We start from the raw sequence: 57,671 nt of genomic DNA on the forward strand, positions 1-57,671 counted from the left end.
CCAGCCGATCATCGCGACGCTGGTGCTGATGGTGGCCGGTCGCGGCATCGCGCAATTGATCACCGAGGGTACGATCCTCACCTTCAACAATGACGGGCTGATCTTTCTCGGCAGCGGTTCCTTCGCGGCACTCCCGATGCCTGTGGTGATCTGGCTTGTCGCTGCACTTGTCGTGATCCTTCTCGTCCGGCGCACGGCGCTTGGGATGTTGGTCGAAGCGATTGGTATCAACCGCCGGGCGAGCACGCTGTCAGGTATCCAAACCCCGGTCCTGCTCATGGCGGTTTATGCATTGAGCGGGCTTTGCGCCTCTATCGCCGGCATCATCGTTTCGGCCGATATCAAGGGCGCCGATGCCAATAACGCCGGCCTGTGGCTGGAGCTGGACGCGATTCTCGCCGTCGTCGTCGGTGGCAATTCGTTGCTTGGCGGCCGCTTCAGCATCGTCGGTTCACTGATCGGCGCGATGATCATTCAATCGGTCAATACAGGCATACTGCTCTCCGGCTTTCCGCCGGAGTTCAATCTGGTGATCAAGGCGGTCATCGTCATCGTCATTCTGGTCATCCAGTCCCCGGCGATGCAATCCACCATGTCATTTTTCTGGCGCCGAGGCGAAGGGCGGATGGTGCAAAAGGAGCAGGCAAAGTGAATTCCAAATATCTTCCGCTGCTTGCGACGATCGTCATCTTCATTCTCGCCTATGCCGGCTGCGTGACGCAATATCCGAACATGCTGTCGACGCGAGTGATCGGTAATCTATTGACCGACAATGCTTTTCTGGGGATTGCGGCCGTCGGCATGACATTCGTGATCATTTCCGGCGGGATCGATCTGTCCATCGGCTCGGTCATTGCCTTTACCGGCGTTTTCCTCGCGGTTATCTTTCGCGATACGACGATCCATCCCCTGGTCGCGTTCGCCCTGGTCCTCGTGATCACGACGATTTTCGGCGCCGGCATGGGTGCCATCATCCATTATCTCAGCATGCCGCCCTTCATCGTGACGCTGGCCGGCATGTTCCTGGCGCGCGGCATAGCCTTCGTGCTGTCCATCGACAGTATCCCGATCGAGCATGATTTCTATTCGCAGCTGAACGATCTCTATTGGCTGATGCCTGGCGGCGGCCGGCTGACATTGATCGGTGGCCTCATGCTGCTCGTCTTCGCCGGCGGCGTCATCCTGGCTCACCGCACTCGTTTCGGTGCCAATGTCTATGCCTTGGGCGGCGGTGTGCCGACGGCGCAACTCATGGGCGTTCCCGTCGGCCGTACGACGATCCGGATCTACGCTTTGTCGGGTTTTCTCGCCGGTCTATCCGGAATCGTTTTTTCGATCTATACATCCGCTGGATATTCGCTTGCCACCGTTGGCGTTGAGCTCGACGCCATCGCTGCTGTGGTCATAGGTGGAACACTGCTGACGGGAGGAGCGGGGTTCGTCGGGGGAACACTCATCGGAATTCTCATACAGGGCCTGATTCAGACCTACATCACCTTCGATGGAACGCTTTCCAGCTGGTGGACGAAGATATTGATCGGCTTATTGCTGTTTGCATTTATTCTGATGCAGAAGGGCCTTCTGCTGCTTTCCCGTTTCAATCGACGGTACGCCTGAGGGAAGGACAGAATGCTTGCGCAGCCGATTGCTTGATACCAGAAAACCCGAGAGAAAGACGCGAACGAGCCATGCTCAGGTCGTCGACGATCTTGGTAAGGCGATCGTGTCAGGCGCTTTTCCGATCGGTAGCATTCTTCCTGGCGACAGCGAGCTTCTGCAGCGATTCAAGGTATCCCGCACCGTTCTGCGCGAAAGCATGAAGACGCTTGCGGCAAAGGGGCTGATCGTGCCGCGGGCACGTGTCGGCACTCGGGTCACCGAGAGAATTCATTGGAACATGTTCGATAATGAAGTGCTTAACTGGCACTTCGAGAGCGGGGTCAACAAGGAGTTCCTTCTCCACCTCTATGACATACGCATGGCTTTCGAGCCTTTCGCCGCCAGCCTGGTAGCGGAGCGGGCCAGCCGCGAGGACATCGATCTCCTGCGCCGGCTCGCAGCCTCCATGGCCGCCTCGCATCATACGTCGGACAGCCTTGCCGTTGCCGACCTGCATTTCCATCTGGCAATCACCGAAGCGTCGCAGAACCCGTTCATGCGCTCGCTCGGCGGACTCATCGAGGCGGCATTGGTCGGCATGTTCCGCATGAGCGCGCCTCCTTCCAGCAATGGCTTTGCCAATATTGCCGACACGCATATGGCGATTGTCGATGCCATCGCGGCGCGGGACGGCCCGGCCGCGCACAAGGCTATGGAGTTTGTGATCATCGATGGGCGTCAGCACGTCCTCGAAGGTTTCGCCGCTCTTGCCCAGGCCTGAGCTCTGCCTTTAATTTCGCCGTAGTTCGCCGCTCGACTAGTTGCTATGAGGGTGACTGTGCTCGTCAGCGGGCAACGCCTGATCGTATATCTCGGAGCCCGAAATGGAACGTACCTGCCTCGCCATCATTCTCGCCGCCGGCGACAGTACCCGTATGAAATCGTCGATATCGAAGGTTCTGCATCCGATTGCCGGTCGCCCGATGATCGCGCATGTGATGGAGGCGATCGCCAAGACGGATATTTCGGCGGCAGCGCTGGTTGTCGGGCGCAATGCCGATGAGGTGACTGCGGCAGCGTCGATCGGCGGCATCACCGTCGAATCCTATCTGCAGAAGGAGCGCCTCGGCACCGGTCACGCCGTGCTGGCGGCGCGCGAAGCGATCGCCAGGGGATACGACGATATCCTCGTTGCCTATGGCGATGTGCCGTTGCTGACCGACACGCCGCTTCGCGCTGCGCGCCAGGGGCTGGCCGAAGGCAATGACGTCGTCGTCATCGGCTTTCACACCGACAATCCGAATGTCTATGGCCGGTTGCTGGTCAAGGATGGCGAATTGATCGCGATCCGCGAGGCAAAGGATGCAACGGACGCCGAACTGGCGGTGACCTGGTGCAATAGCGGTCTGATGGCGATCAACGGCCGCAAGGCGCTCGATCTGCTCGACCGCATCGGCAATGATAATGCCAAGGGCGAATACTACCTCACCGATCTCGTCGAGATCGCCCGTTCGCTGGGCGGGCGCGCCGTGGCCGTCGATGCACCCGAAGTCGAGATGACTGGCTGCAACAACCGCGCCGAACTCGCCTTCATCGAGCGTCTCTGGCAGGAGCGGCGCCGGCACGAGCTGATGCTGTCCGGTGTCACCATGATTGCGCCGGAGACCGTGTTTTTGGCCTATGATACCGTTATCGGCCAGGATGCATTGATCGAGCCGAATGTCGTGTTCGGCCCGGGCGCGGTCATTGAAGGCGGCGCGATCGTCCACGCCTTCTCGCATATAGAGGGCGCACATGTCAGCGCAGGTGCCACCGTCGGGCCATTTGCAAGGCTGCGCCCTGGTGCGGACCTCGCTCGTGGCGCAAAGGTCGGCAATTTCTGCGAGGTCAAGAACGGCAAGATCGGCGAGGGCGCCAAGGTCAATCATCTGACCTATATCGGCGACGCGACGGTGGGTGCCGCCAGCAACATCGGTGCCGGCACGATCACCTGCAATTATGATGGCGTGAACAAGCACGAAACCCATATCGGCGCCAATGCCTTCGTCGGGTCCAATTCATCGCTCGTGGCACCCATCCGCATCGGTGATGGCGCCTACATTGCGTCCGGCAGCGTTATCACCGACGATGTTCCCGCCGATGCGCTGGCCTTCGGGCGTGCGCGCCAGGAGGTGAAGCCGGAACGCGCCAAGCTCATTCGCGAGCGGGCCCTTGCTATCAAGGCAGCCAAGAAGGCCGGCCACTAAACTCTTGGGCGATCCGCGTAACGGTCAGAAATCGAAAGTGACCGTTGCGGCAATTGAGAAAATTGCAGGAATGATTAGGACTTGCCCTCATATCTGAGGCCAGACGGAGAGTTGTATGTGCGGCATTGTTGGGATCGTCGGAACGAAGCCTGTAGCGGACCGCTTGGTGGACGCGCTGCGGCGCCTCGAATACCGCGGCTATGATTCGGCCGGCGTCGCGACGATCCATGATGGCGTGATGGATCGCCGCCGCGCGGAAGGAAAGCTCTTCAATCTGGAGAAGCGGCTGGAGACTGATCCTCTGCCCGGCACGACGGGGATTGCCCATACGCGCTGGGCCACGCACGGCGTTCCGAACGAAACCAATGCCCACCCGCATTTCGTGGAAGGCGTCGCCGTCGTCCATAACGGCATCATCGAAAACTTCTCCGAATTGCGCGAGGAGTTGAAGGCCGAAGGCAAGGTATTTGCTTCGCAGACAGACACGGAAGTGGTTGCGCACCTGCTCGCAAACCATATCCGCGAAGGTCTGGATCCCCGCGCCGCAATGCTGAAGATGCTGAACCGCGTGACTGGTGCCTACGCACTGGCCGTGATGTTCGAGAACGATCCTGACACGTTGATCGCGGCGCGTTCCGGCCCGCCGCTTGCCGTGGGTTACGGCAAGGGCGAAATGTTCCTCGGTTCGGATGCGATTGCCCTTGCGCCCTTCACCAACGAGATCAGCTACCTCGTCGACGGCGACTGCGCGATCGTCACCCATGCCGGCGCGACCATTCTCGATTTCAACGGCAATGAAGTGACGAGGCCGCGGCAGATTTCGCAGGCAACCGCCTATGTGGTCGACAAGGGCAACCATCGCCACTTCATGGAGAAGGAAATCTACGAGCAGCCGGAGGTCATTTCGCACGCGCTCAGCCAATATGTCGATTTCGCCAGCCACCGGGTACGCCCAAGCGCATCGGCGATCGATTTCGGCAATGCCTCGGGCCTGGCGATTTCCGCTTGCGGTACAGCTTATCTTGCCGGTTTGATCGGCAAATACTGGTTCGAGCGATATGCGCGCCTGCCGGTCGAAATCGACGTGGCCTCAGAATTCCGCTACCGCGAAATGCCTTTGTTGCCCTCGCAGGCGGCACTGTTCATCTCGCAATCCGGTGAAACGGCCGATACGCTTGCCTCACTGCGCTATTGCCGGGATCACGGCCTCAAAATCGGTGCGGTCGTCAACGTCAAGGAATCGACCATCGCGCGCGAGTCCGATGCTGTATTTCCGATCATGGCCGGCCCCGAGATCGGCGTTGCCTCGACGAAGGCCTTCACCTGCCAGCTTGCCGTTCTTGCTTCGCTGGCTGTCGGAGCGGGTATCGCTCGAGGTACCGTCAACGCTGCGGAGGAACAGGAAATGGTGCGCCATCTCGTCGAGATGCCGCGCATCATGGCCAATGTCCTGAATATCATCCAGCCGCAGATGGAAGGCCTGGCGCGCGAGATTTCGAAGTTCAAGGATGTGCTCTATCTCGGTCGCGGCACGAGCTTCCCGCTCGCCATGGAAGGCGCGCTGAAGCTGAAGGAAATCTCCTACATCCACGCCGAGGGATATGCGGCCGGCGAGCTGAAGCACGGTCCTATTGCCCTGATCGACGAGAACATGCCCGTCATCGTCATCGCGCCGCACGACCGCTTTTTCGACAAGACCGTTTCCAATATGCAGGAAGTGGCGGCACGTGGCGGTCGAATCATTTTCATCACGGATGAAGCGGGGGCAGCCGCCTCGACATTGCCGACGATGGCGACAATTGCGCTGCCGGTCGTCGATGAGATCATCGCGCCGATCATCTTCTCACTACCGATTCAGCTGCTTGCCTATCATACCGCGGTCTTCATGGGGACGGATGTCGATCAGCCGCGCAACCTCGCCAAATCGGTTACCGTGGAATAGGATTCTTTCCGTCGCACATTTGCCGTCACGTCGTCGTGAGCCTATCGTTTGTTCGGCTCGCAGACGCAGCTGGCGGGTTGTATGCCGCGCTGATTTCTGGCACGATTCGCTCACGGAGATGGTGGGGAGAATTTGCCGGATAGCGGTAGCGACGGAACGGAGTTTTCGAGCGGCGAATGACTGAAAAACTCATCAAAATGTCCGTAACCACGCGGATCAGAAACAATTTCCTGGCCGGCCTGATTATATGCGCTCCGATCGCCATCACACTGTGGCTGACCTGGTCCGTCGTCCATTGGGCCGATAGCTGGGTTCGCCCCTATATTCCCGCGCGTTACGATCCCGAAAGCTACCTGAACTTCGCCGTTCCCGGTACCGGCCTGGTGATCGCGATGATCTTCATCACGATCGTCGGTTTTCTCGCCAAGAACCTGATCGGCCAGAGTATCGTCCGCTTCGGCGAGTCGATCGTCAATCGCGTGCCTTTGGTGCGGACCATCTACAAGAGCGTCAAGCAGATCTTCGAGACCGTGCTGAAGGAGCAGGGTACGTCGTTCAAGAAGGTGGGGCTGATCGAATATCCGAGCCCCGGTCTCTGGTCCATGGTGTTCATATCGACGGATGCCAAGGGTGAGATTGCTTCGAAATTCAATGCTATGGGTCAGGACATGGTGGCGGTCTTCCTGCCGCCGACACCCGTGCCAACGGCCGGCTTTCTGGTTTTCGTTCCACGCGAAAAGATCACGGTGCTCGACATGAGCCCGGAGGATGGCGCCAAGCTGCTGATATCCGGCGGCCTGGTTTCCCCCGAATACAAGGAAGAGCTGGTTGCGGCGAAGGGGCTGCCCAGGCCCGTTCCGATAAAATCCCTGACTTAGAGACACTCCCGCTCCTGTCGTGGGTTGCCTGGCCTCGCGTATCGCGCGAGCTGTCATGTCCCTATCATATTGACGCCTTAGACCGTCGTACGGGACAGGCAATCGGATGCATCTCATCATCGAACGTGCGGAGTTTCGACCCGGGCTGTTGTTTCTCGACACGGCTCGAGAGAGGGCCGGAGATGGATCTCATTGTCTCCATAGATATTTTCATCGGAGGATATTGTCTTGAAATCTATGCGTTCGAAGAGCTTGCCGCTGTTGTCGGCTGTGCTTGCCACATTTGTTTTTTCTGCGCCGGTCGCGGCGCTTGCGGATAGTTCCATCGCGGTCCAGGGCGTGACGCTTGTCAACAAGGGACGTGTTGCGGTCGGCCGCATCCCCGCCAACCTGCGTGACAAGTTCGGCGAGACCTTCGGCTCCGGTTCAGGCATGTCGATCGATACCAAGAGCTGGGTTCGCAATGCCGACGGCACCTATAAGGGTTCGCTCTGGCTGCTGCCGGACCGCGGCTACAATGCTGTCGGCACGACCGACTATCGTCCGCGCCTGAACACGATCGACGTCACTTTGAGCCCCGTCGCGCCCGGCGCGACGCCGCCGGCCGGCAAGGAGCAGGCAGGCGTCGACGCCAAGCTTTCCGACACCCTGCTTCTGAAGGATGACAAGGGCGCCGACACCACCGGCCTCGATCCGGCCAATGGCACCCGTAAGGCGGAGGGCGCGATGCCGCTGCTGCCCCAGGCGCCGAACGGCAAGATCTCGCTCGACACGGAAGCGATCGCACGGCTGCCCGACGGCACGATGTTCATCAGCGACGAATATGGTCCCTATATCTACCGCTTTGCCGCCGATGGCCGCATGATGTCCGCCACCCCTCCGCCAGCCGCCTTGCTGCCGATGCGCAATGGTGCCGTCAACTTCGCTTCCAACAACCCGGGTCCCGGTGAAACCGCTCCGGATCCGAAGGACCCGACGAGCGGCCGCCAGAACAACCAGGGTCTGGAAGGCATGTCGCTGACGCCGGACGGCAAGTTCCTGATCGCCGTGCTGCAGTCTGCAACGCGCCAGGATGGCGGCGATTCCAGCTCCACGCGCCAGAACACCCGCGCGCTGGTCTATGACGCTGCCGATCCGGCAAATCTGAAGCTGGTTCATGAATATGTCGTGCCGCTGCCGGTCTTCACGAATGACAAGGGCAAAACGGCTGTTGCCGCCCAGAGCGAAATCTATGCGCTCTCGCCGACAAGCTTCCTGATGCTGGCGCGCGACAGCAACAACGGTTACGGCGTAAAGGGCGACAAGTCGCTCTACCGCAGCATCGTCGCCGTCGACGTGTCGGCTGCGACCGACATCGCCGGCAGCAAGTTCGATGCCGATACGGCGGTCGCGCCCAAGGGTGTTCTTGACGCCTCGGTAAAGCCGGCCACGGTTAGCCAGTTCATCGATATCAACGACAGCGCCGATCTCGCTCGCTTCGGCCTTCATAATGGCGCGCCGAACGACCGCAACAACCTCTCGGAAAAATGGGAGGCCATGTCGCTCGTCAGCGTTCAGGATCCGAAGCTGCCGGACGATTACTTCCTGTTCGTCGCCAATGACAACGACTTCCTGACCCAGGATGGCTATCAGGTGGGCGCGGCCTACAAGGGTGACGGCGGGGGCGATGTGGACACCATGTTCCAGGTATTCCAGGTGACCATTCCCGGCCTCGCCGCAAAGTGATCTGACGAAATGCCGATGGGCGCGGCTAACGCGTCCATCCGCTTACCCCGCTCGCAGGAACCGGATCGCTTCGTCGCGACGGAAGAGATAGAGCAGGGTGCGTACCGCACTGCCACGCTCGCTGGTCAGCTCCGGATCGCGCTCGATGAGATAGGCTGCATCCTTGCGGGCGATTTCCAGAAGATCGGCATGGGCTTCCAGGCTGGCGATGCGGAAGCCTGGTGTGCCGGACTGACGCGTGCCGAGAAGCTCGCCTTCGCCGCGCAGCTTCAAGTCCTCCTCGGCAATGCGGAAGCCGTCTTCCGTCTCGCGCATGATCGACAGCCGCGCATGCCCGGTTTCGCCGAGCGGGCCCTTGTAGAGAAGAATACAGGTGGAGGCTTCGTCACCGCGACCGACGCGTCCGCGCAACTGGTGAAGCTGCGCCAGGCCGAAGCGTTCGGCATGTTCGATGACCATGATCGTTGCATCCGGTACGTCGACGCCCACTTCGACGACGGTCGTGGCCACCAGCAGGCGGATCTCGCCGTTCTTGAACGCCATCATCACAGCGTCTTTTTCCGGGCCGCTCATCCGGCCATGGATCAGGCCGATGCCCGGTCCGAGCGCCTTGGTCAACGTCTCATGGCGCTCTTCGACGGACATTAAATCGGATTCTTCGGATTCCTCCACAAGTGGGCATATCCAATAGGCTTTTTTTCCTTCCGCTAGCGCGCTCCTTAGGCGCGCGACGATGTCGCCGGTTCGTTCATTCGGAATGGTGATCGTCTGGATCGGCTTTCGGCCCGCCGGCTTCTCGGTGAGCTTGGAAACATCCATATCCCCGAAAGCGGCAAGCACCAGCGTTCGCGGGATCGGCGTCGCGGTCATGACGAGCATATGGGGAGAGATACCCTTCGCGGTCAGGCGCAGGCGTTGATGAACGCCGAAGCGGTGCTGTTCATCGACGACGGCCAACATGAGGTTGGCATAGGCGACGCTGTCCTGGAACAGAGCATGGGTGCCGATGATGATCTGCGCCTCGCCGGAGGCGATGCGCTCCAGGATCGCATCTCGCTCGCGCCCCTTCGTACGGCCTGTAAGAACTTCGACGGAAAGGTTTGCATTCGCAGCAAATTTTGAAATCGTTGCATGATGCTGGCGAGCCAGAATTTCGGTCGGTGCCATCAGCACGGCCTGGCCGCCGCTTTCTATGACGGCGGCAATCGCCATCAGTGCCACGAGTGTCTTTCCCGCGCCGACGTCGCCCTGCAGCAGCCGAAGCATGCGCTCGGTGCCCGCCATATCCTTGAGAATATCGGCCACTGCGTCGCGCTGGCTGTTCGTCATCGAGAAGGGCAGGGATTCCAGTATCTTGCGGCTGATTTCTCCAGTTGCATGCACCGGCTGCCCCGCAACCTTGCGTAGCCTTTGGCGCACGAGAGAGAGCGACAATTGCCCTGCCAGGAATTCATCATAGGCAAGCCGGCGGCGCGCGGGAGATTGCGGATCGATATCCGCCGCATCCCTCGGCGCATGCAGCATGTGGAAGGCGTCGGAGATCGAGGGGAAACCCTGCTTCTGAGTAAGGGCTATGTCATCCCACTCGGGCAGCTGCGGGATGCGCGGCAGCGCCGCCTCGATGGTCTTGCGCAGGAACTTCGGCGTGAGGCCGGCGGTTAGCGGATAGACCGGTTCGACGAGCGGCAGGTTTTCCGCCTCGCTCTCGCGCATGATATAGTCGGGATGCACCATGGACGGTCGGCCGTTGAACCAATCGACCTTACCACTGACGGTGACGGTTTCATCGATCGGCAGCTGCTTTTCGAGCCATTGCGCCTTGCTGCGAAAGAAGACCAGCGCCAATTCTCCCGTCTCGTCGTGCATATAGACGCGATAGGGAACGTTGCTACGCGGATTGGGCGGCGGCTGATGTCGGTCGACACGGCCGGTGATGGTGACAATTGCGCCCTGCGGCGCTCGGGCTATACCGGGCTGCTCGCGTCGATCGATGATCGAATGCGGCGCGTGAAAAATGAGGTCGATGACCCGGCAATCGTCGATCGTCTCGCGGTCGAGCAGCTTAACCAGCAGCTCGGATACCTTCGGCCCGACGCCGGGCAGCGAAGAGATGGAGGCAAACAGCGGATCGAGGATAGCAGGACGCATGGCCGGCAAAATGCGACGGGCAGGGCGCATTTGGCAAGGGGCGGTAGGGAACTCGGTGCCATTGTATCAAACACTCCCCGGAAAATTGCATTGCAGGTGCTTTTTTCTGAAAAACCGGTTCCCACCTTTGAGCACTGGTTTTATAGAGACGCATCAACATAAAGGTGTTTTTGATGACTGGGCTGACCCTCAGCAGTGCCGATCTCGATCCTCGCCGTCGGCGCATCCTTTTCCGTTGCTGGCATCGCGGCATCCGCGAGATGGATCTGGTCTTCGGCCAGTTTGCCGATAATGAGCTGCCGGGCCTCGCTGAAGCTGAACTGGATGAGCTCGAGCGCATCATGGCCGAAGAGGACAATGATCTCCTCAAGTGGATTCTCGGCAGCCAGCCGACGCCGCAGCATCTGCAGACGCCGCTTTTTCAGCGTCTGGCCTCGTACAAGCCCGATTTCGAAGAGATCGCCGAAAGGTTCGGATTAACGAAATGATCCCCGGTTTCGACGCGAAGAAGCTGCTCGCCGCCAGCGAGCCGATGACGGTCGGTCATGTGCCGGCCGGCCTAGAGCCGTTTCTGATTGCCGAAATGGCAAAGACCGGTCAGCCGATCGCCTATGTCATGTCCGACGGCCAGCATATGGCCGATGTCGAACAGATGCTCGGCTTCATCGCGCCCGAAATCCCGGTTCTCACCCTGCCTGCCTGGGATTGTCTTCCCTACGACCGCGTTTCCCCGAGTTCCGATACCTCGGCGCGGCGCCTGGCGGCTTTGTCCGGCCTGATCGCGCATCATCGCAAGCCGCATGCGGCGATCGTGCTGGTGACCGTCAATGCCATGCTGCAGAAGGTGGCGCCACAGGACATTATCGAGAGCCTGGCGTTCTCGGCCCGTCCCGGCAATCAGGTCCGGATGGACGACATCGCGGCCCGCCTGGAGCGCAACGGTTTCGATCGCGTGGCGACCGTGCGCGAGGTCGGCGAATATGCCGTGCGCGGCGGCATTCTCGATGTCTTCGTTCCCGGCACGGAAGAGCCGGTACGCCTGGATTTCTTCGGCGATACGCTGGAAAGCATCCGCAGCTTCGATCCGGCAAGCCAGCGCACGACAGGGCAGGTGCGTTCGCTCGATCTCAATCCGATGAGCGAAGTGACGCTGACGCCGGATACGATCAGCCGCTTCCGCAAGAATTATCTTTCCGCCTTCGGCGCCGCCACGCGCGACGATGCGCTCTATCTCGCCGTGTCGGAAGGCCGTCGCTATGCCGGCATGGAACATTGGCTGCCGCTCTTCTACGAGAAGCTCGAGACGGTTTTCGACTATCTCAAGGGCTTCCGTTTGGTGACGGATCACACCGTGCGCGAGGCAGCCGAGGAGCGTTCCAAGCTGGTCTTCGACTATTACGATGCCCGCCTGCATTCCGGCCAACAAGCCAAGGGGCAGATGGCGCAGGGCACGCCTTATAAACCGGTTACGCCCGGCCAGCTCTATCTCGACGGCAAGGCTTTCGGCAGCGCTTTGGATGCCTTTGGCGCCATCCGCATCTCACCCTTCAACGAGCATGAGGGCGAGGCGCGCCGCGTCATCGAGCTTGATGCCCGCCAGGGGCCGCGCTGGGCGCGGCCAGCGACTGACACAGCCGATAGCGAGCGCGTCAACGTCTTCGATGCGGTCGTCAAGCATATTGCCGACAAGCGGGCGGCGGGCGGCAAGGTGCTGATTTCGGCCTGGACCGAAGGTTCGCTCGATCGCCTCCTGCAGGTGCTTTCCGAACACGGGTTGGCGCGCGTCAAGACGATTGAGGCCTTCAAGGATCTCAGCGGCCTGGCGAAGGGCGAGGCGGCTGCCGCCGTACTCAGCCTCGAAGCCGGCTTCGAGGCTGGGGATCTCGTCGTCATCGGCGAGCAGGATATTCTCGGCGACCGCATGGTGCGCCGCTCCAAGCGCCGCAAGCGCGCCGCCGATTTCATCTCGGAAGTGGCGGGGCTCGACGAAGGCTCGATCGTCGTTCACGCCGAGCATGGCATCGGCCGTTTCGTTGGCCTCAGGACCATCGAGGCTGCCGGTGCACCGCATGCCTGCCTTGAGCTGCAATATGCCGACGACGCCAAACTCTTCCTGCCGGTCGAGAACATCGATCTGCTCTCGCGCTTTGGCGGCGAGGGCACCGAGGCGCAGCTCGACAAGCTCGGCGGCGGCGCCTGGCAGATGCGCAAGGCGAAGCTCAAGAAGCGCCTTCTGGATATCGCTGGTGACTTGATCCGTGTTGCGGCCGAGCGCCTGACGCGCCATGCGCCGGTGCTGACCTCGCCCGAAGGGCTCTACGACGAGTTTGCTGCACGCTTCCCCTATGACGAGACCGACGACCAGATGAACGCCATCGAGGCGGTGCGTGAGGATCTCGGCGCCGGCCGGCCGATGGACCGCCTTGTCTGTGGTGACGTCGGTTTCGGCAAGACAGAGGTGGCGCTTCGTGCTGCCTTCGTCGCCGCCATGAATGGCGTGCAGGTCGCTGTCGTGGTGCCGACGACCTTGCTTGCCCGGCAGCATTTCAAGACCTTTTCAGAGCGTTTCCGCGGCTTGCCGATCCGGGTACAGCAGGCATCCCGCCTGGTTGGCGCCAAGGATCTGGCGCTGACGAAGAAGGAAGTGGCCGAAGGCAAGACGGATATCGTCGTCGGCACGCATGCGCTGCTCGGCGCCGGTATCAAATTCGCCAATCTCGGCCTGCTCGTCATCGACGAGGAGCAGCATTTCGGCGTCAAGCACAAGGAGCGGCTGAAGGAGCTGAAGAGCGACGTGCATGTGCTGACGCTATCGGCGACGCCGATCCCGCGCACCTTGCAGCTTGCGATGACCGGTGTACGCGAACTGTCGCTCATCACCACGCCGCCGGTCGACCGCATGGCGGTGCGCACCTTCATTTCGCCCTTCGATTCCCTCGTGATCCGCGAAACGCTGATGCGCGAGCATTATCGCGGCGGCCAGAGCTTCTATGTCTGTCCGCGTCTTGCCGATCTCGCTGATATCCATGCGTTCCTGCAATCGGATGTGCCGGAGTTGAAGGTGGCGGTCGCCCATGGCCAGATGCCGGCCGGTGAGCTGGAAGACATCATGAACGCCTTCTACGAAGGCCGTTATGACGTGCTGCTCTCCACCACCATCGTCGAATCCGGCCTCGATGTGCCGACGGCCAATACGCTGATCGTCCACCGCGCCGACATGTTCGGCTTGGCCCAGCTCTATCAGCTCCGCGGCCGCGTCGGTCGCTCCAAGGTCCGCGCCTTTGCGCTCTTCACGCTGCCCGTCAACAAGGTACTGACCACGACGGCGGAGCGCCGGCTCAAGGTGCTGCAGTCGCTGGATACGCTCGGCGCCGGCTTCCAGCTGGCAAGCCACGATCTCGATATCCGCGGCGCCGGCAACCTGCTCGGCGAGGAACAGTCCGGCCACATCAAGGAAGTCGGCTTCGAACTTTACCAGCAGATGCTCGAGGAGGCCGTTGCCGAGGTCAAGGGCGTCGACGAGATCCAGGATACCGGCTGGTCGCCGCAGATCTCCGTCGGCACGCCTGTCATGATCCCCGATGATTATGTGCCCGACTTGCATCTGCGCATGGCGCTCTATCGCCGTCTCGGCGAGATCACCGAGCTGAAAGAGATCGACAGTTTCGGAGCCGAGATGATCGATCGCTTCGGCCCCTTGCCGATCGAGGTGCAGCATCTTCTGAAGATCGTCTACATCAAGTCGCTCTGCCGCATCGCCAATGTCGAGAAGCTCGACGCCGGCCCGAAGGGTGTCGTCGTGCAGTTCCGCAACAAGGAATTCCCGAACCCGCCCAACCTCGTCGGCTATATCGCCAAGCAGGGCACCATGGCAAAGATCCGTCCCGACCACAGTGTCTTCCTGACCCGCGACCTGCCGACGCCGGAAAAGCGACTGCAGGGGGCGGCCGTGGTCATGACGCAACTGGCGGAATTGGCGAAGTAGGAGGCGTCTCTCTCAGCCAGCAGTTTTGCGGCTGATGAAGGGCCGGCCCGCCGCAACCATTTTCCGCTGCGGGCCGAAACTGACCATATCCTCAAGCCGCCTGTGGCTCACGCATCTCCCCAGCATCCGGAATCCGCGCTATGACCTTGATTTCAAAATCGAAGCCCGCCAGCCAGTTGACGCCAACTGCCGTCCAGTTCGGATAAGGCTTTTCGGTGAAGATCCGGTTCTTGACGGTCATGATCGCGCCGAACTGCCGCTCCGGATCGGTGTGAAACGTGGTGACATCGATGATGTCGTCGAAGGTGCAGCCTGCGGCTTCCAGGGTTGCTCTCAGATTGTCGAAGGCAAGTTGAACCTGCTTTTCGAAATCCGGCTCCGGACTTCCATCCGCACGGCTACCGACCTGACCGGAGACGAACAGCAGGTCGCCCGAACGGATTGCAGCGGAATAGCCGTGCTCCTCATAAAGCGCATGTCTGTTCTTCGGGAAAATTGCATTCCTGGTCGTCATTATATTCGCCTCTTATTCGTGTTGACGGGAAAAGATCAGAAGGACACAAGCTTTGGCAGCCATTCCAAAGTGCCGTTTGATTTTATATACGACGTGTATGTGAAATATTCATATGTGCGGCGTATGTCAATATTTCAAATACGAAACGTATGTGAATTTGAGAGTGATATGGCAAAGCGCCTGGAAACGATGGAAGAAAATCGCAACAAGCTGATTGCCGCTGCGCGGAAAGCTTTTGCCGAAAAAGGCTTCGCCGCGGCATCGATGGACGAGCTGACGGCAGATGTCGGTTTGACGAGAGGGGCCCTCTATCATAATTTTGGCGACAAACGGGGATTGCTCGCCGCCGTCGTCGATCAGATCGATCATGAGATGGCACTGCGGGCGAAGGAGATCGGCGCACAAGCGGACGGTGACTGGCAAGGCCTGCTTGCGGAAGGTGAGGCCTATATCAAGATGGCTCTCGATCCGGAGGTCCAGCGCATCGTCCTGCTTGATGGGCCGGCGGTGCTCGGTGATCCCTCGAAATGGCCCAGCCAGAACAGCTGTCTCGCGGGGACACGGCAGACGGTTTCGAAGCTTCTGGAACAAGAGGTGGTCAAACCTGTCGATGCCGAGGCGGCAGCCCGCCTCATTTCAGGCGCAGCGCTGAATGCTGCCCTCTGGGTTGCCGCCAGCGATAAACCGGCGGACGTGCTGCCCAAGGCGATAGAGGCCTTCCGGGCAATGGCTTCGGGATTGCTGGCAAAGACCTGATGCCGGCTATGACTCGGCTATTTCCGCGATCTGCGATTCGTGGAATCTCTTGCAGCTATGATCGAAACGCGGAATCCCGCCTAGTTCATTCCCGAGCGCGCTTCCGTCTTCATCTTTGCGATATCGCGCAACGCCCCGGCAAGCACGTCCGGGGTCTGCGCGCCGCTGACGGCATATTGCTGGTCGAAGATGAAGAAGGGCACGCCGTTGACGCCGATCTTCTGGGCGGCGTCGATTTCGCCAATAATCAGATCGCGATCCGCATCGGAGGCGAGCAGGGTTGATATGACGGAACGGTCGAGACCGGCCTTTTCGGCAATATCGAGCAGTACGGCATGATCGCCGACATTGCGGCCCTCTTCGAAATTGGCCTTGAAGAGCGCATCGACCACCTTGTCCTGCTTCTCGCGGCTTTCGGTGACGGCCCAGTGGATGAGGCGGTGCGCATCGAGTGTGTTGGGGCCGATCTTGATGGCGTCGAAATCGAACTTGATGCCGACCTCGCGGCCGAGATCTGTCAGCATCTTGTGTCCCTCAGCGACACGCTGCGCGCCGCCCAGCTTCTGCTCGAGTGCCTTCTTCTGGTCGACGCCCTCAGGTGGATAGTCGGGGTTCAGACGATAGGGCCGCCAGTTGAGATCCACGCCCACTTCGTCCTGTACCTCGGCGATGGCAAGCTCCAGGCGGGCCTTGCCGAGATAGCACCATGGGCAGACAACGTCCGAGACGACGTCGATCGTAATGCGTTCCATGGTTTTGTCCTTTCGGTTTTGGGCTAGCCTTCACCATCTAGGCTTTTGTGCCGATAGCTTCAACCGGTTACCGAAAGGGAACCACACAGCATTACTGAGCCGAGGCATCCCACCATGCGGGCAGATAATAGCCGTAGAGCGGCAGTACGTCGGAATGGGCGATATGGCTGCGCCGTGCCACCCACTGCTGTGCGATATGGTAAAGCGGCACGACATAATAGCCTGAAATCAATATGCGATCGAAGGAACGCACGGCGTCGCGGAAATCATCGGCCGAGCGCGCCGTCAGGAAGTGATCGATCAGCGTATCGACGTCCGGGTCGTCGACGCCGGCAAAGTTCAGGCTGCCCGGCATCTTGGCGGCGGCAGAGCCCCAGCGCGGCACTTGTTCGATGCCTGGCGACAGCGACGACGGATAGGATTTGATGATCATGTCATAATCATAATTCGTCGTGCGCAGCTGATATTGCGAATCGTCGACGGTGCGAATCGTAACGGCAATGCCGAGCAGCGCCAGCGAGCGGCGATAGGCAATGGCAATACGCTCCTGATCCGCGTTCTGCGTCATGATCTCGAAGCTGAGCTGCCGTCCGGCGCTGTCGACCATGCGTTCGCCCTTGATCGTATAGCCGCCCTGTTTGAGGAAGTTGACCGCCTTGCGCAGGATTTTGCGGTCACGGCCGGTGCCATCGCTGACAGGCAGCTTGTAGGTGCCGTCAAGCACGTCGGCATCGATACGGTTCTTGATTGCACCAAGCATGGCAAGCTCGTTGGCATTGGCAGGCACGCCGAAGGAGGACAGATCGGAATTCTGCCAGTAGCTTTCCGTTCGTGTATAGGCGCTGGAAGCCAGATTGCGATTGAACCATTCGAAATCGAAGGCGAGTGTCAGGCCCTTGCGCACATTCTTGTCGGCAAACATCGGCCGGCGCATGTTGAAGACGAAGCCCAGCATGCCGCTCGGCAGCTTCGGCGTAAACGTCTCCTTGACGACGGCGCCGGAGCCGACGGCCGGGAAATTATAGGCCTGCTGCCAATGCGCGGGGCTGCCGTCCGGATAGATATCGATATCGCCCTTCTTGAAGGACTCGAACAAGGTCGTGTCCTGCAGGAAGTAGCTCACCACGATCTGATCGTAATTGTCGACGCCGACCTTCGTCGGAATGTCCTTGCCCCAATAATCGGGATTGCGCTCGAAGGTGATTCGCTGGCCGGGATCGACGCTTTTCACCCGATACGGACCGGAGCCGACCGGAATGCCGAGCGTGGTCCGATCGAAATTGTCGGAATTGGTCGCATGTTTCGGCAGGATCGGCAGCGACGAGGCGATGATGAGGGGCGTTTCGCGATTGGCCTTCTCGTTGAATCGGACCATGACGCTATGTTCGCCGACCTTCTCGATCGCGCCGATCGTGTCGAGCCAGGACGAGAAGGGTATGCGTCCCTTCTCACGCAGGAGCTGGAAGGTGAAGATCACGTCGTCGGGCGTGACCGGCTGCCCGTCGGACCATTTGGCGGCGGGATTGAGGTTGAACTGGATGTAGCTCCTGCTGTCGTCCCATTCGACCGTCTGTGCCAATAATCCGTAAAGCGTGAAGGGTTCATCACGCGAGCGCACCATCAGCGGTTCATAGATGAGATTGCCGAATTCCGGATCCCACATGCCGCGCGCCGTGGTGCGCATGCTCTTCAAAATGAAAGGGTTGAGGTTGTCGAAGGTGCCGACCACGCCATAGCTGATGCGCCCGCCCTTTTTCACATCCGGATTGACGTAAGGGAAATGCTTGAAGTCCGCCGGCAGGGCCGGATCTCCATGCGTGGCAATGCTATAGAGCGGTTGCGCCGCGGCGGCGTTGCACAAGGCTGCTAAGAACAGGAGGACAGCGATCCGGAGCGCTTGCATGGCATCCTTTCCGGTAAGGTACGATTCGGCCGAACATTATCACGAGCGTGCCGAATTCAACACGCGACTGCGGAAATCTTAGGACTTGGCAGAAAAGGCCAAAGAAAAGCTGGATATCCGCGCCGGTGCGATGTAACAGGGGTGCCGGGTTTCTCGGGTCATGTATTTGCCTTATTCATTCGACAGGTGGACGACGGTTTGACCCGAATTGCATGGGACGGCGCGCTGTCGTTCCGAAGCGGATTTCAGGAGGCGGTTTCGCTATGATGTTCAAGACTGACAACAAAATGCGGGCAGGTCTCTCTGCTCTGGCTCTCATGATCGGCGCGGCCATGCCGGCTGCTGCATTCGCTCAGGACGCGTCCAACGCAGCTCCTGCCGATGGCGGCAACGATCCCAATCAGCCGCGCCTGGGCTGGTACAAGACCTGCACCAAGCAGGACGATGCCGACATCTGCATCGTGCAGAACCTGATCATGGCAAACAACGGCCAGCTGGTCACGGCAGTCGGCCTCATCTCCGTCGATGGCAAGGTCAACCGCAAGATCCTGCAGATCTCCGTTCCGACGGCTCGCCTGATCCCCCCCGGCATCACCATGCAGGTTGATGGCGGCAAGGGCCAGAAGCTCGATTACGCCGTCTGCCTTCCGGACAAGTGCACGGCCGAAGTGCCCTTGACCGACGCGATGATCAACTCGCTGAAGAAGGGCACGGATGTGACCTTCACCTCGATAAACTTCCGCCGCGCACCGAACCCGATCAAGATTTCGCTCACCGGCTTCGGTGCCGCTTATGACGGTCCGGCAATCTCCGACAGCAAGCTTGCTGAAAGCCAGAAGAGCCTGCAGGACAGCATGCAGAAGAAGGCCGAGGAAGCGCGCAAGAAGCTGGAAGACGCCCAGAAGGCCGCCAAGCAGCAGTAAGCTTCTAGAAGTTTGCCTTATTGAAAAAGCCCGGAGCGATCCGGGCTTTTTTATGCTATCGGTCGTGTCTCGAAAATGAAAAAGGGAAGACGCTTGGGGCATCTTCCCTTTTAAAAAGAATTTATCTGGCAGGCGCTTAGTGGGCGAAGCTCATCTTGGGTTTGAACTGGCCCGTCGGCGCCCGGTCGAAAATCTGGGCGATCTGCGGATTGCGGAGAGGGACACCGCTCTCGTCGTTGATCAGATTCTGTTCTGACACGTAGGCGACATATTCGGTCTCGTCGTTTTCGGCGAGAAGGTGATAGAATGGCTGGTCCTTTTCAGGCCGCACTTCGGCCGGAATGGAATTCCACCATTCCTCGGTGTTTGCGAATTCCGGATCGACATCGAAGATGACACCGCGGAAGGGGAACATCCGGTGTCGAACCACGTCGCCAATGTTGAATTTTGCGTTTCGTTGTTTCATGGCACGACTTCCTTTCAAGCAATCATGTGGTGACTTTCACCACTGATATCAAGGATTTTGCCCCCATTCCTTCATCGAACTGTCACATTCGGCCCGGGTCATTCGTTCGAGCCACGCGATCGCTCAATGCGAGGACGCTATCGGGCGGGAGACCTGCCACCGGCTTCCCGATCGTGGAGAAAGCCCCGGCAGGCCGGGGCTTTCGTGTTCGATATCAGACCGAGTAGTACATGTCGTATTCGACAGGATGCGGGGTCATTTCGAAGCGCATGACTTCCTGCATCTTCAGCTCGATGAAGGCATCGATCTGGTCGTCGTCGAAGACGCCGCCGGCCGTCAGGAACTTGCGGTCCTTGTCGAGGCTTTCCAGAGCTTCGCGCAGCGAGCCGCAAACCGTCGGGATCTTCTTCAGCTCCTTCGGCGGCAGATCGTAGAGATCCTTGTCCATGGCCTTGCCGGGATGGATCTTGTTCTTGATGCCGTCGAGGCCGGCCATCAGCATGGCGGCGAAGCCGAGATAGGGGTTGGCGGTCGGGTCGGGGAAGCGGACTTCGACGCGCTTTGCCTTCGGGTTGGAGCCGAACGGGATGCGACAGGAGGCGGAACGGTTGCGGGCCGAGTAAGCGAGCAGAACCGGAGCTTCATAACCCGGGACGAGACGCTTGTAGGAGTTCGTCGACGGGTTGGTGAAGGCGTTGATCGCCTTGGCATGCTTGATGATACCGCCGATGTAATAGAGGCAGCTTTCCGAGAGGCCTGCGTATTCGTCGCCGGCGAAGGTCGGCTTGCCGCCCTTCCAGATCGACTGATGGACGTGCATGCCCGAGCCGTTGTCGCCGAAGATCGGCTTCGGCATGAAGGTTGCCGTCTTGCCGTAGGCATTGGCGACCTGGTGCACGACATACTTGTAGATCTGCATCTTGTCGGCATTACGCACCAGCGTGTCGAACTTGATGCCGAGCTCGTGCTGGGCGGCTGCGACTTCGTGGTGATGCTTTTCGACGACGACGCCCATTTCGGCCAGAACCGTCAGCATCTCGGAGCGCATGTCCTGGCAGCTGTCGATCGGCGGGACAGGGAAGTAGCCGCCCTTGACGCGCGGACGGTGGCCGAGGTTGCCCGTTTCGTAATCGGTGTCGTCGTTGGACGGCAGTTCGCTCGAGTCGAGCTTGAAGCCGGTATTGTAGGGATCGGCCTTGTACTTGACGTCATCGAAGACGAAGAATTCGGCTTCCGGGCCGAAGAAGGCGGTGTCGCCGATGCCGGAGGCCTTGAGATAGGCTTCAGCCTTCTTGGCGGTGCCGCGCGGATCGCGGTTATAGGCTTCGCCGGAGACCGGGTCGAGGATGTCGCAGAGGATCACCATGGTGGACTGTGCGAAGAACGGATCCATATGGACCGTATCCGGATCGGGCATCAGCACCATGTCGGATTCATTGATGGCCTTCCAACCGGCAATCGAGGAACCGTCGAACATGACGCCATCGGCAAACATATCTTCGTCGACGCAGACCACATCCATGGTGAGGTGCTGGAGCTTGCCCTTCGGATCCGTGAAGCGCAAGTCGACGAACTTTACGTCGTTGTCCTTGATTTGTTTCAATATTTCGCTTGCGGTCGTCATTAAATTGCTTCCCTTGACTTAGATGACGATTAAACGAGCCGCGGCCGCAGGGACCGGGCGGATTAAATGGCGTCGATGCCCGTCTCACCGGTGCGGATTCGAATGACTTCTTCCACGTTGGAAACGAAAATCTTTCCGTCGCCGATACGGCCTGTTTGTGCGGCCTTGCGGATGGCCTCGATCACCGCCTCCGCATTTTCGTCCGCCAATACAACCTCGACCTTCACCTTCGGCAGGAAGTCGACGACGTATTCGGCGCCACGGTAAAGCTCCGTGTGGCCCTTCTGACGACCGAAGCCCTTCGCTTCCGTGACGGTGATGCCCTGCAGGCCGACTTCCTGAAGGGCTTCCTTCACTTCGTCGAGCTTGAAGGGCTTAATGATCGCTTCGATCTTTTTCATGAGAAAATGTCTCTCCGCTTCTTCTGTTACAGCAGGACTACTCCCCGCTCGGCCAACGTAATGCACGTATCATGCCAGTTGCGAACGAGCTGCCGTAGAAAATCCCGGTGAATTCGTACCGAGACGATGGATTGATGAGGATTTTTTGGAAAAATGGAAGCGATTTCGCGCCGAAATGCACGGGATAAGCAAAATTTCGCAAAAAAAGTGCCACGCAGGCCATGTCTATGCCCCGGCAAGCCATTGAATGTTATTGTTTAATTATTATGCAAATGCATATTTATCAATCAAATCGCATGCTGTGAAAACGGTTGTTTTTGAGGCAGATTTCGCATCTATAATATCCGTCATGATGTTGCCGCTTGCCGACCTGCTTCTCACGCCCGACGATATGGCCGCTGTCGACAGCGCTGCCGCCGCGTCCGGTATCGATTCCTATGGGCTTATGGAAAGGGCCGGTCAGGCTGTCGCTGCCGCAGCGCTCCGGCACTTTCCCGAGGCGCATCGATATATCGTTCTTTGCGGTCCGGGCAATAATGGCGGGGACGGCTATGTCGCTGCACGCGCGCTGCAGCAGGCCGGCGCCGAACTGCGGCTTTTCCATCTCGGCGATCCCAAGCGGCTCAAGGGCGATGCTATCAGTGCCTTTGCCGATTGTCCTGTCGGAGGCGCGGCGATCGGCAGCTATGTTCCGAAGGTCGGCGATGTGGTGATCGACGCCATCTTCGGCGCGGGGCTTTCCCGCTCCGTTCCTGATGAAGTTGCCGCGGTCATTGCGCGAACCGCCGAGGCGCAAGTTCCTGTCATCGCCGTCGATCTGCCGTCCGGCATCGATGGGCGTAGCGGCCGGATTCTCGGCGCCGCCTTCCAAGCCACGCGCACCGTGACCTTTATGACGCGCAAGCCGGGCCACCTTCTCCTGCCGGGCCGCGATCTATGCGGCGAGCTGGAGGTTTTCGATATCGGCATTCCCGCGCGCATCGTTCGCACCCATGCCGACAATCGGATCGCGGAAAATGCGCCGGCGCAGTGGCAGGCTGAGATACCTTCGGCCAGCGCGGAGACGCACAAATACAAGCGCGGTCATCTGGTCGTCTTTTCAGGCGGTCCGAACGCAACCGGTGCTGCACGCATGTCGGCCATGGCGGGGCTGAAGGCCGGGGCAGGGCTCGTCACCATCGCCTCGCCGCCGGAAGCGCTTGATGTCAATGCCGGCCTGCTGACCGCAATCATGCTGCACGCGGTCGGGGATGAAGCGTCGTTGCGGCAATGGCTCGCCGATCAGCGGCTCTCGACCTTCATTCTCGGACCAGGTTTCGGCGCCGGAGAAAAAGCGCGCCAGTTCTGCCTCGCGCTTGCAGATCGCCATCTGGTGCTGGACGCGGACGGCATCACGTCGTTTCGCGACGAGCCGCAGCGATTGTTCGATGCTTTTGCCGAGGGACCGACACGCTTGGTGCTGACGCCGCATGAAGGGGAGTTTGCACGGCTCTTTCCCGATATTGCTGCGGACGAAGCTTTGAGCAAGATCGACAAGGCGAGGGCCGCGGCCGCGAGAGCCCACGCCGCCATCATCTACAAGGGTGCCGACAGCGTGATTGCCGCCCCTGACGGCCGGGCGCTGATCAATGCCAATGCGCCGCCCTGGCTTGCCACGGCCGGCGCAGGCGACGTGCTGGCCGGTATTGTCGGCGGTCTGATGGCGCAGGGCGCGCCCGCCTTCGAAGCCGCAGCGGCCAGCGTCTGGCTGCACGGCCTTGCGGGCCAGCATGCCGGCAAGGGGCTGACCGCTGAAGATCTCGTCGCGGCCGTCAAGCCGCTATAGCGCTATTTCGCCACTTCCTGCTGCAAGGCGATCGCACCGGGCGGTGCATTTACCTTGCCCTCATGGATCATGAAGGCAAAGACGTCGCGCGGCTCGACCTTGACCTTGCGTTTCGCATCGATCAGCGGCAGGTCGTCCGGCACCTTGCCGGCGGCCCATGTTTTCAAGCGATCGGCCCAGGCTTTCAGATCTTTCGGTGGATAGCAGGTCTTGATATCGTCCGAGCCTTTCTGCAGGCGGGCATAGACGAAATCTGCGGTCACGTCGGCGATCATCGGATATTCGAAATGCTCGGCGCAAACCGGCGCCACATTATACTTTTCAAGCAGCGCAATGAATTCCGGCACCTTGAAGGAATCGTGCCGGACTTCGACGACATGCTTGAGTGCAAGCCCATCCTGTTTCGCCGGCAGCAGCTTCAGGAATGCCTCGAAGTCATCCGGATCGAATTTCTTCGTCGGCGCGAACTGCCAGAGCAGCGGACCGAGATGATCGCCGAGCTCGCTGATGCCGGATTCCAGAAAGCGCTGCATGGACTCGCCCGCTTCGGCAAGCACGCGGCGGTTGGTGACGAAACGTGTCGCCTTCAGGGAGAAGATGAAGCCGTCAGGAACGTCGGCAGCCCATTTGGCGAAAACCTCAGGCTTCTGCGTGCTGTAATAGGTGCCGTTGACCTCGATCACCTTCAGCTGGCGGCTGGCGTAATTCAGCTCATCCTTCTGCTTCAGCGTGTCAGGATAGAAAGTCCCGCGCCAGGGTTCGAAGGTCCAGCCGCCTATGCCTGTGCGGATTTCGCCCGCTTTGGTCATTCTCTCCTCCTTGGACATTCAGCCGGGTGAACCTCACTCCGCCGCCGCAACCTTCTTCACCGGACGCCGCTCCAGCAGTTCCCTCAGGAACTGTCCCGTATAGGAGCGCTTTTCGTTGACGACCGCTTCCGGCGTTCCAACGGCAACGATCTCGCCGCCGCCATCGCCACCTTCCGGACCGAAATCAAGGATCCAGTCGGCGGTCTTGATGACTTCGAGATTGTGCTCGATGACGACAACCGAATTGCCCTGATTGACCAGTTCGTGCAGCATTTCCAGAAGCTTGGCGACATCGTGGAAGTGCAGTCCGGTTGTGGGTTCGTCGAGGATGTAGAGCGTGCGGCCCGTCGATCGCTTCGACAATTCCTTGGCTAGCTTGACGCGCTGCGCTTCGCCACCTGAAAGCGTATTGGCCTGCTGTCCCACCTTGATATAGCCGAGGCCGACATCCTTCAGGCTCTGCAGCTTGTCGCGCACGGCGGGAACGGCCGCAAAGAAATCGACGCCTTCTTCGACCGTCATGTCGAGCACGTCGGCGATCGACTTGCCCTTGAAGGTCACGTCGAGAGTTTCGCGGTTATAGCGCTTGCCGTGGCAGACGTCGCAGGTGACGTAGACGTCGGGCAGGAAGTGCATCTCGATCTTGATGACGCCGTCGCCCTGGCAGGCCTCGCAGCGGCCTCCCTTAACGTTGAAGGAGAAACGGCCGGGCTGATAGCCGCGAGCCTTGGCTTCCGGCAATCCGGCGAACCAGTCACGGATCGGCGTGAAGGCGCCGGTATAGGTCGCAGGGTTCGATCGCGGCGTGCGGCCGATCGGCGACTGGTCGATATCGATGACCTTGTCGATATGTTCGAAACCGTCGATGCGGTCGTGATCGGCCGGGATTTCGCGGGCGCCCATGACGCGGCGTGCCGCCGACTTGTAAAGCGTCTCGATCAGGAAGGTGGACTTGCCGCCGCCGGACACGCCGGTAACCGCCGTGAAGACGCCGAGCGGGATAGACGCCGTGACATTCTTGAGGTTGTTCCCTCTCGCGCCGACGACTTTGATTTCCTTGCCCTTCTTGGGCTTGCGGCGCTCATCCGGAACCGGCACGCCGAGTTCGCCGGAAAGATATTTACCGGTCAGTGACTTCGGGTTCGCCATGATATCCTGCGGCGTGCCATGCGCCACCACCTGGCCGCCATGGACGCCAGCTGCCGGGCCGATATCGACCACATCATCTGCGGTCAGGATCGCATCCTCATCATGCTCGACGACGATGACGGTGTTGCCGATATCTCGCAGATGCTTCAGCGTTTCCAGCAGGCGGGCATTGTCGCGCTGATGCAGTCCGATGGAGGGCTCGTCGAGAACGTAGAGAACGCCCGTCAATCCTGAACCGATCTGCGATGCAAGCCGGATGCGCTGGCTCTCGCCGCCGGACAGCGTGCCTGAATTGCGCGACAGGCTCAGATATTCGAGACCGACATCGTTGAGGAAGCGCAGGCGATCGCGGATTTCCTTGAGGATGCGGACAGCAATCTCGTTCTGCTTGTCAGTGAACGTTCCCGGCAGCGCGTCGAACCAGTCGCGGGCAACACGAATGGACATCTCCGCCACCTGGCTGATGTGCAGTTTGTTGATCTTGACCGCCAGGGCTTCCGGTTTCAGGCGATAGCCGTTGCAGGCCGGGCAGGGGGCGGCCGACATGAAGCGTTCGATCTCCTCGCGCGCCCAGGCGGAATCCGTTTCCTTCCAGCGCCGCTCGAGGTTCGGCACGATGCCTTCGAAATTCTTGTGCGTGGTGTAGGAGCGCGCACCGTCGGCATAATGGAATTCGATCTTGTCTTCCGTGCCGTTCAGAATGACATCCTTGGCCTTGTCGGACAGCTCGTTCCAGCGATTGCCGAGCTTGAAGCCGTAATGCTTGCCGAGCGCTTCCAGCGTCTGGTTGTAATAGGGTGAGGTCGACTTGGCCCACGGAGCGATCGCGCCATCGCGCAGCGTACGTTCCGGCTCCGGCACGATCAGTTCCGGATCGATCTTCTGCTGCGAGCCCAGCCCGTCGCAGGACGGGCAGGCGCCGAAGGGATTGTTGAAGGAGAATAACCGCGGCTCGATTTCCGGAATGGTGAAGCCGGAAACCGGACAGGCGAATTTCTCGGAGAATAGCACGCGCTCATGCGTCTCATTCAACGACTTGTTGGCCGAACCGCCGGCAGCGGTCTCTTCAGGCGGCAACGGCTTGTCGGCGAATTCCGCGACGGCAAGACCGTCGGCAAGACGCAGCGAGGTCTCGAAGCTGTCGGCGAGACGCGCCGCCATGTCGGGCCGGACGACGATACGGTCGACGACCACGTCGATGTCGTGCTTGTATTTCTTGTCGAGAACAGGCACATCGGCGATCTCGTAGAACTGGCCGTCGACCTTGACGCGCTGGAAGCCCTTTTTCATGAGCTCCGCCAGTTCCTTCTTGTATTCGCCCTTACGCCCGCGCACGAGCGGTGCCAGGATGTAAAGCCTGGTGCCTTCGTCATAAGCGAGAACGCGGTCGACCATTTGGCTGACCGTCTGGCTCTCGATCGGCAGGCCCGTCACAGGCGAATAGGGAACGCCGACGCGGGCAAACAGCAGACGCATATAGTCGTAGATTTCCGTGACCGTGCCGACCGTCGAGCGCGGATTGCGTGAGGTGGTCTTCTGCTCGATCGAGATCGCCGGCGAGAGCCCGTCGATCTGGTCGACATCAGGCTTCTGCATCATTTCCAGGAACTGGCGTGCGTAGGCCGAAAGGCTTTCGACATAGCGACGCTGGCCCTCGGCATAGATCGTATCAAAGGCGAGCGACGACTTGCCGGAGCCGGAAAGGCCGGTCATGACGATCAGCTTGTTGCGTGGCAGGTCAAGATCGATGCCCTTGAGATTGTGCTCGCGCGCACCACGTATGGAAATAGTCTTCAGTTCGCTCATCGTCGTATGCAGGTCCCTTGGAGTCTGCCTTTATTTAGTGATGTCAGCCCGCGAGTCGAGGCTGAAATGAAGAGTAGAGCCGGGTTTTCGATTCCGTTGACATCATCATAGGGATAAATTAGAACAAATAAAGAACAAAATCATCGCGGCGATTTCTTTGTGGATGAACGGAACTGGGAAGGCCGCATAAATAGCACCTGACAGCCGCTATGGGTTAAGGTGCGCCGATAGAATTTCAAAGCCGTCGATGGGCGGCAAGCAGGGTGGTGTCATGGCCGGTAGTGTGAATAAGGTAATTCTGGTTGGAAATCTCGGGGCGGACCCGGAAATCCGCCGCACGCAGGACGGCCGCCCGATCGCCAACCTCAACATTGCGACCTCGGAAACCTGGCGCGACCGCAATTCCGGTGAGCGTAAGGAAAAGACCGAGTGGCACCGTGTGGTCATCTTCAATGAAGGTCTCTGCAAAGTCGCGGAACAGTATTTGAAGAAAGGCGCCAAGGTTTACATCGAAGGTGCGCTGCAGACCCGCAAGTGGCAGGATCAAAGCGGTCAGGACCGCTATTCGACCGAAGTCGTGCTGCAGGGCTTCAATTCGACGCTGACCATGCTCGATGGCCGCGGCGAAGGCGGCGGCTCCATTGAAGGCGGCAGCCGTGGTGGCCGTGGCGGTGGTGATTTCGGCGGCGGTTATGGCGGCGACTACGGTGGCGGCGACGATTATGGTCAATCCTCCGCGCAGGGCTCATCCCGCAGCGGGGGAGGCAATCGTGGCGGTGGCAGCCAGGGCGCCGGTAATTTTTCGCGCGATCTGGATGACGACATCCCGTTCTGAGATAAGAGGGTGGAACGTTCTGTAAAATAAAGCCGTACGCTTCACATAGGTAAGAGAGACCGCCCTGCGGGCAGTCTCTCACCATTCGTTGAGTGAATAATGGCTTTCACCAGCCGTTCTGAACAGCGCCCACCGCCTTCCGGATTACTTCGATGACGGCGGCGGGCTGGGAGAGCATCGGCACATGGCTGCTTGCCACCTCGGTAACAGTCGCCCCCATGCGCTTCGAAACCCAGCGCTGGAGATCGGGATGCACGGTGTGGTCCTCGGTCGCAAGTACATACCAGCTCGGCTTGGTCCGCCACGCCACCTGGTCTGCCGCTAGCTTCTGCTGGTTGAGCACGTCGGCGCCAGGCGCGAAATGGGTCGCCCAAACCAGCTTCTGCTCGTCTTGTGAAAGGTCGCCACAAAAGAACTGGGTGCCGCTCGGCAGCAGCCAAGCACGGTTGTCAGCAATCTCAACGTAACCGAAGATGTCCGAGGGATATTTGTTGAGTTGGTCCTGCACGGTTTCGCCCGCATCAGGGGCGACGGCCGCGATATAGACAAGGCCGACCACGCGCGGGTCAATGCCGGCCGCCGTAATGGTCGCGCCACCATAGGAATGGCCGACGAGGATGACAGGGCTGCCGACGCGATTGAGCGTGCGCTTGATCGTTGCCACATCCTCTTCGAATGAATCCAGGCCATATTGGACGGCGATCACCTCATGCCCGTCCGCCTGCAGGACCGTTATCACCTTGCTGAAGCATGAACCATCCGCCCAGAGGCCATGGCAGAATACGATGGTAGGCTTGGATGCCGTAGACATTTTGTTTTCTCCTTCGTTGATTACAGCGCGAAGGTAGATTTCACTTCCATCTGCGACAAAGACTTTGTACGTTTGACCTATGCCTTGGAAGTATAGCGAGGATCGGATGGAACTCCGCCATTTACGCTACTTCATTGCGGTTGCCGAGCAGGGCAGTTTATTGACCGCTGCCCAACGGCGACTGAACACCTCGCAGCCATCGTTGAGCCGGCAGATTCGCGATCTCGAATCTGAAGTCGGCGTTCAGCTGTTCGAGCGACAGGCACGCGGAGTTGTGCTTACGGATGCGGGGCGCGTTTTTCTGGATCATGCTCGGCTGGCGCTTCTACAAGTCGAGGCGGCCATCGAAGGCGCCCGACGAACGGCAGAGCCGAAGAGGCCCACACTCGCTATGGGATTTCTGGTCGGGCTGGAGGTCACGTGGCTACCTCACCTATTGCGCATGATCCGCGAGGAGGCGCCGGAGACCGAGATCACATTGTGTAGTCTATCCTCCCCGGAGCTTGCTCTTGCACTTATGCGCGGAAAGTTGGACATGGCCTTCCTTCGCCCTGAGAAACAAAGTTTAGGCCTATCTTTCAAACTGCTGGCGAAGGAGCCGCTACTCGCCGTGCTGCCGGCGAGCCATCGCTTGGCATCTCGCAAAAAGATTCGGCCGGAAGATCTCGCCAGCGAAATTTACGTCAGCTCGGCAAGAACGTCGCCGGTATTGCAAGCTGTCATCCAGGATTACGCATCGAGCGCCGGGATCGTACTCAAGGCAAAATACGAAGGCGAGAACATATCGTCGGCAATGTCGCTCGTCGCATCCACTGGCGGAGTTACTCTTCTCCCGCTTTATGCGCAAAATATACTGGCACCAAACGTTGTTGCCAGAGCGCTCGAAGGTGTGCCTCCGACAGTCGATCTCACTCTGGGATACAGCGAAGCAAATTCCTCTCCCTTGCTCCGCCGGCTTCTATCTCGAGCGGATGAATTGGTCGAAAACGTGCAAAATCAAAGCATCATCCGATACGCGGAAGCCTCACAATAGGAACGGCTCCGGATCCGGCGAAGCTGGGGCAACCGTAGTGGTGGCAACCAGGGCGGTGGCGGCAATTTCTCGCGCGATCTGGATGATGACATCCCCTTCTGAGCTGAGCATACGCGGGAGAACTTTGAAAGCTCGCCTCATGCCGGGCTTTGTCACGAAAGGGTCAGCGCCGCCCTTGCCCCATCCACGACGAACTGCGCGGCAAGCGCCGCAAGGATAACCCCGAGCAGGCGGGTTAGAATGGCGCGGCCGGTTGCGCCCAGCATACGGTCGAGCCTGTCGGAAATGGCAAGGGCTGCAAAGACCAGGGCGAGGTTGACGGCGATGACGCCGATCAGCTGCGCGCGGTCAAGCGTCGTCTGTAGCGAGCCGGCCAACAGAATGGTGGCCGAGATGGCGCCGGGACCGGCAATCAAGGGCAGGGCGAGGGGGAAGACCGCGATATTGCGGATGTGATCCTGCGTGATCGCGACTTCGGTCGTCTTCTCTTTCCTGTCCTGCCGCCGCTCGAACACCATCTCGAAGGCGATCCAGAAGAGCAGCAGGCCGCCGGCAATGCGGAAGGCGCCGATGGAGATGCCGAGCACGCCAAGCACGCTCGCTCCGAATAGAGCGAAGGCTGCCAGGATGAAGAAGGCGATCAGCGAGCCGCGCAGAGCCACCTGTTTGCGCTCGGAGCGATTCATGCCAGCCGTAAGTCCGATGAAAAGCGGTGCAAGCCCCGGCGGATCGACAGTGACAAGCAGAGTCGTGAAGGCATTGATCAGCGTATCCGCGCTCGCCATATAGTCCCCAAAGCTTATTCTGTCGCTGTTATCAAGCATTGTTATGCGACGAATGGGCTTTGGCAAAGGGTCATGCGTCGGTGTCGATCAGTTTCGCCATGGAAATGTTCGATTCCATGGCTTAAAGGGGCAAAACCTGTTCAAAAACACCGGCCCAAATTGGCGCTCGCCAGGCCTTTCGGCTATAAATTTCGCAGTGATTCTAAAAGAGATCGTGATCTGTTTTGACTGAGCAAACACCACCCGGCGGCGGGAAGCTCCCGCCAGGCATCGAGCCGATTTCCATCATGGAGGAAATGCAGCGGTCGTATCTCGATTACGCCATGAGCGTCATCGTCAGCCGCGCGCTTCCCGACGTTCGAGACGGTCTCAAGCCCGTTCATCGGCGCATCCTCTATGCGGCGCATCAGAGCGGTTATCACTGGAACCGCAAATATGTGAAGTCGGCCCGTCCCGTCGCTGACGTCATGGGTAGCTATCACCCGCATGGCGACGCCTCGATCTATGACGCCTTGGTCCGCATGGCGCAGGACTGGTCGATGCGCGTGCCGCTCATCGACGGGCAGGGCAATTTCGGCTCCATCGACGGCGACCCGCCGGCGGCGATGCGTTATACGGAATCGCGCCTGGCGAAGGTCGCCCATGAGCTTCTGGAGGATATCGACAAGGAAACGGTCGATTTCCAGGAAAACTACGACGCCACGACGGAGGAGCCGAAGGTTCTGCCGGCGCGCTTCCCGAACCTGCTTGTCAACGGTTCAGGCGGTATCGCCGTCGGCATGGCGACCAACATTCCGCCGCACAATCTTTCCGAAGTCATCAACGGCTGCATTGCGCTGATCGATAATCCGGCAATCGAGCTGCCCGAGATGATGGAGATCATCCCAGGCCCGGATTTCCCGACGGGTGCGAAAATTCTCGGCCGTGCCGGCATCCGCTCCGCCTATGAGACGGGGCGCGGTTCGGTCGTCATGCGCGGTGTCGCGACCATCGAGCCGATGCGCGGCGATCGCGAGCAGATCATCATCACCGAGATTCCCTATCAGGTGAACAAGGCGTCGATGATCGAGAAGATGGCCGAACTCGTGCGCGAGAAGCGCATCGAGGGCATCTCGGATCTGCGCGACGAATCCGACCGCCAGGGATATCGCGTGGTCGTCGAGCTGAAGCGCGATGCCAATGCCGACGTCATCCTGAACCAGCTTTATCGCTATACGCCGCTGCAGACCTCTTTCGGCTGCAACATGGTGGCGTTGAACGGCGGCAAGCCGGAGCAGATGAACCTGATGGACATGCTGCGCGCCTTCGTGGCCTTCCGCGAGGAAGTCATCAGCCGCCGCACGAAGTATCTGCTGCGCAAGGCGCGTGATCGCGCTCATGTGTTGGTCGGCCTGGCGATTGCCGTCGCCAATATCGATGAAGTCATCCGTGTCATCCGCCAGGCGCCGGATCCGCAATCGGCCCGCGAAGAGCTGATGACGCGCCGCTGGAATGCTGCAGACGTCGAATCGCTTATCCGGCTAATCGATGATCCCCGTCACCGCATCAATGAGGATGGCACCTACAATCTCTCGGAAGAGCAGGCCCGCGCGATCCTCGAACTGCGTCTCGCACGTCTGACCGCTCTCGGTCGCGATGAAATCGACGAAGAGCTCAACCAGATCGGCGTCGAAATCAAGGACTATCTGGATATTCTCTCGTCACGGGCCCGCATCCAAGCCATTGTAAAAGAAGAGCTTGCTGCTGTTCGCGACGAGTTCGGAACGCCGCGCCGCACCGAGATCGTCGATGGTGGTCTCGAGATGGACGATGAGGATCTGATCGCCCGCGAGGACATGGTCGTCACCGTTTCCCATCTCGGCTACATCAAGCGCGTGCCGCTGACCACCTATCGTGCGCAGCGCCGTGGCGGCAAGGGCCGCTCGGGCATGACGACCCGCGATGAAGATTTCGTTACGCGGCTATTTGTTCTCAATACGCACACGCCCGTCCTGTTCTTCTCGTCCCGTGGTATCGTCTATAAGGAAAAGGTCTGGCGTCTGCCCATCGGCACGCCGACATCACGCGGCAAGGCGCTGATCAACATGCTGCCGCTGGAGCCCGGCGAACGCATCACCACGATCATGCCTCTGCCCGAGGATGAGGATAGCTGGGATAATCTCGACGTCATGTTCACGACGACGCGCGGAACCGTGCGCCGCAACAAGCTGTCGGATTTCGTGCAGGTCAACCGCAACGGCAAGATCGCCATGAAGCTCGAGGAGGAGGGTGACGAAATCCTCTCCGTCGAGACCTGCACCGAGCATGACGACGTGCTGATGACGACGGCGCTCGGCCAGTGCATTCGTTTCTCGGTTTCGGACGTGCGCGTCTTTGCCGGCCGCAACTCCATCGGCGTGCGCGGCATCAGTCTTGCATCCGGAGACCGGATCATCTCGATGACGATCGTCCGGCATGTGAATGCAGAGCCCTGGGAGCGTGCCGCCTATCTGAAGCGCTCCGTCAACGAGCGCCGCTCCGCAACGGGAGACGACGAGGAGATTGCGCTGGTCGGCGAAGAGGTCACCGAAGAGGGGCAGCTCAGCGACGAGCGTTATGAAGAACTCAAGGCGCTCGAACAGTTCGTTCTAACGGTCTCGGAAAAGGGCTTCGGCAAGCGGTCGTCTTCGTATGATTTCCGCATCTCCGGCCGCGGCGGCAAGGGTATCCGCGCCACCGATACGTCGAAGACGGGCGAGATCGGCGAACTTGTCGCCGCCTTCCCGGTCGAGGACGGCGATCAGATCATGCTCGTGTCGGATGGCGGTCAGCTGATCCGCGTGCCCGTCGGTGGCATTCGCATCGCCAGCCGCGCCACCAAGGGCGTCACCATCTTCTCCACTGCGAAGGATGAGAAGGTCGTGTCCGTCGAGCGCATCAGCGAGCCGGAAGGCGAAGATGATGCAACGGCCGAAGATGACGCTGTTGCCGGCGAGGCAGGAGATGTCGAGGGTGGCGGCGCAGAATAAAATCGCGCTGCAATCCGGTCGGGAAAGCTGGACACCGATCCGACTGACCTGCTTGAAAATGGAAATTTTTCAATCGCATGAGCTTGGCAACAGGCTCGTGCGATTGTTTTTGGAGCACAGGCTGACTTGCCGGAGGATCGCGGTAGGATCTACTCGGACTGCTTATTGTCTCGGGAGAAGGGTGGCAGAACCTCGAGGCTTTCCCGATCAAGCTGAGCGAGAACCTCGTCATAGCCAAAGCGGAAATGCCATCCGAGGACCGTGCCTGCGGATTTCGAGGCGTAGATGCGATCGATGCTTTGCGGCAGAGACCAGTTTTGCTGTGCAAATATCGCAGCGAGGCCCGGAGCACGCAATCGGATGATGGAGGCTGCGTCAACGGCGAGTGCCTCGCAATCCTCGGGTTTGAACAGCGTGCCGGCTGAAATGATATGCCGCTGAAAATCCCTGCCGCCATTCGTCAATGCCACGAGATGGGCATCGGCCACGTCCCGGATATCGACGCCACGGTGCAGCCGGTAGGCGGCCATCACATCGGCCGGTTCCGGAAAGCTTCGAGACATGCGTAAAACGCGTACCTGCAAATCTGGACCGGCCATGTCCGCCAGGATCCGTTCGGCTTCCAGTTTCGTGCGGTGATAGATGCTTTTCGGTTGTGGCGCGGTGTCTTCATCAATCCATGTGCAACGGCCGGGAGCGGCTGCGTGGCCATAAAGCGCCGTCGTGCTCGTAAACACCAGCCGCCTCACACCGGCCGCGAGGGACGCTTCTGCCAGAAAACGCGTTCCCTCCACATTGATGCGGCGAAATTCATCGTCGGAGATCGTTCCGACATGTGGAGCGTGCAGCGCTGCGCAATGGACGATCGCATCCGCACCAGCCAACGCTTGGCGCAGCAGCACCGCATCGGTAAAATCTCCGACGAGATGCGTTGTCGAAAACGGCGAACGATCGATTCCTACGGTTGAGTGATTTGCCGACAGCACGTTGAAGATTGCTCGGCCAAGCCGCCCTGAACTGCCTGTCAGAATAACGCGCATGTCGATCCCCCATTGAACCGACTCATCATAGCACGATCGTGGCTACCGCCGCGCTTCTCGAAGCAAGATCATATGCTTGCGGAGGGTGACAGGATGCGAAGGTCAATGTATTGGCAATAAAAAACCGGACGCTGGCGGGTAGCGTCCGGTTCATGGTCCATCCGAGCATCTGGCGGGGAGAGGATGCTCGGTACGCGGAGATCAGAGCGTCTTATGACGCTTATGCAATCTCTTGCTCTCTTCGCTTTCGCGATGGAGCGCCGAAATGGTGGATGCGACTGACACGATGAACATGATGCTGATAAAAAGCGTAAGCAGCGTCAAAATTGTGAACATGATCGCTCCCTCCTTTGGTGGGACTAGCGTTCAGATCCCTTTAGTATTGGCTCGTGGCAACGAAGGGACGAGCCGAAGCAAAGGGACCGTAGACCTTCGACTGGTCGGGTTTCTGATCGTAAAGTGCAACGGTTGCCGCGAGCATTCCCGAAATCATGGCCATCCAAACAACGTTAATGAGGGTGATCTTGTCGGGCATACTCTTCTTCCTTCTTGCCGCAATACGCGAGCTGAGTTTCGGACTGTTAACGCGGCGTTTCCTAAATGGTTCCGCCGATCTTGAGGTCTATCTAGCAATGCGCGCCTGAAGCGACCTTGAATAGCTTGTTCATCTGGCGTTCAGATTCGCGATGCGTTTTGCGCATGGCAGTGGCGATTTCTTGGGCAAAATCGACATCTTTGCCGCTTTCAAAATCAGAATCCCATTCGATCTCATAATTGTCGGCGAAAAGATGAACGAGGTATTCGACCAGAAATGAACCGACGATGGCGCCTGCGATAATGAAGACGAGCATGGAATGATTTCCCTGAGACGGAGATCGATGAGCCATTGAGCCAGGGCCCGTTTCGATGTTGAAGCCAGTAAAGCATTGTCGAGCTGAAACAGGCTTGAACGTCGCGTTCATCCGATGTTCAGAGGCGGTCCCCGGGTTGCAAATGACTTGCGATGCGGCCCCATCCGTGACAAAAGGCGTCAAAACAACGAGCCGGCCTGGTATGACGACAGCCTTTTATCCCGGATCCTTCGACCCGATGACCAATGGACATCTGGATGTCCTCGTGCAGGCGTTGAACGTTGCCTCGAATGTGATCGTCGCGATCGGCATTCATCCCGGCAAGAAGCCGCTCTTCTCCTTCGAGGAGCGGGCGGAGCTGATCCGCAGATCGCTCGCCGAGGCTGTGCCGCAGAAGGCGGGTGCCATTTCCGTCGTCGCCTTCGACAATCTGGTCGTCGATGCCGCCCGCGCCCATGGCGCCACCTTGCTGGTGCGCGGCCTGCGCGATGGCACCGACCTCGACTATGAAATGCAGATGGCCGGCATGAACCGGCAGATGGCGCCGGATATCCAGACGCTGTTTCTGCCCGCCGGTACGGCCTCGCGGCCCATAACCGCCACATTGGTGCGGCAGATCGCATCCATGGGCGGCGATGTCAGCGCCTTTGTGCCGTCAGCGGTTCTGGAAGCCCTGACCGGCAAACTCAAAGATACGGCCAGCGTCAAAAACTGAGCCCGAATTCATTTCCGAACGGAGCACTAATGAAACTCTTTCATATCGCATTGGCAGGCGCTTTGAGCCTTGCCGCATTCGCAGGCAGCGCAATCTCGGCTGCGGCCGCCGATCTCCTGACGATCCAGCTCAAGGACGGCCCTGTCGTCGTCCAGCTGATGCCCGAAGTTGCGCCGAAGCATGTCGCGCAGATCGAAGCGCTGGCCAAGAAGGGTGCTTACGACAACGTCGTCTTCCACCGCGTCATCGATGGCTTCATGGCCCAGACCGGCGACGTCCAGTACGGCAATGCGACGAAGAGCTACGATCCGAACAAGGCCGGCACCGGCGGTTCCGACCTGCCGAACCTTCCGGCCGAATTCTCGAAGGTTCCGTTCCAGCGCGGCACCGTCGGCATGGCACGCGCGCAGGACCCGAATTCCGCCAATTCGCAGTTCTTCATCATGTTCGCTGATGGTGCTTTCCTGAATGGTCAATACACGGTCGTCGGCAAGGTCATCTCCGGCATGGAGCTTGTCGACAAGATCAAGCGCGGCGAAGGTCAGAACGGCGAAGTGAGCAACCCGGACAAGATGATCAAGGTTACGGTCACCAAGAAGTAATGTCACAGGCATGATCCCAAAAAGCTCGACGCGATTTTTGGACAGGATCATGCGCAATCAAGAAGAGAGAAGAGGAAACGAACATGGCTGAGATCAAGGATCCAGAAAACACCCTCATCCTGGAAACCACCAAGGGCCAGGTTATCATTCAGCTTCTGCCGCAGGTCGCCCCCGAGCATGTCGCCCGCATCAAGGAACTCGCCCGCGAGAAGGCCTATGACGGCGTCGTCTTCCATCGCGTCATCGATGGCTTCATGGCCCAGACCGGCGACGTGCAGTTCGGCAAGCAGGGCAGCGAAACCTTCAACCCGGGCCGCGCAGGCATGGGCGGCTCCTCCAAGCCGGACCTGAAGGCGGAATTTTCCGCGACCTCGCATATTCGCGGCACCTGCTCCATGGCCCGTTCGCAGAACCCGAACTCGGCCAACTCCCAGTTCTTCATCTGCTTCGCTGATGCTCCCTGGCTGAACAAGCAGTATTCCGTCTGGGGCCAAGTCATCTCCGGCATGGAATTCGTCGACCAGATCAAGCGCGGCGAACCGGTGAAGGATCCGGATTCGATCGTATCCGCGCGGGTTGCCGCCGACGTCTGATCGTGATTATTCCTGAAACCCGCCTCTTGCGCTTATGGCGTGAGGGGCGGGTTTCGCTTTGCCTGAATGAACTGCCTGGACGACCTGAATGCGTGTTGACCTTTTCGACTTCGATCTGCCGGATGAGCGTATCGCGCTCAGGCCCGCCGAGCCGCGCGATAGCGCGCGTCTGCTCGTCGTCGATCCAAACGATGGTGCCAACACGCTGAGTGACCATCAGGTGCGGGATCTGCCATCTTTCCTGCGCCCCGGCGATGCCATGGTTTTCAACAATACCAAGGTGATACCGGCACAGCTGGAAGGCATTCGCCATCGCGAAGGCGCGCCTGGCCAGCAGGTCTCGGCGACGCTGCATATGCGTGTCGCGCCGGATCGCTGGAAGGCCTTTGCCAAGCCCGGGAAGCGCATCAAGATCGGTGACCGCATCCAGTTCGGTCACGGCGAAAATGTCTGCGCGCTCGGTTCGCTCGACGCCACGGTCGAGGAAAAAGGCGAGGGCGGCGAGATTACCCTGCGGTTTGATCTATCCGGTCCCGCCCTCGATGAGGCGATTGCCAGCGTTGGGCATATTCCGCTGCCACCCTACATCGCTGCGAAGCGCCCGGAAGACGAGCGCGATCGCGCCGACTATCAGACGATCTATGCGCGGGAAGAGGGTGCCGTCGCAGCACCAACTGCGGGTCTGCATTTCACGCCATCCCTGTTTGCCGCACTTGATGCCATGGGCGTCGAGCGTCATTTCGTGACGCTGCATGTCGGCGCCGGTACTTTTCTGCCGGTCAAGGCCGATGATACCGATGATCACAAGATGCATTTCGAGATTGGCTATGTCGATGCCGAAACCGCCGCCAGGCTCAACGCCGTCAAGGCGAGGGGCGGGCGCATCGTCTGTGTCGGAACGACCTCGCTGAGACTGATCGAAAGTGCTGCCGCCGACGATGGCACCATCCAGCCCTGGCAGGGTGCTACCGGCATCTTCATCACGCCCGGCTACCGCTTCAAGGCCGTCGATATGCTGATGACCAATTTCCACCTGCCGCGCTCGACCCTGTTCATGCTCGTATCGGCCTTTGCGGGCCTCGATACCATGCGCGCGGCCTATACACATGCTATCGAGACGGGCTATCGCTTCTATTCCTATGGCGATGGCAGCCTGCTCTACCGGAAAGACTAGAACGAGATGAGCGAGAGCTTTCAGTTTCAATTGAAGAAGACCGACGGCGGTGCGCGCCTCGGCGAAGTTTCCATGCCGCGCGGCACGATCCGCACGCCGGCATTCATGCCTGTCGGCACGGTCGGCACCGTCAAGGCCATGTATCTCGATCAGGTGCGCGAAAGCGGCGCCGATATCATCCTCGGCAATACGTATCACCTGATGCTGCGCCCGACCGCCGAGCGTGTCGCCCGCCTTGGCGGCCTGCACGAGCTGATCCGCTGGCCGCATCCGATCCTCACCGATTCCGGCGGTTTCCAGGTCATGTCGCTGTCCGGTCTGCGTAAACTCGATGAGCAGGGCGTCACGTTCAAATCGCATGTCGATGGCAGCCTGCATCACATGTCACCGGAACGATCGATCGAGATCCAGGGGCTGCTCGATTCCGATATCCAGATGCAGCTCGACGAATGCGTCGCCCTGCCGGCAACGCCGAAGGAGATCGAACGCGCCATGGAAATGTCGCTGCGCTGGGCGGAACGCTGCAAGGTGGCCTTCGGCAATCAGCCCGGCAAGGCAATGTTCGGCATCGTTCAGGGCGGCGACGTGCCTGAGCTGCGCGTCCGCTCCGCACAGGCACTGAGCGGCATGGACCTGAAGGGCTATGCAGTCGGCGGCCTTGCCGTCGGCGAGCCGCAGGAGGTTATGCTGCGTATGCTCGAGATCACGCTTCCGGAGCTGCCGACGGAAAAGCCGCGCTATCTGATGGGGGTCGGCACGCCCGACGACATTTTGAAATCGGTCGCCCGCGGCATCGACATGTTCGATTGCGTGATGCCGACCCGCTCGGGCCGTCACGGACTGGCCTTCACGCGTCGCGGCAAGGTCAACATCCGCAACGCCCGCCACGCCGAAGACATGCGGCCGCTGGATGAGCAGTCCAATTGCCCGGCGTCACGGGATTATTCGCGCGCCTACCTGCACCATCTTGTCCGCGCCAACGAAGCGCTCGGCGGCATGCTGCTCTCCTGGCATAATCTCGCCTACTATCAGGAACTGATGCAGGGCATCCGCCAGGCGATCGCCGAAGGCCGCTTCGCTGATTTCATGGCTGAAACGATGGAGAATTGGGCGAGGGGCGATCTCGAGCCGGTGTGATTGAGCTACGATGAGGATGCACTACGCGATCTTGCTCCCATGACGATTTCGCGCTAACAGAAGCGTGTCGAAAAAGGCAGGGTTGGTTTCGGTAGGCCCAACTCCTTCCAATATGGAAGCACTGCTCCTTGCCATTGGTGATGAGAGCCCGCGACGCGGAACTTGGCCATTGTGGTCGAGTGTCTCGCGTTGACGTGGGCCGGATCGACCGACATGTCTCCGCGGGAAAGCCTTTTGGAGCTGTCATGAGACTGAACCACCTGGATCTGCATGTTCCCGATGTCGCTGCGACCCGGGATTTTTTTGTTTCCGTTTTCGGCCTGACGGAGGTGGAAACGCGGGGCGCCAATGGCCTTGCCATCCTTCGCGATGATGCCGGGCTTGAACTTGTCATCAGCCGGCCTGTCGAGAAATTCGGCGGTGCCGATACCGTTTCTGTTGGCCGCAATACCTATCATATCGGCTTCATGCAGCCCTCTCGAGAAGCCGTCGATCTGTTGTTCGAACGGGCGAAATCGAGTGGCTGCGAGATCTGGAAGCCACCTTCGGCCATACGTGGCAATTGGTCGTTTTATTGTTTTGCACCGGGGCGAATTCTCATCGAAGTCGGCTGGCGCATGGACCTTGCCCTGTTGGTAAATCATTTATTATCGATTGATTGCTATCCTTAACCAACGTCATTTTGAGCCGGCTGGAATGGACTTGCCCTAGGCAATCTCCGTTTCCGGCCGTGTTTCAAAATGAACCTGGCGACAATAAAGCATTGGGAAAAATAGCGAATCGGAATAAACGGTCCATCCGCCTTTGAAAAACGTCATTGGCTGATTTGATTGCGTGGCCGCTTGGAATTTTGAAAAAATCCGGCTAAAACGCATTCTCTTGATCGATAAGGGCTGTACTACCGAAAATAGGAGGCACTTGCCGTTGAGGGCGCAACGTAAATTCGGGGCATGTCTTTCAGGGCTATTGATTGTCGGTCTAGCGGCTACCAGCTGCACGACGACGCAGAAGACAACCCCCACCCCCAGCAAAACCACCAAGCCCATTCGTGGCGCGAAAGTAACGTACAATTACACGACGAAGGACAAGGACTGTCTCGAACGTGCAATGTACTTCGAATCGGAGCGTTCAGACCCGAGCGGTTACATGGCCGTCGGTACGGTCGTAATGAACCGCCTGACCTCCGGTGCTTATCCGCCCACGATCTGCGGCGTCGTCGCCCAGGAAAAGCAGTTCGCGCCAGGCGTGATGACCAGGGAGGTCAAGGATCAGGCAAAGCCCGATCTTGAGGTCGCTGCCTCGAAGATCCTGCGCGGCGAACGGCATCCCCAGGTGAAGGACGCAATGTTCTTCCATACCGAGGGCCTGAGGTTCCCCTACGATAACATGCACTACGTCGCTTATGCCGGCGGCAACGCGTTCTATGAGAAGCGTGGTCGCGATGGTGAATTGCAGACGCCCGCGCCGCTTCCGGCCTACGAGGTTGCGATGAATTATGTGCCCACGCAGGGTGCGCCGCAATCTCCGTTCGTCCTGCCGGAAACGCAGCCGGCGCAATCCGCTTCGTCGGTTATGGCCTTTACGCCTGTTTCCAACCCGGTGGTGACGATGCCGCAGAGTGCCGTTCTGATCCCGGCTGCGGTACCGATCCCGACACCGGCACCCACGGACATGGCAATTTCGGGACCGCTTTCGAGCGGCGAAACCACCTATACGAATACCCCAATGCCGGCATCGACGGTCGTCATTCCGCAGCCGCGCCCGGAGTTTGACGGCAACGCGCCTGCGGAAAATTCGCTTAGAATTCGCGGCTAGCACCAACTGGCTCAAACCCTCGAGCAGCGCGCTTCTTTCTCAGAGGCGCGCTGTTTTGTTTGGGATGAGCCATGTTCAGATGCCCTCGCTCGTTGCTTTTGGGAGTATCTGCACACCATTGATCTTGTAGCTGCCGTCAGGCTGACGGGTTATCTGATAGATCGCGGTCCAGTCCTTGTCGTCGGTGCCAGCGATCAGCACTTCCTGATAGACGACCGCGCCGTTGTCGATCGCGCGGCTCTTGCCGAAGGCATAATTGCCGGGATGATAGACCGGCTGATAGCTCTTCTTCACCATGGCAAAGAAGGTGTCCTTGTCCGGAAAGAGCGCCTTGATGCCGGGCGCGGCGAAGGAATAGGCCGTCGCTGCGTCATCGTGCAGAAAAGCTTCGATCTGTTGTTCAATGAGGCTCTGTGCCGTTCGAACCGGATCGTCTGCGCGGGCGGCCGGTGCGAAGGCGATGCAGCAGAGAAAAGCGGCTATGGAAAAAGCGCGCATGTTCGATCCCAGCCATATGGGAAGAGCATAGCGCGCTTTGGTATCAAGCGGAAGCGATTACTGCCAGCGGCGGAAGAGAGCACTGGCGTTGACGCCGCCAAAGCCAAAGCCGTTGGATATCGCATAGTCCATGGCCATCGGCCGCGCCTTGGCACCAACAATGTCGATACCCTCGGCCGCCGAATCCGGATCCTGCAGATTGCGGGTCGGCGGAGCGATCTGGTCGCGCAGCGCCATGACAGTGAAGATCGCCTCCATGCCGCCGGCGGCACCCAGAAGATGGCCGGTCGCGGCCTTCGTGCCACTGACGGCAATTGCACCCTCGCGGCCGAAGACGGTCTTGATCGCTTCCATCTCGCCACGATCCCCGACCTGTGTCGATGTCGCATGCGCATTCAGGTGTTTGACCTCGGCCGGCGAAATGCGAGCCTGAGAAAGGGCGGCAAGCATGGCCCGGCGCGCACCATCGCCATCTTCCGGCCCGGCAGTCATGTGATAGGCATCGGCGGCTGTGCCATAGCCGACAAGTTCGGCCAGCGGCGTAGCACCACGAGCAAGCGCATGCTCCAGCGTTTCGATCACAAGCATGCCGGCGCCTTCGCCCATAACGAAACCGTCACGACCGCTGTCGAAGGGGCGGGAGGCTTCTTCCGGCCGGTTACTGAAGCCGGTCGAGAGCGCGCGCGCTGCAGCGAAGCCGCCGAGGCTCACCTTGTCGATGCAGGCTTCGGCACCGCCGCAGATGGCAATATCGGCCTCGCCTGAGCGGATCAGCCGCGCCGCGTCGCCAATTGCCTGAACGCTGGCGGCACAGGCGGTGACCGGCGCGCCGAGCGGTCCCTTGTATCCGTAACGGATACTGACCTGGCCGGCGGCGAGATTGACAAGGAAGGATGGGATCGTAAAGGGCGACAAACGCCGCACACCTTTTGTTTCGGCCGTGCGAACCGCATCGGCGATGGCGGGAAAGCCACCGACGCCCGATGCGATGATCGTGGCCGTCCGTTCCAGAGCGCTGACGTCAGTCGGTTGCCAGCCGGCCTGCAGGATTGCCTCTTCGGCGGCCGCCATGGCGAACAGGATAAACCGGTCCATCTTTTTCTGGTCTTTAACCGGCACATAGCGGTCGGCGTCGAAGCCGGCTTCGAGGTTCTCCGCTATATCGGGAACGACACCACCGATCTTGGCGGCGAGATCACCTACCATTTCCTCAGGCAGCAATCGGAGGCCGGAACGGCCTTCGATCAGCCGTTTCCAGCTCGCATTGACACCCACACCCAGGGGAGAAACCAGCCCCATGCCGGTAACGACGATACGATCCATGTCTTGCTCCTATTGTGTCAGGCGTCGAAGCCCAGAAACCATGCTTTCATCTGGGCGATGCGGTCATGAACGGCCTCGTCGGCCGCAGGCCCAGGCACGAGGATCGTGTCTTCAGGCTGAAAGGCGCGGCCAGTGACGCGGTCGATGAGAAGCGGGTCGCGGTCTTCACCGGTATTGGCGTCGGCTAGCCGCACGGCGACCTCTTCGGCAGGCAAATGCCGGTTGCCCCAGGTGAAAAGCGCCATCAGAACCGGGAAGAAATCCCGACCCTTGTCGGTCAGCGCATATTCGTAGCGCGGCGGCCGCTCACTATAGAGACGCCGCTCGAACAAGCCTTCATCGGTTAGGTGCTTGAGCCGACGCGTCAGGATGTTCGGCGCAATTCCAAGGTTCTTCTGGAATTCGTCAAACCGGCTCAACCCCTGAAGGGCATCACGCAGAATCAGAATGCTCCACCAGTCGCCGACGCTTTCGAGCGCGCGGGCGGCTGGGCATTTGAAGGTGCTGAAGCTGGTTCTCTGCATGGGCAGGGCAGATAGCATGAGTAACTAGCATTATGCAAGTTACTATCATGAACCGGCGTGTGCGCGAAACGAGAACTCAATCTGCTGATGTGAGGCTAGATGGGAATAAGCGCGATGTGCCCGGCTGTAGCCACGCCGCGAGTTCTTAGTAAGGAGGTGCCTTGCGGGCGCGCTGGTGTTTTGCTGCCTCGGTCCACCAGGCGAGATCCTCAGCAAAACGGGGGAAAGCTCTTGCCAACGCATCGCCTCCGCTCCCGGTCGGTTTACTGTCAACGTCCAACGCCGCCGAGATATTGGCGACCGCGAGGGTGCTTGAGATGACGACCATTCCCATCTCGGAAAGGGTGCCATGCCATGAGACTGCCGCATGGGCGCCGGAAAGGCGGCCGCCGGAATAGCTGGCAATTGCCGCCGGGCGCCAGAACCACTCTTCAAGGTAATGGTCGGTCAGGTTCTTCAGCCCGGGTTGCATGCCCCAATTATATTCGCCCGTAACGAAAACGAAGGCATCGGCCACCCGGATTTTCTCGGCAAGCTGCTCCATTGCCGATGGCGCGGAACCTTTGGGGTATTCCTTGTACATCCGATCGAGCATCGGCAGTCCAACCGCCTTGGCGTCGATGAGTTCGACGGCGTTTCCGCGCTCGCGAAGTCCGGTTACGATATAATTCGCAAGACGGATGCCGACACGATCCGACCGGTAGGAACCGTAGAGAACCAGAATACTGTCGACCATTGGCGATTATGTCCTTACAGCTCGCGCGGCATGTCTGGAGCAGTTCAGCTCTTCATGGAATCTCTGAACCGCTCTATCCCATTGTTTTCAAATCAATTCTGGACGAAAACCGCCACGCACTTTTCCGCGAATTGCTTTAGGTTCGCGACTCCGCCGGCACCGAAGCGGAGACTTCCTCCTCCGGAATATCGTCGAACGACGCGTAGTTGAGATTATAGAGCTTCGAATAGAGTTTGCCATTCGCCATGAGCTGATTGTGGTTGCCGCTTTCAAGCAGCTGACCATTTTGCAGCACGATGATGCGATCGGCCTCGCGGATGGTGGCCAGACGATGGGCGATGACGAGGCCGGTGCGGCCCTCGAGCAGCTTCACCAGTGCCTTCTGGATCAGCATTTCGGTGTAGCTGTCGATATTCGCTGTCGCTTCGTCGAGTACGAGGATCTTGGCGTCAGCGACAAGGGCGCGGGCGAAGCTCACGAGCTGGCGCTGGCCGAGCGAAAGATCGCCGCCGCGCTCGCCGAGAACGGAATCGTAGCCATCCGGAAGACGCATGATGAACTCATGCGCACCGACGGCCTTGGCAGCTTCTATGACTTCCTCGCGCGTCGCCTCCGCCTTGTTATAGCGAATATTATCGAGCACAGTGCCGGTGAAGAGGAACGGCTCCTGCAACACCATGGCGATCTGGCGGCCGAGCGAATCCTGGGTGAGGGAGCGCACGTCGTGACCGCCGACCAGTACCTGGCCCTGCTGCACGTCGTAGAAACGATGGATAAGTGCCATCGAGCTCGACTTGCCCGAACCTGTGGGGCCGATCAGCGCTACGGTTTCACCCGGATTGACCCTGAAACTGACATTCTTCAGCACCGGATGCTTGGGATTGTAACCGAAGACGACGTCGCGGAACTCCACCGAGCCGTCCATGTCCCGCGAAAGCTCGACGGCATCGGGTGCATCCTTGATGTCGATGGGTACATCGAGCACCTCGGTCAGTCGCTGCCCGGACGCCATGGCGCGCTGCATGACCGAATACTGCATGGTGAGGGAGCGGATCGGGTCGAAGAAGCGCTGGATGTAGAACAGGAAGGCGACCATGATGCCGACATCGAGCCTGTGGTTCAGGACCATCGAGCCGCCGACGATGATGACGATCGCCATTGCCATGCCGGTCAGCGTATCGACGATCGGCACCATGATCTGCGCATAGCGCGCCGCCGTCAGATGCGCTTGAAGATTGGTATGCGCCTTGTCGTCGAAAAGCGAGAAGTTGACCCCTTGCCGATGCATGCCCTGAACGGCGCGCACGCCATGGATTGCTTCGGCCAGCGCGCCGTTGGTGACGGAGTTGGTCTCATGCGCGTTCATAAAGGCGAGGCGCGCCTTCGGCAGCCAGAACAGCCGCACGATGAAGAGGATCGGCATGACGGAAAGCGTCAGCAGGCCAAGACGGAAATCCAGCGACAGCATGACGATGACGATGCCGAAAAGCAGGGCTATGTCACCGACGGAAAGCACTGAAGTTTCAAGGAATTCCTGCATGGAGTTAACATCGCCCTGCAAGCGCGACATCAGGCGTCCTACTTCCGTCTTGTCCATGAAGGACAGCGAGACGCGCTGCAGATGCGCAAACATCGCCCGGCGTATGTCGAACAGCACTTCCTCCGCGACCTGGCCGACAAAGGTCTCCTGCACATAGCTCGCCCCGTAATTGACGAGAATTGCCGCCGCGAAAATTGCGAGAGACAGCCAGAGTGCCGAGTAGTCTATGGCGCCCGGTGCCATCGCATTGTCGATCGCATGCCGGATGACGAGCGGTATGATAATCTGTGATCCCGTGAACAGCAGAACGGCCGCGACCGAAATATAGATCTGGCGGCGATAGGGGCTTACGAAGGCCCAGATGCGGCGAATGATCTTGCTGTCGAAGACCTTGCCGAAGACCTCCTCTTCGACGCGGTGCGAGCCGACCACGGCACGGGGAGGGCGGCGACCATCCTCGCGCACGTCATTGCGCTCGGTTTCGGTGATTTCCGACATTGTCAAACCTCCCTTTTTGCCCTTTCGAGCGTGCCGCCACTGGATGTCCTGATGACATCGTCCTCCGGGCGAACCTGCAGATCGTAAAGCGCCTTGTATCGGCCTCCAGCGGCCAGAAGCTGCTCATGGGTGCCGCGCTCGACGATCTCGCCGTCCTCAATAAAGAGGATCTGGTCGGCATGCATGAGCGAACTCAGCCTGTGGGCGATGATCAGCGTCACGCGATCCCGCGAGAAGCGCTTCATGGCGCTACGGATGCGCTGCTCGGTTGCAGCGTCGATCGCCGCCGTGGAATCGTCGAAGACCATCACGGCCGGCTTCAGCATCAAGGTGCGGGCGATCGTCAGGCGCTGGCGCTGACCACCGGAAAGAGACACGCCGCGCTCGCCGACGACCGTGGTGTAGCCGGCGGGCAAGCCGAGAATGTAGTTGTGCAGCTGTGCCGACTCGGCGGCGCGCTCAATGCGGGTTTCCTTTGCCCAGGGATCGCCATAGGCGATATTGTTCTCGATGCTTGTCGTGAACAGGAAGGAATCCTGCTGCACGACGGCCACGTTCTGCCGCAGCGATTGCAGCGTCGCCTTGCGGATATCCTGGCCGTCGAGGGTGATCCGCCCGGCCGTGACATCATAGAAGCGCGGAATGAGGTGGGCGATGGTGGACTTGCCACTGCCGGGCGGGCCAACGATGCCGATCGTCTCGCCGCGTCTTGCCTCGAAACAGATATTCTTCAGCACCGGCCGCGTTTCCGAGCCGGGATAGTTGAAGTCGACATTCTCGAAACGCAGCGTACCGTCGGTTACGACAAGCGGCTTGGCATCCGGTGCATCCTTGATGGGAATATCGAGATCCAGCAGTGCAAACAGCCGAGAACCGCAGGTCGATGCGCGGGCGAAGGCATTCACCATCAGGCCGAGCTGGCGTACCGGCATCTGCAGGATGGTCATGAAGGTCAGGAAGGAGGCCAGCGTGCCGACGCTGATCTCGCCCGCAATGACCTTGAGACCACCCAGCCAGAGAACCAGCCCCATCGACACGAAGAAGGAGAGGTTCATGGCGCTGGTATTGATGACGCGGATGCCGACGCGCTTATGGGCCAGCGAAAGCGCGTTATGCGAGGCGCGGTCGAACTTCATGAGTTCATGCGCCTGGGCGGCGAAGGCACGGACGACGCGGATACCGCCGAGATTTTCTTCCATCACGCGCGTCAGCACCGAGAGCCGTTCCTGCAGCTCGAGCCAGGTCGAACGCAGCCGCAACTGCGTGACGGAGGAGCGCCACGCGACGAAGGGCACGAAGCTCAGGGCGAGCAGGCCGAGTGCCACATCGGTCGACAGCAGCATATAGGCGCCGACGCCGATCAGCATGGTGAGCAACACCGTGCGCACCAGGGCGGTCGAGAAATACATGCGCACGCCTTCGAGATCGAGCAGGCCTACGGTGATGAGATCGCCGGAATGGACCTTGTCGTGGAAGCTGAAGGAGAGCTGCTGGATTTTCTCGTAACAGGCGAGGCGGAGCTCATAGCCCATGTGGTGGCCGACGGATTCGCTGTAATAGTTCTGCACCATCGTGAACAGGCCGCGCAGGATGCTGACGACAAGCAGCAGCAGAGCCGTCGTCATCAAAGCATTTTCCGCGATCTGGCCAGCAGCGCCACCAGCAACCGCCGTCTGTGTCTGGTCGACGGCTCGACCCAGAAGCCTGGGGATCGTCAACTGCAACGTTGCAGCTACAAAAGTTGCTCCTATGGCCAAGCTTGTCTGCCAGGGGTGGCGCAGCGTCATATGGGTGATACGAACGATCGTCGAGAGGCCCTGGCCCCAACCGACCGCGTTGATATGCGCGCGCGAGGCCAATGGCCGCGCCGCGTTTCTTGATGAATCGCTGCTCACGCTTTTATCCAAGCACAATTAAACGAGGCGGGCCCGCAATCGGGTTCGTATCTCAGGGAAAGTATTGATAGGATGAATTTTGCCGATTCCGTGGCGACGTTCAAGAGTCAATTGGTCACAAGTCCCGCGCGAACGTTAGATTGCGTGTTCAAAAAATAATCGATGACATGTCGGGATCGAAATCGGCGGGACGTCCTTCGAGCACCAAGCAAAAAGGAGGACATCATGCGCAAGGTCATCGCAGCCACATTTATCAGCCTCGACGGCGTCATGCAGGCACCCGGCGGTCCGGATGAGGATCCGACCGGCGGTTTCAAGAATGGCGGCTGGGTATTTCCTTATTCCGACGAAGAAACCTTCAAGACACTCTTCGAAGTGTTCGAAAAGCCGTTCGATCTTCTGCTCGGGCGCAAGACCTATGAGATTTTTGCCGCCTATTGGCCCTATATCGACAATGACAATCCGGTTGCCGCGAAATTCAACAGCGTCACCAAATATGTTGCGACACGCGGTAACGGCGAGCTGAAATGGAACAAGAGCCGGTCCCTTGGCAAGGATGCCGTGGCGGCGATCAAGGAACTGAAGGCAGGCGAGGGGCCGGATCTCCTCATCCAAGGCAGCGGCGATTTCATTCAGACCTTGCTGCGCCACGGACTGATCGACGAATTCAATCTGATGATCTTTCCGCTCGTGCTGGGTAGCGGCAAGAAGCTGTTCGCCGGCGGGGCGGTTCCCGCGGCGATGAAACTGCTGCGCACACAGTCATCTCCGACCGGTGTCATCTTTGCGACTTATCAGCCGGATGGGCCGGTGAAGACAGGTTCCTTCGTCGGGCCGGATCCGTCTGAAGAGGAGATCGAGCGCCGCAAGCAGTGGAAATAGATAATCGAAGGATCGGGACGACCGGAGAATACCTTGTCACGATCACATCGCATGTCCGATCGTCTGGAATTCTCGTAGGGATTTCATGATTTCACGAAGACCTTTTGTGAGATGCTTGTCCCGGCGCAATACTATGCCGAGTTGCCGAACGAGTCTTGGTCGGAGCGGAGAGGTGACCAACAGGTCCGATTTGTCACGCCTCAGCGCCATGTCTGGAAGAATGGACCATCCGAGGCCCGCCGCGACCAGCTCCTTTATGGCCTCGACGCTGCCGAATTCCATGGCGGGCTCCGGTTGGGCTCCGCCAGTTCGGAACCAGTCATCCGTGGCGCGACGCGTATTGCCGCCTTCATAAAGCAGCAGCGCCTTGTCCTTCATGAATTCGACATCAGGTCCGCCATCCGGCATTACGCTTCCCTTGGGAGCTACCGCCAAAAGCTCGTCGTCATGGAATGGTTCGATTTCGAGGGAGCGACCGGAGGCGGGCAGGGCGACCACCGCGAGGTCGAGCGCATTGGCTTCGAGATCGTGCAGTATCTCTGCAATATTGCCGATGCGGACGATGATCTCGAGATCGGGCATGCGTTTCTTTGCAGTTGCGATGGCGCGGGGCAGCAGGTGGATCGAGGCCGTGCCGCCGCTGCCGATCCTCACGCGCCCAACCGATCCTTCGCGAAACGGCATCATCGCCTCTTCCGCCATGGAGCAGGCTTCTACGATGCGGCGCGCATGCGGAAGCAGATCGGCACCTGCCGGCGATGGCTGCGCCCGCCGGCCGACACGCTCGATTAGTCTCACACCGAGGCGCTGCTCCAGAAGCTTTACCTGCAGGCTGACGGCCGGTTGCGTCAGCCCTGCCCTGTCGGCCGCGGCGGTAAAACTGCCGAGATCGACGACGCTGATAAAGGCGGCGAGCTGATCCAGATTAAGCATTAGAAGAATTCCTTATGGATTGCATAAAGATCATAAGCTTCAATCGCTGCTAACACCAGTGCATCCTGAAGCCATGTTGATGCGGCTCAGGGAGCATGAAGATGACAATCGATATCGGTAGAGCAACGCCAGCGGCTGGTGCGGGCAGGGAACGGCGAAAGCCGGGATTTCTGCGGGCTGCGCTCAAAAGATTTCTGATCTACCTCGAAAAGCGCGAGACAAGATGGAGCCTGCGCGACCTGACCGATGATCAGCTTCACGATATCGGGATGACGCGCGCCGAAGCGCGAACCGACGTCCGCAAGTCATGGTTCTGGAGCTGAATGGCCCGAAGCTACGGGAAGGGGGAAGGTTCCGGAGAGGAGCCGCATAACTGTGCCGTTTGCACAGAGAGGGCCCATGCAGGAAGTGACTGCCGGAAGCGGACGGTCGGAGGACTTTATGCCATCCTCATCTCTGACGCGCGCGCAGCGGATTACGGCAGCAGGACCTGATCCTTGGAGCGGGCAGGGACCGGCACTCCGAATGATCTCAACCTCAGTACACAGCAAATATGTCTCATGCAGTCCTTTTTGTGGCAGCGTTCTTCTTTCCGCCATAGAGTTGTCTGATCCATCGCCTTCCAAATTCAGCGGTGCCTTCCGCCCGGATCGTCAATTCAGAGTACCAGATAGAGTTCCATGCTCAAGACAACTTCAATGCTTCTTACCGCGGCGCTTTCGGCCGTGTCTCTTCTTGGCAGTCTTTCGATAGCGCAGGCCGGTCAGGCAAGTTACGTCGTGGACGCGCGTAGCGGCCAGGTGCTGGAGGCATCGAATGAGAACGAATTGAACTATCCGGCATCGCTTACCAAGATGATGACGCTCTATCTCGCCTTCGAGGCGCTGCATGGCGGCCGCCTGACATGGGATCAGAAGCTTACCTTGTCGGAGAATGCCGAGAGCAAGGAGCCCTTCAAATTCGCGATCGGTGCTGGCCGTAAGGTGACGGTGCGCGAGGCTGTCGAAGGCATCGTCGTCCTATCGGCCAATGATGCGGCTGTCGCGATTGCCGAGCAGCTTGGCGGCTCCGAGGAGAGCTTCGGCAAGATCATGACTGCGAAGGCGCATCAGCTTGGCATGAGCAGTACTGTCTTCAAAAATCCCTCCGGCCTGCCGGATCCGGAACAGGTCACGACCGCGCATGACATGGCAACGCTGGGCATTGCGCTGATGCGCGACTTTCCGGAGGAGTTCAAACTCTTCTCGCTGCGCGGCATGAAGTTCCGTGGCATGAAGCTGCGCGGCCACAACAATCTCATGTATCGCTACGCCGGTGCCGATGGCATCAAGACCGGCTATACCGATGCCTCCGGCTATAATCTCGTGACGTCTGCAACGAAGAACGGCCGTCGCGTCGTCGGCGTGGTCATGGGGGAGAAGACCGCCCAGATTCGCGACGACAAGATGGCAAGCCTTCTGGACACTTATCTGGCCCCGGTGGCGACGACGGCCACGGTATCGACCGGCGCTCCCAAGCAAAGCTCGGCGAACTGATTTCGGCTCGATTTCAGCATTCAGCCGACCATTGATCTTTTGGCGGCTGATAAGGGGTGGCTCCGTTTCCGAAGTCGCTGCGAGGAGAAGCTAATCCCGCCGCATGACAGGGTGAGGGGGCGGGTTTCTTCGTGCAAAAATATGATGCCCCGACCGTCAACTTCACGCAAGGCTTTTTCATGGTCGATCGGTGAGAGGGCTCTCTCATGATGAATAGACGAACAGTGATTGCCGAACTGGCGGACTGCCCTATGTCTACCGTTGCTCGTTCGCTGCGCTTGTCGTGATTTGGTAGGAATCCGCGCCGAACTGCGAATTCGCATAGGCGGAGATATCTGGTTTCAGTTTGTATTCTCCGAAAATGAAGGATCCATCATTGGCCGCGACCGGTCTGATGCTCCTGTAAGATCTCGCTAGCAAATATTTCAACGCATTGGGTCAAGTTGGGAGGACCGGAATGACGTATGATGATGCACGTTTGACGCGTGAGCGCGACTTTCATAATGAACGTTTTGGTGCAGTGGAGGAGCGCAAGGAGGATTCGTTTTATTTCGCTGTCAAAGCCGCTGTGGATGCTTATTGGCGGCTGGTGAGGATGGCTTGCCCCGAAAAGGACGTGCTCGAATACGGATGCTCGAACGGCATGAGCAGCATCGGTCTCGCGCACTCCGCCAAGTGGATCACCGGTATCGACATTTCTGATGTTGCCATTCAGCAGGCCACGAATTCGGCAGCTCTCCGCGGAATCGACAACGTGACGTTCCAGGTCGATAATGCTGAGGAGATGAGCCTGCCGTCAGCGGGTTTTGATGTCGTCTTCGGCAGCGGAATCCTGCACCACCTGGTCCTCGAAAAATCGCTCAGCGAGATCCGGCGTGTGCTCAGACCCGGCGGCAAGGCCTTCTTTTTCGAGCCGCTCGGCCACAACCCCGTGATCAATCTCTATCGCAACCGGACGCCGGAGGCCCGCACGGTCGATGAGCACCCGCTCTTGAAATCCGACTTCGACATCGTGCGCCGATATTTTTCGAAGTGCGATCTGGAGTTCTTCGGGCTCGCCGCGCTTGCTTCCATTCCGTTTCGCAGGAGCCCGTTCGGCGCCGCGGTTCGGGGCACCGGCGAACAGATCGACAATCTGCTGCTCAAAATCCCAGGCGTCAGATGGCAGGCCTGGATCGTCGTTATGACACTGGAGGCGTGAGGGGCAGGCCTGTTCAATCGCGGAGAAGAGCAGGCCATTCCATGCTCAAAAATCATGGCTAATGCTGTGTGTCTGTTGCATTCGAAAATGGAACCCACCTCCGGCCGCACAAAAATCAGATAAGATAGATTATGGAACAAAAGCTGATATGGTCGCGATAAAGAGATTGCCATTTTTTTATTTCATTTCAGATAGTTGTCGAGATTTTCGAGAGTCGATTTCAAGCCCTCGTCATGATCTTTCCTGCTGATGCCATGTGGCACGTTCTCGCAAACTATGGTGACCTTCGTACCAGACGGCAGCTCCATCCACGACCATGTGATGATCATCGTACCGGCGAAGGCTGCGTCGTCGGATTCGAAATTCACCGCCTGAACGATGCGCTTGTCAGGAACGATTTCGAGGAACCGGCCGGAAACGATGTCGGTGTGTTCGGAAGATTTTCCGGGTATGGAATGATCCGCTGCATCATAGGACAGCGCCAGCCGATAAATGCCACCTGGATGTGGCTCGAAGACGTGAATGTGTCCCGTCATGCCTTTGGGCGGAAGCCAGGCGATCAATGCTTCGGGATTGACGAACGCGTCGAAGATCGCGTGTGGCGTAGCGCGGATTATTCTGGAAGCCGTATCGGTTCTTTTTGCGCCTGCTGCCTCACTCATCACGTCCTCCTGGTCGTGGGTATCGCTGCGCTTTGCGCGGCGCGGCCGATTAAATGCCCGTGGATTGCCGCTTCAGTTCGCCTTGATGCGGATCGTCATGGCTGCGATCTTCTCGGCAAGCAGCGCCGGATTGCAGGCAAAGATGCTATCCGGGCGCCCAGCCGCGCACCAGACCTGGTCGTAAGCCAATAGGCTCTGGTCCATGAAAACGGGCAGATCGACGAGATGGCCGATCGGAGCGACCCCGCCGATCGCGAAGCCGGTTTCGTCGCGAACGCGATCGATATCCGCGCGCTTCAGTCGAACACCGTACGTCGTTGCTATATATGCCGTATCGGCATTATGGCTGCCCGAAACAAGAAGCAGCGTCAATTCATGCGTGTCGGCGTTGACGAAAACCAGCGACTTGACGATCTGGCCAACGGCGCATCCGACTGCCTTGGCGGCTTCCTCGGCCGTCCGCGTCGACTGCTCCATACGCTTGATCGCAATATCCAGACCCAGATTGCTCGCCGCCAGCTCGACGCGCTCCAGGCTCGAAAGCTTTCTGCTGTCTTCGCTCATAGATCGTCATCCTCCACGTCGAGTTCGATCTGCATCTGATCGTAGGCCGGCTCGACATGATCGGGCGTTTCTGCCAGCACGGTGTCATAATCGAGTGGCGTGTGCATGTGGGTCAAGATGGCATGTTTCGGCGCCAAGCGTTCGATCCATCCAAGCGATTGTTCCAGCGATAGATGGCTCGGATGCGGCCGATACTGCAGAGCGTCGATGATCAGGACATCGAGGTCTTGAACTTTTTCTACCGATTCCGGCGGGAAATCACTGATATCGCTGCAATAAGCGAGTTTACCGATACGGAAGCCGAGCGAATGAATATCGCCGTGCAGCTGCTTGTGAGGCCAGAAACGGATCGGACCGCCCGCCCCTGCAATCGTGAAGCTTGCCTCGAGGCTTTGTATCAGCACCGGCCGCACGATCGGCGGATAGCTGCTGCCTGGCGGTGTCTCCAGACAATAACGAAAACCCTCGCGAATGCGATCCATGGTCGGCGGATCGGCATGGATCGGGATCCGCTCATGCGAGATATGGAAGAAGCCGCGCAGATCGTCGATGCCGTGAATATGGTCGGCATGGGCGTGGGTATAGAGCACGGCGTCGATGGAGCTGACGCCGGCGCGGATCATCTGCTCACGAAAATCCGGTCCCGTATCGATGACGACCGTGGTAATCCCGCCATCCGGTGCGATCTGCTCGACGAGAAACGCCGCACGTGTGCGCCGGTTCTTCGGGTTCTTAGGATCGCAATCGCCCCAATCCCCGGTAATACGGGGAACGCCCGGCGACGATGAACAGCCCAAAATGGTGAAGCGTCGCCGGTATGTCACGACGTCAGACCCTCGTCATCTTGGAGAAGCAACGGAAGGCGTTCGCCGTGGTGATTTCAGCGATATCCGCCATGCTGACGCCGATCGTATCGGCGAGCACCTCGGCGGTATTGACGACATAGGATGGCTCGTTGCGCTTGCCGCGCCAGCGCTTTGGCGCGAGATAAGGCGCATCGGTCTCGACCAGCAGCCGATCATGCGGGATGGTCTTGGCGATCTCGCGCAGCTCCTCCGATTTCGGGAAGGTCAGGATTCCGGAGAAGGAGATATAGCCGCCGAGCTCGACGCCGGTCTGGGCAAGGGCAGGGCCGGCGGAGAAGCAATGGAGGATGAAGGGGAAAGCCCCCTTCCCCGTCTCTTCCGTCAGGATCGCGGCCATATCCTCATCGGCGCTGCGGCTGTGAATGACGAGCGGCAGCTGCGTTTCGCGTGCGGCAGCGATATGGCGCAGGAAGCCGGTCTTCTGGTCCTCCGGCTTGACGGTGTCGTAGAAATAATCGAGACCCGCCTCGCCGATCGCCACGATCTTTTCGTGCTGGTTGGCCAGCCGCACGAGGTCTTCCGTCTGAATGTCCAACTCCTGGTCGGCGCTATTCGGATGGGTGCCGACCGAGCAGAAAACCGACGGATAGCGCTCGGTAAGCGCAAGCAATCCATCGAGCTTCCTGACCTTGGTCGAGATGGTGACCATCTGCTTGACGCCGACCTCGTGAGCGCGCGCGACGATCGCGTCGCGCTCCTCTTCGAAATCGGCAAAATCCAGATGGCAATGCGTATCGATCAGCATGGAAAACCTTATTCGGCGGTCGGCGCGACATAGCGCGGGAAGACTGGTTTCGGCGCTTCCAGCGGCGTTCCGGCGACGAGTCGGCCCGCCGCGCCGAGCGCCGCGAAATCGCGCTTGTCGGCAGGGATTGCAATGAGATCCAGCAGTTTCGCGGAGGATTCCGGCATGAAGGGCTGCAGCAGAATGCCGATCTGGCGCACGACATCGGCCGTGACATAAAGCACGGTCGCCATGCGGGCCGGGTCGGTCTTCTTCAGCGCCCAGGGCTCCTGGCTCGCGAAATAGCGGTCGGTTTCGGAAACCACTGCGATGATGGAAGCGAGAGCGCGATGAATGAGCTGCTTGCCCATATCTTCGCGAGTCGAGGCAAGCAGGGCATCTGCCTGATCGAGAAGCGCCTTGTCCTCGTCGGTCAGCGGACCGCATTCCGGAATCTGACCGTCGCAGTTCTTGACGATCATCGACAGGGAGCGGCTTGCAAGATTGCCGATGCCATTGGCGAGATCGGAATTGATGCGCGTGCCGATCGCCTCCTCGCTATAGCTGCCGTCCTGGCCGAAGGAGACTTCGCGCAGGAAGAAGTAGCGCACCTGGTCAAGGCCGAAATGGTTCACGAGATTGACCGGATCGACGACGTTGCCGAGCGATTTCGACATCTTCTCGCCCTTGTTGAGCAAGAAGCCGTGGGCATAGACGCGCTTCGGCAGCGGCAGCTTTGCCGACATCAGGAAGGCCGGCCAATAGACCGCGTGGAAGCGTATGATGTCCTTGCCGATGATATGAAGATCGGCAGGCCAGTATTTCGCACGGGGATTGTTGCGGTCTTCGATATAGCCGGTCGCCGTGATGTAGTTCGTCAGCGCATCGACCCAGACATACATGACGTGCGAGGGGTCGTTCGGCACCTTGATGCCCCAGTCGAAGGTGGTGCGCGAGATCGACAGATCCTTGAGGCCGGATTTCACGAAGGAAATGACTTCGTTGCGGCGTTCGGCCGGGCCGATGAAATCCGGGTTCTCTTCGTAAAGCTTCAGCAGGCGGTCCTGGTATTCGGAGAGCTTGAAGAAATAGCTTTCCTCCTGCACCCATTCGACCGGCGTGCCCTGAGGCCCGTAACGCACGCCGTCGGCGCGCAGCTCCGTTTCGTTTTCCTGGTAGTAGGCTTCGTCGCGCACCGAGTACCAGCCGGCATAGGAATCCTTGTAGATGTCGCCGGCATCGGCCATCAGGTTCCATATGTTCTGCGATGTCTCGTGGTGGCGCGGCTGCGTCGTGCGGATGAAGTCGTCGTTCGACGCGTTCAGCAGCTTGCCCATCGCCTGGAATTCGTCGGAATTGCGGTTGGCGAGCTGCTGCGGTTCCATGCCCTCGGCCCGCGCCGTCTGCTGCATCTTCTGGCCATGTTCGTCCGTACCCGTC

At 59.4% G+C, this 57,671-nt stretch carries 53 protein-coding genes (2 of these 53 running past the window's edge); 26 read left to right on the forward strand and 27 right to left on the reverse strand.

All coding sequences use genetic code 11. From position 1 onward, the window contains the following. The 7 genes from PH552_RS13235 to PH552_RS13265 all read left to right on the forward strand — a co-directional run. Positions 1-652, forward strand: partial view of an ABC transporter permease gene (locus PH552_RS13235; RefSeq protein ID WP_285166066.1) — the 3' portion only. It extends 374 nt beyond the left edge of the window; the window shows 652 of its 1,026 coding nt (coding positions 375-1,026); the start codon falls outside the window, past its left edge; its stop codon occupies positions 650-652. After that, positions 649-1,617, forward strand: coding sequence for a galactofuranose ABC transporter, permease protein YjfF (gene yjfF / locus PH552_RS13240; RefSeq protein ID WP_112340789.1), 969 nt, complete (start codon positions 649-651; stop codon positions 1,615-1,617). The genes PH552_RS13235 and yjfF overlap by 4 nt, the downstream gene beginning before the upstream one ends. 16 nt (positions 1,618-1,633) lie before the next feature. Next, on the forward strand, positions 1,634-2,380 hold the full coding sequence (locus PH552_RS13245; RefSeq protein WP_112340788.1) for a FadR/GntR family transcriptional regulator: 747 nt from the start codon (positions 1,634-1,636) through the stop codon (positions 2,378-2,380). Positions 2,381-2,483: 103 nt separating this feature from the next. Next, positions 2,484-3,845 (forward strand): bifunctional UDP-N-acetylglucosamine diphosphorylase/glucosamine-1-phosphate N-acetyltransferase GlmU, encoded by a 1,362-nt coding sequence (gene glmU / locus PH552_RS13250; RefSeq protein ID WP_112340787.1) that lies wholly within the window; start codon positions 2,484-2,486, stop codon positions 3,843-3,845. Between the two features lie 115 nt (positions 3,846-3,960). Next, a complete protein-coding gene (gene glmS, locus PH552_RS13255; protein ID WP_112340786.1) occupies positions 3,961-5,787 on the forward strand; it encodes a glutamine--fructose-6-phosphate transaminase (isomerizing) in 1,827 nt (608 codons plus the stop codon). A 176-nt stretch (positions 5,788-5,963) separates the two neighbouring features. Continuing rightward, positions 5,964-6,665, forward strand: a complete 702-nt coding sequence (locus PH552_RS13260; protein WP_069612147.1) for a DUF502 domain-containing protein — start codon at positions 5,964-5,966, stop codon at positions 6,663-6,665. A 237-nt stretch (positions 6,666-6,902) separates the two neighbouring features. Further along, positions 6,903-8,390 carry an esterase-like activity of phytase family protein gene (locus PH552_RS13265; protein WP_432421983.1) on the forward strand — a complete coding sequence of 496 codons (1,488 nt, stop codon included), beginning with the start codon at positions 6,903-6,905 and terminating at the stop codon, positions 8,388-8,390. A 42-nt stretch (positions 8,391-8,432) separates the two neighbouring features. Here the strand turns inward: PH552_RS13265 and recG are convergent, their stop codons facing one another. Further along, positions 8,433-10,538 (reverse strand): ATP-dependent DNA helicase RecG, encoded by a 2,106-nt coding sequence (gene recG / locus PH552_RS13270; RefSeq protein WP_112341056.1) that lies wholly within the window; start codon positions 10,536-10,538, stop codon positions 8,433-8,435. Positions 10,539-10,711: 173 nt separating this feature from the next. Between recG and PH552_RS13275 the strand changes: the two genes are divergently transcribed. Together PH552_RS13275 and mfd are read left to right on the forward strand one after the other, a co-directional pair. Further along, positions 10,712-11,026, forward strand: coding sequence for an FAD assembly factor SdhE (locus tag PH552_RS13275; protein ID WP_112340784.1), 315 nt, complete (start codon positions 10,712-10,714; stop codon positions 11,024-11,026). Then, a complete protein-coding gene (gene mfd / locus PH552_RS13280) occupies positions 11,023-14,523 on the forward strand; it encodes a transcription-repair coupling factor (RefSeq protein ID WP_112340783.1) in 3,501 nt (1,166 codons plus the stop codon). Before PH552_RS13275 ends, mfd begins: the two co-directional genes overlap by 4 nt. Positions 14,524-14,614: 91 nt before the next feature. Here the strand turns inward: mfd and PH552_RS13285 are convergent, their stop codons facing one another. Continuing rightward, complete coding sequence (locus tag PH552_RS13285; protein ID WP_112340782.1) at positions 14,615-15,037, reverse strand: RidA family protein; 423 nt, start codon at positions 15,035-15,037, stop codon at positions 14,615-14,617. A 168-nt stretch (positions 15,038-15,205) separates the two neighbouring features. On the opposite strand from PH552_RS13285, the gene PH552_RS13290 reads away from it, so the two are divergent. Continuing rightward, positions 15,206-15,793: a TetR/AcrR family transcriptional regulator gene (locus PH552_RS13290; RefSeq protein ID WP_169645983.1), complete on the forward strand. Its 588-nt coding sequence runs from the start codon at positions 15,206-15,208 to the stop codon at positions 15,791-15,793. Between the two features lie 80 nt (positions 15,794-15,873). On the opposite strand, the gene PH552_RS13295 is transcribed toward PH552_RS13290, so the two are convergent. Beyond that, entirely contained in the window at positions 15,874-16,545 is a 672-nt protein-coding gene (locus PH552_RS13295; protein WP_112340781.1) for a DsbA family oxidoreductase, read from the reverse strand. 91 nt (positions 16,546-16,636) lie between these two features. Continuing rightward, positions 16,637-18,448, reverse strand: a complete 1,812-nt coding sequence (locus tag PH552_RS13300; protein WP_112340780.1) for an extracellular solute-binding protein — start codon at positions 18,446-18,448, stop codon at positions 16,637-16,639. Positions 18,449-18,711: 263 nt separating this feature from the next. Between PH552_RS13300 and PH552_RS13305 the strand changes: the two genes are divergently transcribed. Further along, positions 18,712-19,371 carry an invasion associated locus B family protein gene (locus PH552_RS13305; RefSeq protein ID WP_112340779.1) on the forward strand — a complete coding sequence of 220 codons (660 nt, stop codon included), beginning with the start codon at positions 18,712-18,714 and terminating at the stop codon, positions 19,369-19,371. A gap of 136 nt (positions 19,372-19,507) precedes the next feature. Here the strand turns inward: PH552_RS13305 and hspQ are convergent, their stop codons facing one another. From hspQ to PH552_RS13320, 3 genes are all read right to left on the reverse strand, one after another. After that, a complete protein-coding gene (gene hspQ / locus PH552_RS13310; protein WP_112340778.1) occupies positions 19,508-19,837 on the reverse strand; it encodes a heat shock protein HspQ in 330 nt (109 codons plus the stop codon). A 214-nt stretch (positions 19,838-20,051) separates the two neighbouring features. After that, complete coding sequence (gene glnA / locus PH552_RS13315; RefSeq protein WP_112340777.1) at positions 20,052-21,461, reverse strand: type I glutamate--ammonia ligase; 1,410 nt, start codon at positions 21,459-21,461, stop codon at positions 20,052-20,054. A gap of 62 nt (positions 21,462-21,523) precedes the next feature. Next, positions 21,524-21,862 (reverse strand): P-II family nitrogen regulator, encoded by a 339-nt coding sequence (locus tag PH552_RS13320; protein WP_015339877.1) that lies wholly within the window; start codon positions 21,860-21,862, stop codon positions 21,524-21,526. A gap of 349 nt (positions 21,863-22,211) precedes the next feature. Here PH552_RS13320 and PH552_RS13325 point away from each other — a divergent pair, with 349 nt between their 5' ends. Beyond that, the gene (locus PH552_RS13325) at positions 22,212-23,687 is read left to right on the forward strand and encodes an NAD(P)H-hydrate dehydratase (RefSeq protein ID WP_112340776.1); all 1,476 of its coding nucleotides are present in this window, start codon (positions 22,212-22,214) and stop codon (positions 23,685-23,687) included. Between the two features lie 2 nt (positions 23,688-23,689). On the opposite strand, the gene PH552_RS13330 is transcribed toward PH552_RS13325, so the two are convergent. Further along, positions 23,690-24,496, reverse strand: a complete 807-nt coding sequence (locus tag PH552_RS13330; protein ID WP_112340775.1) for a DUF72 domain-containing protein — start codon at positions 24,494-24,496, stop codon at positions 23,690-23,692. 33 nt (positions 24,497-24,529) lie between these two features. Continuing rightward, positions 24,530-27,451, reverse strand: coding sequence for an excinuclease ABC subunit UvrA (gene uvrA / locus PH552_RS13335; protein WP_112340774.1), 2,922 nt, complete (start codon positions 27,449-27,451; stop codon positions 24,530-24,532). A gap of 271 nt (positions 27,452-27,722) precedes the next feature. On the opposite strand from uvrA, the gene PH552_RS13340 reads away from it, so the two are divergent. Continuing rightward, the gene (locus tag PH552_RS13340; protein ID WP_112341054.1) at positions 27,723-28,286 is read left to right on the forward strand and encodes a single-stranded DNA-binding protein; all 564 of its coding nucleotides are present in this window, start codon (positions 27,723-27,725) and stop codon (positions 28,284-28,286) included. A 106-nt stretch (positions 28,287-28,392) separates the two neighbouring features. Here the strand turns inward: PH552_RS13340 and PH552_RS13345 are convergent, their stop codons facing one another. Beyond that, entirely contained in the window at positions 28,393-29,097 is a 705-nt protein-coding gene (locus PH552_RS13345; protein ID WP_112340773.1) for an alpha/beta hydrolase, read from the reverse strand. Positions 29,098-29,203: 106 nt separating this feature from the next. On the opposite strand from PH552_RS13345, the gene PH552_RS13350 reads away from it, so the two are divergent. Beyond that, positions 29,204-30,130: a LysR family transcriptional regulator gene (locus tag PH552_RS13350; protein WP_112340772.1), complete on the forward strand. Its 927-nt coding sequence runs from the start codon at positions 29,204-29,206 to the stop codon at positions 30,128-30,130. A 152-nt stretch (positions 30,131-30,282) separates the two neighbouring features. Here PH552_RS13350 and PH552_RS13355 read toward each other — a convergent pair whose 3' ends face one another. After that, positions 30,283-30,915 carry a MarC family protein gene (locus PH552_RS13355; RefSeq protein ID WP_112340771.1) on the reverse strand — a complete coding sequence of 211 codons (633 nt, stop codon included), beginning with the start codon at positions 30,913-30,915 and terminating at the stop codon, positions 30,283-30,285. A gap of 224 nt (positions 30,916-31,139) precedes the next feature. Between PH552_RS13355 and gyrA the strand changes: the two genes are divergently transcribed. Continuing rightward, the gene (gene gyrA, locus PH552_RS13360; RefSeq protein WP_112340770.1) at positions 31,140-33,923 is read left to right on the forward strand and encodes a DNA gyrase subunit A; all 2,784 of its coding nucleotides are present in this window, start codon (positions 31,140-31,142) and stop codon (positions 33,921-33,923) included. Positions 33,924-34,072: 149 nt separating this feature from the next. On the opposite strand, the gene PH552_RS13365 is transcribed toward gyrA, so the two are convergent. The 4 genes from PH552_RS13365 to PH552_RS13380 form a co-directional block, all read right to left on the reverse strand. Then, positions 34,073-34,963, reverse strand: a complete 891-nt coding sequence (locus PH552_RS13365; protein ID WP_112340769.1) for an NAD-dependent epimerase/dehydratase family protein — start codon at positions 34,961-34,963, stop codon at positions 34,073-34,075. 201 nt (positions 34,964-35,164) lie between these two features. After that, the gene (locus PH552_RS13370) at positions 35,165-35,299 is read right to left on the reverse strand and encodes a hypothetical protein (protein ID WP_281023965.1); all 135 of its coding nucleotides are present in this window, start codon (positions 35,297-35,299) and stop codon (positions 35,165-35,167) included. A 40-nt stretch (positions 35,300-35,339) separates the two neighbouring features. After that, positions 35,340-35,498, reverse strand: coding sequence for a hypothetical protein (locus tag PH552_RS13375; RefSeq protein WP_162943881.1), 159 nt, complete (start codon positions 35,496-35,498; stop codon positions 35,340-35,342). Positions 35,499-35,589: 91 nt separating this feature from the next. Next, complete coding sequence (locus PH552_RS13380; RefSeq protein ID WP_285166067.1) at positions 35,590-35,814, reverse strand: hypothetical protein; 225 nt, start codon at positions 35,812-35,814, stop codon at positions 35,590-35,592. Between the two features lie 202 nt (positions 35,815-36,016). On the opposite strand from PH552_RS13380, the gene coaD reads away from it, so the two are divergent. The 7 genes from coaD (at position 36,017) to PH552_RS13415 (ending at position 41,850) form a co-directional block, all read left to right on the forward strand. Continuing rightward, positions 36,017-36,529, forward strand: coding sequence for a pantetheine-phosphate adenylyltransferase (gene coaD, locus PH552_RS13385; protein WP_112340768.1), 513 nt, complete (start codon positions 36,017-36,019; stop codon positions 36,527-36,529). A gap of 29 nt (positions 36,530-36,558) precedes the next feature. After that, positions 36,559-37,131 carry a peptidylprolyl isomerase gene (locus tag PH552_RS13390; RefSeq protein ID WP_112340767.1) on the forward strand — a complete coding sequence of 191 codons (573 nt, stop codon included), beginning with the start codon at positions 36,559-36,561 and terminating at the stop codon, positions 37,129-37,131. Positions 37,132-37,214: 83 nt separating this feature from the next. Next, positions 37,215-37,724, forward strand: a complete 510-nt coding sequence (locus tag PH552_RS13395; protein ID WP_112340766.1) for a peptidylprolyl isomerase — start codon at positions 37,215-37,217, stop codon at positions 37,722-37,724. Positions 37,725-37,812: 88 nt separating this feature from the next. Next, positions 37,813-38,898 (forward strand): tRNA preQ1(34) S-adenosylmethionine ribosyltransferase-isomerase QueA, encoded by a 1,086-nt coding sequence (gene queA, locus PH552_RS13400; protein ID WP_112340765.1) that lies wholly within the window; start codon positions 37,813-37,815, stop codon positions 38,896-38,898. 6 nt (positions 38,899-38,904) lie between these two features. After that, a complete protein-coding gene (gene tgt, locus PH552_RS13405) occupies positions 38,905-40,035 on the forward strand; it encodes a tRNA guanosine(34) transglycosylase Tgt (protein WP_112340764.1) in 1,131 nt (376 codons plus the stop codon). Positions 40,036-40,280: 245 nt separating this feature from the next. After that, a complete protein-coding gene (locus PH552_RS13410) occupies positions 40,281-40,706 on the forward strand; it encodes a VOC family protein (protein WP_112340763.1) in 426 nt (141 codons plus the stop codon). Between the two features lie 253 nt (positions 40,707-40,959). Further along, entirely contained in the window at positions 40,960-41,850 is an 891-nt protein-coding gene (locus tag PH552_RS13415; RefSeq protein ID WP_112340762.1) for a cell wall hydrolase, read from the forward strand. Between the two features lie 75 nt (positions 41,851-41,925). Here the strand turns inward: PH552_RS13415 and PH552_RS13420 are convergent, their stop codons facing one another. From PH552_RS13420 to PH552_RS13445, 6 genes are all read right to left on the reverse strand, one after another. Continuing rightward, positions 41,926-42,348: a DUF4864 domain-containing protein gene (locus PH552_RS13420; protein ID WP_112340761.1), complete on the reverse strand. Its 423-nt coding sequence runs from the start codon at positions 42,346-42,348 to the stop codon at positions 41,926-41,928. A 57-nt stretch (positions 42,349-42,405) separates the two neighbouring features. Next, the gene (gene fabF, locus PH552_RS13425; protein WP_112340760.1) at positions 42,406-43,671 is read right to left on the reverse strand and encodes a beta-ketoacyl-ACP synthase II; all 1,266 of its coding nucleotides are present in this window, start codon (positions 43,669-43,671) and stop codon (positions 42,406-42,408) included. A 17-nt stretch (positions 43,672-43,688) separates the two neighbouring features. Continuing rightward, positions 43,689-44,195, reverse strand: coding sequence for a winged helix-turn-helix transcriptional regulator (locus PH552_RS13430; protein ID WP_112341053.1), 507 nt, complete (start codon positions 44,193-44,195; stop codon positions 43,689-43,691). 145 nt (positions 44,196-44,340) lie between these two features. Then, the gene (locus PH552_RS13435) at positions 44,341-44,931 is read right to left on the reverse strand and encodes an NADPH-dependent FMN reductase (protein ID WP_112340759.1); all 591 of its coding nucleotides are present in this window, start codon (positions 44,929-44,931) and stop codon (positions 44,341-44,343) included. Between the two features lie 136 nt (positions 44,932-45,067). Further along, on the reverse strand, positions 45,068-46,969 hold the full coding sequence (locus PH552_RS13440; protein WP_112340758.1) for an ABC transporter ATP-binding protein: 1,902 nt from the start codon (positions 46,967-46,969) through the stop codon (positions 45,068-45,070). Between the two features lie 2 nt (positions 46,970-46,971). Further along, positions 46,972-48,864 carry an ABC transporter ATP-binding protein gene (locus tag PH552_RS13445; RefSeq protein WP_112340757.1) on the reverse strand — a complete coding sequence of 631 codons (1,893 nt, stop codon included), beginning with the start codon at positions 48,862-48,864 and terminating at the stop codon, positions 46,972-46,974. Between the two features lie 225 nt (positions 48,865-49,089). Here PH552_RS13445 and PH552_RS13450 point away from each other — a divergent pair, with 225 nt between their 5' ends. Beyond that, entirely contained in the window at positions 49,090-49,746 is a 657-nt protein-coding gene (locus PH552_RS13450) for a dihydrofolate reductase family protein (protein WP_112340756.1), read from the forward strand. 42 nt (positions 49,747-49,788) lie between these two features. On the opposite strand, the gene PH552_RS13455 is transcribed toward PH552_RS13450, so the two are convergent. Then, on the reverse strand, positions 49,789-50,679 hold the full coding sequence (locus PH552_RS13455) for a LysR family transcriptional regulator (protein WP_112340755.1): 891 nt from the start codon (positions 50,677-50,679) through the stop codon (positions 49,789-49,791). 101 nt (positions 50,680-50,780) lie between these two features. Between PH552_RS13455 and PH552_RS13460 the strand changes: the two genes are divergently transcribed. From PH552_RS13460 to PH552_RS13470, 3 genes are all read left to right on the forward strand, one after another. Then, positions 50,781-51,002 (forward strand): DUF1127 domain-containing protein, encoded by a 222-nt coding sequence (locus tag PH552_RS13460; RefSeq protein WP_285166068.1) that lies wholly within the window; start codon positions 50,781-50,783, stop codon positions 51,000-51,002. Positions 51,003-51,359: 357 nt separating this feature from the next. Next, complete coding sequence (locus PH552_RS13465; RefSeq protein ID WP_112340754.1) at positions 51,360-52,214, forward strand: D-alanyl-D-alanine carboxypeptidase family protein; 855 nt, start codon at positions 51,360-51,362, stop codon at positions 52,212-52,214. A 457-nt stretch (positions 52,215-52,671) separates the two neighbouring features. After that, positions 52,672-53,415, forward strand: a complete 744-nt coding sequence (locus PH552_RS13470; protein WP_112340753.1) for a class I SAM-dependent methyltransferase — start codon at positions 52,672-52,674, stop codon at positions 53,413-53,415. A gap of 182 nt (positions 53,416-53,597) precedes the next feature. Here the strand turns inward: PH552_RS13470 and PH552_RS13475 are convergent, their stop codons facing one another. The 5 genes from PH552_RS13475 to metG all read right to left on the reverse strand — a co-directional run. Next, entirely contained in the window at positions 53,598-54,077 is a 480-nt protein-coding gene (locus PH552_RS13475; RefSeq protein ID WP_112340752.1) for an SRPBCC domain-containing protein, read from the reverse strand. A gap of 72 nt (positions 54,078-54,149) precedes the next feature. After that, a complete protein-coding gene (locus PH552_RS13480) occupies positions 54,150-54,641 on the reverse strand; it encodes a YbaK/EbsC family protein (RefSeq protein WP_112340751.1) in 492 nt (163 codons plus the stop codon). Then, complete coding sequence (locus PH552_RS13485; RefSeq protein WP_285166069.1) at positions 54,638-55,465, reverse strand: MBL fold metallo-hydrolase; 828 nt, start codon at positions 55,463-55,465, stop codon at positions 54,638-54,640. Before PH552_RS13485 ends, PH552_RS13480 begins: the two co-directional genes overlap by 4 nt. Positions 55,466-55,469: 4 nt before the next feature. Further along, positions 55,470-56,252: a TatD family hydrolase gene (locus PH552_RS13490; RefSeq protein WP_112340749.1), complete on the reverse strand. Its 783-nt coding sequence runs from the start codon at positions 56,250-56,252 to the stop codon at positions 55,470-55,472. An 8-nt stretch (positions 56,253-56,260) separates the two neighbouring features. Continuing rightward, positions 56,261-57,671: the 3' portion of a methionine--tRNA ligase gene (gene metG / locus PH552_RS13495; RefSeq protein ID WP_112340748.1), read on the reverse strand. Its footprint extends 143 nt past the window's final position; only the last 1,411 of its 1,554 coding nucleotides appear in the window; its start codon lies beyond the right edge, outside the window; it ends in the stop codon at positions 56,261-56,263.

The sequence above is a fragment of the Rhizobium aureum genome, assembly GCF_030182495.1.
Lineage (GTDB): Bacteria > Pseudomonadota > Alphaproteobacteria > Rhizobiales > Rhizobiaceae > Rhizobium > Rhizobium tropici_C.

Bases quoted from the DNA above. Each gene is read 5' to 3' on its own strand.
- glmU (WP_112340787.1), top strand. From the start codon at position 2,484: ATGGAACGTACCTGCCTCGCCATCATTCTCGCCGCCGGCGACAGTACC.
- glmS (WP_112340786.1), top strand. From the start codon at position 3,961: ATGTGCGGCATTGTTGGGATCGTCGGAACGAAGCCTGTAGCGGACCGC.
- PH552_RS13260 (WP_069612147.1), top strand. From the start codon at position 5,964: ATGACTGAAAAACTCATCAAAATGTCCGTAACCACGCGGATCAGAAAC.
- PH552_RS13265 (WP_432421983.1), top strand. From the start codon at position 6,903: ATGCGTTCGAAGAGCTTGCCGCTGTTGTCGGCTGTGCTTGCCACATTT.
- recG (WP_112341056.1), bottom strand. From the start codon at position 10,538: ATGCGTCCTGCTATCCTCGATCCGCTGTTTGCCTCCATCTCTTCGCTG.
- PH552_RS13275 (WP_112340784.1), top strand. From the start codon at position 10,712: ATGACTGGGCTGACCCTCAGCAGTGCCGATCTCGATCCTCGCCGTCGG.
- mfd (WP_112340783.1), top strand. From the start codon at position 11,023: ATGATCCCCGGTTTCGACGCGAAGAAGCTGCTCGCCGCCAGCGAGCCG.
- PH552_RS13285 (WP_112340782.1), bottom strand. From the start codon at position 15,037: ATGACGACCAGGAATGCAATTTTCCCGAAGAACAGACATGCGCTTTAT.
- PH552_RS13290 (WP_169645983.1), top strand. From the start codon at position 15,206: ATGGCAAAGCGCCTGGAAACGATGGAAGAAAATCGCAACAAGCTGATT.
- PH552_RS13295 (WP_112340781.1), bottom strand. From the start codon at position 16,545: ATGGAACGCATTACGATCGACGTCGTCTCGGACGTTGTCTGCCCATGG.
- PH552_RS13300 (WP_112340780.1), bottom strand. From the start codon at position 18,448: ATGCAAGCGCTCCGGATCGCTGTCCTCCTGTTCTTAGCAGCCTTGTGC.
- PH552_RS13305 (WP_112340779.1), top strand. From the start codon at position 18,712: ATGATGTTCAAGACTGACAACAAAATGCGGGCAGGTCTCTCTGCTCTG.
- hspQ (WP_112340778.1), bottom strand. From the start codon at position 19,837: ATGAAACAACGAAACGCAAAATTCAACATTGGCGACGTGGTTCGACAC.
- glnA (WP_112340777.1), bottom strand. From the start codon at position 21,461: ATGACGACCGCAAGCGAAATATTGAAACAAATCAAGGACAACGACGTA.
- PH552_RS13320 (WP_015339877.1), bottom strand. From the start codon at position 21,862: ATGAAAAAGATCGAAGCGATCATTAAGCCCTTCAAGCTCGACGAAGTG.
- PH552_RS13325 (WP_112340776.1), top strand. From the start codon at position 22,212: ATGATGTTGCCGCTTGCCGACCTGCTTCTCACGCCCGACGATATGGCC.
- PH552_RS13330 (WP_112340775.1), bottom strand. From the start codon at position 24,496: ATGACCAAAGCGGGCGAAATCCGCACAGGCATAGGCGGCTGGACCTTC.
- uvrA (WP_112340774.1), bottom strand. From the start codon at position 27,451: ATGAGCGAACTGAAGACTATTTCCATACGTGGTGCGCGCGAGCACAAT.
- PH552_RS13340 (WP_112341054.1), top strand. From the start codon at position 27,723: ATGGCCGGTAGTGTGAATAAGGTAATTCTGGTTGGAAATCTCGGGGCG.
- PH552_RS13345 (WP_112340773.1), bottom strand. From the start codon at position 29,097: ATGTCTACGGCATCCAAGCCTACCATCGTATTCTGCCATGGCCTCTGG.
- PH552_RS13350 (WP_112340772.1), top strand. From the start codon at position 29,204: ATGGAACTCCGCCATTTACGCTACTTCATTGCGGTTGCCGAGCAGGGC.
- PH552_RS13355 (WP_112340771.1), bottom strand. From the start codon at position 30,915: ATGGCGAGCGCGGATACGCTGATCAATGCCTTCACGACTCTGCTTGTC.
- PH552_RS13365 (WP_112340769.1), bottom strand. From the start codon at position 34,963: ATGCGCGTTATTCTGACAGGCAGTTCAGGGCGGCTTGGCCGAGCAATC.
- PH552_RS13370 (WP_281023965.1), bottom strand. From the start codon at position 35,299: ATGTTCACAATTTTGACGCTGCTTACGCTTTTTATCAGCATCATGTTC.
- PH552_RS13375 (WP_162943881.1), bottom strand. From the start codon at position 35,498: ATGCCCGACAAGATCACCCTCATTAACGTTGTTTGGATGGCCATGATT.
- PH552_RS13380 (WP_285166067.1), bottom strand. From the start codon at position 35,814: ATGCTCGTCTTCATTATCGCAGGCGCCATCGTCGGTTCATTTCTGGTC.
- coaD (WP_112340768.1), top strand. From the start codon at position 36,017: ATGACGACAGCCTTTTATCCCGGATCCTTCGACCCGATGACCAATGGA.
- PH552_RS13390 (WP_112340767.1), top strand. From the start codon at position 36,559: ATGAAACTCTTTCATATCGCATTGGCAGGCGCTTTGAGCCTTGCCGCA.
- PH552_RS13395 (WP_112340766.1), top strand. From the start codon at position 37,215: ATGGCTGAGATCAAGGATCCAGAAAACACCCTCATCCTGGAAACCACC.
- queA (WP_112340765.1), top strand. From the start codon at position 37,813: ATGCGTGTTGACCTTTTCGACTTCGATCTGCCGGATGAGCGTATCGCG.
- tgt (WP_112340764.1), top strand. From the start codon at position 38,905: ATGAGCGAGAGCTTTCAGTTTCAATTGAAGAAGACCGACGGCGGTGCG.
- PH552_RS13410 (WP_112340763.1), top strand. From the start codon at position 40,281: ATGAGACTGAACCACCTGGATCTGCATGTTCCCGATGTCGCTGCGACC.
- PH552_RS13420 (WP_112340761.1), bottom strand. From the start codon at position 42,348: ATGCGCGCTTTTTCCATAGCCGCTTTTCTCTGCTGCATCGCCTTCGCA.
- fabF (WP_112340760.1), bottom strand. From the start codon at position 43,671: ATGGATCGTATCGTCGTTACCGGCATGGGGCTGGTTTCTCCCCTGGGT.
- PH552_RS13430 (WP_112341053.1), bottom strand. From the start codon at position 44,195: ATGCAGAGAACCAGCTTCAGCACCTTCAAATGCCCAGCCGCCCGCGCG.
- PH552_RS13435 (WP_112340759.1), bottom strand. From the start codon at position 44,931: ATGGTCGACAGTATTCTGGTTCTCTACGGTTCCTACCGGTCGGATCGT.
- PH552_RS13440 (WP_112340758.1), bottom strand. From the start codon at position 46,969: ATGTCGGAAATCACCGAAACCGAGCGCAATGACGTGCGCGAGGATGGT.
- PH552_RS13450 (WP_112340756.1), top strand. From the start codon at position 49,090: ATGCGCAAGGTCATCGCAGCCACATTTATCAGCCTCGACGGCGTCATG.
- PH552_RS13455 (WP_112340755.1), bottom strand. From the start codon at position 50,679: ATGCTTAATCTGGATCAGCTCGCCGCCTTTATCAGCGTCGTCGATCTC.
- PH552_RS13460 (WP_285166068.1), top strand. From the start codon at position 50,781: ATGACAATCGATATCGGTAGAGCAACGCCAGCGGCTGGTGCGGGCAGG.
- PH552_RS13465 (WP_112340754.1), top strand. From the start codon at position 51,360: ATGCTCAAGACAACTTCAATGCTTCTTACCGCGGCGCTTTCGGCCGTG.
- PH552_RS13470 (WP_112340753.1), top strand. From the start codon at position 52,672: ATGACGTATGATGATGCACGTTTGACGCGTGAGCGCGACTTTCATAAT.
- PH552_RS13475 (WP_112340752.1), bottom strand. From the start codon at position 54,077: ATGAGTGAGGCAGCAGGCGCAAAAAGAACCGATACGGCTTCCAGAATA.
- PH552_RS13480 (WP_112340751.1), bottom strand. From the start codon at position 54,641: ATGAGCGAAGACAGCAGAAAGCTTTCGAGCCTGGAGCGCGTCGAGCTG.
- PH552_RS13490 (WP_112340749.1), bottom strand. From the start codon at position 56,252: ATGCTGATCGATACGCATTGCCATCTGGATTTTGCCGATTTCGAAGAG.